The 46,586-nt window shown below is 27.7% G+C and carries 41 protein-coding genes; 6 read left to right on the plus strand and 35 right to left on the minus strand.

Translation table 11 applies throughout. The annotated features are described in order from the left end of the window. Positions 1-519: 519 nt before the first annotated feature. The 5 genes from Q1J60_RS12695 to glmS form a co-directional block, all read right to left on the minus strand. Positions 520-2,214 carry a M3 family oligoendopeptidase gene (locus Q1J60_RS12695; RefSeq protein WP_300262957.1) on the minus strand — a complete coding sequence of 565 codons (1,695 nt, stop codon included), beginning with the start codon at positions 2,212-2,214 and terminating at the stop codon, positions 520-522. Between the two features lie 95 nt (positions 2,215-2,309). After that, complete coding sequence (locus Q1J60_RS12700; protein ID WP_300262960.1) at positions 2,310-2,633, minus strand: 5-formyltetrahydrofolate cyclo-ligase; 324 nt, start codon at positions 2,631-2,633, stop codon at positions 2,310-2,312. A gap of 11 nt (positions 2,634-2,644) precedes the next feature. Further along, positions 2,645-2,887, minus strand: coding sequence for a 5-formyltetrahydrofolate cyclo-ligase (locus Q1J60_RS12705; protein WP_300262963.1), 243 nt, complete (start codon positions 2,885-2,887; stop codon positions 2,645-2,647). Between the two features lie 324 nt (positions 2,888-3,211). After that, positions 3,212-3,382, minus strand: coding sequence for a hypothetical protein (locus Q1J60_RS12710; RefSeq protein WP_300262966.1), 171 nt, complete (start codon positions 3,380-3,382; stop codon positions 3,212-3,214). A gap of 19 nt (positions 3,383-3,401) precedes the next feature. Next, a complete protein-coding gene (gene glmS, locus Q1J60_RS12715; RefSeq protein WP_300262969.1) occupies positions 3,402-5,234 on the minus strand; it encodes a glutamine--fructose-6-phosphate transaminase (isomerizing) in 1,833 nt (610 codons plus the stop codon). Between the two features lie 778 nt (positions 5,235-6,012). Here glmS and Q1J60_RS12720 point away from each other — a divergent pair. After that, the gene (locus tag Q1J60_RS12720) at positions 6,013-6,537 is read left to right on the plus strand and encodes a ferritin family protein (protein ID WP_300262972.1); all 525 of its coding nucleotides are present in this window, start codon (positions 6,013-6,015) and stop codon (positions 6,535-6,537) included. Between the two features lie 198 nt (positions 6,538-6,735). Here Q1J60_RS12720 and glmM read toward each other — a convergent pair whose 3' ends face one another. Beyond that, on the minus strand, positions 6,736-8,082 hold the full coding sequence (glmM, locus tag Q1J60_RS12725) for a phosphoglucosamine mutase (RefSeq protein WP_300262975.1): 1,347 nt from the start codon (positions 8,080-8,082) through the stop codon (positions 6,736-6,738). Positions 8,083-8,545: 463 nt separating this feature from the next. Here glmM and Q1J60_RS12730 point away from each other — a divergent pair, with 463 nt between their 5' ends. Further along, positions 8,546-9,838 carry a DUF349 domain-containing protein gene (locus Q1J60_RS12730; RefSeq protein WP_300262978.1) on the plus strand — a complete coding sequence of 431 codons (1,293 nt, stop codon included), beginning with the start codon at positions 8,546-8,548 and terminating at the stop codon, positions 9,836-9,838. A gap of 246 nt (positions 9,839-10,084) precedes the next feature. Here Q1J60_RS12730 and Q1J60_RS12735 read toward each other — a convergent pair whose 3' ends face one another. The 16 genes from Q1J60_RS12735 to cdaA all read right to left on the minus strand — a co-directional run bounded on the left by Q1J60_RS12735 (position 10,085) and on the right by cdaA (position 25,555). Continuing rightward, on the minus strand, positions 10,085-11,488 hold the full coding sequence (locus Q1J60_RS12735; protein ID WP_300262980.1) for a HAMP domain-containing sensor histidine kinase: 1,404 nt from the start codon (positions 11,486-11,488) through the stop codon (positions 10,085-10,087). Continuing rightward, positions 11,469-12,161, minus strand: a complete 693-nt coding sequence (locus tag Q1J60_RS12740; protein WP_300262982.1) for a response regulator — start codon at positions 12,159-12,161, stop codon at positions 11,469-11,471. Before Q1J60_RS12740 ends, Q1J60_RS12735 begins: the two co-directional genes overlap by 20 nt. A gap of 170 nt (positions 12,162-12,331) precedes the next feature. Continuing rightward, entirely contained in the window at positions 12,332-12,649 is a 318-nt protein-coding gene (locus Q1J60_RS12745; RefSeq protein WP_300262985.1) for a DUF1540 domain-containing protein, read from the minus strand. Positions 12,650-12,714: 65 nt separating this feature from the next. Further along, the gene (locus Q1J60_RS12750) at positions 12,715-13,014 is read right to left on the minus strand and encodes a YerC/YecD family TrpR-related protein (protein ID WP_003454163.1); all 300 of its coding nucleotides are present in this window, start codon (positions 13,012-13,014) and stop codon (positions 12,715-12,717) included. Positions 13,015-13,155: 141 nt separating this feature from the next. Then, a complete protein-coding gene (locus Q1J60_RS12755) occupies positions 13,156-13,995 on the minus strand; it encodes an AIM24 family protein (RefSeq protein WP_300262988.1) in 840 nt (279 codons plus the stop codon). Between the two features lie 163 nt (positions 13,996-14,158). Then, complete coding sequence (locus tag Q1J60_RS12760; RefSeq protein WP_300262991.1) at positions 14,159-14,314, minus strand: hypothetical protein; 156 nt, start codon at positions 14,312-14,314, stop codon at positions 14,159-14,161. Between the two features lie 59 nt (positions 14,315-14,373). Then, on the minus strand, positions 14,374-14,556 hold the full coding sequence (locus tag Q1J60_RS12765) for a hypothetical protein (protein ID WP_300262993.1): 183 nt from the start codon (positions 14,554-14,556) through the stop codon (positions 14,374-14,376). Further along, on the minus strand, positions 14,553-14,666 hold the full coding sequence (locus Q1J60_RS12770; RefSeq protein WP_300262996.1) for a glycogen debranching enzyme N-terminal domain-containing protein: 114 nt from the start codon (positions 14,664-14,666) through the stop codon (positions 14,553-14,555). The genes Q1J60_RS12765 and Q1J60_RS12770 overlap by 4 nt, the downstream gene beginning before the upstream one ends. Before the next feature lie 628 nt (positions 14,667-15,294). Continuing rightward, a complete protein-coding gene (locus Q1J60_RS12775) occupies positions 15,295-16,236 on the minus strand; it encodes a PucR family transcriptional regulator (protein ID WP_300262998.1) in 942 nt (313 codons plus the stop codon). A 34-nt stretch (positions 16,237-16,270) separates the two neighbouring features. Then, entirely contained in the window at positions 16,271-17,380 is a 1,110-nt protein-coding gene (locus Q1J60_RS12780; protein ID WP_300263001.1) for an ABC transporter ATP-binding protein, read from the minus strand. Positions 17,381-17,595: 215 nt separating this feature from the next. After that, entirely contained in the window at positions 17,596-19,314 is a 1,719-nt protein-coding gene (locus tag Q1J60_RS12785; protein ID WP_300263004.1) for a ferredoxin hydrogenase, read from the minus strand. A gap of 226 nt (positions 19,315-19,540) precedes the next feature. Further along, complete coding sequence (buk, locus tag Q1J60_RS12790) at positions 19,541-20,611, minus strand: butyrate kinase (protein ID WP_300263006.1); 1,071 nt, start codon at positions 20,609-20,611, stop codon at positions 19,541-19,543. Between the two features lie 22 nt (positions 20,612-20,633). Continuing rightward, positions 20,634-21,542: a phosphate butyryltransferase gene (gene ptb / locus Q1J60_RS12795; protein WP_300263008.1), complete on the minus strand. Its 909-nt coding sequence runs from the start codon at positions 21,540-21,542 to the stop codon at positions 20,634-20,636. Positions 21,543-21,724: 182 nt separating this feature from the next. Beyond that, a complete protein-coding gene (locus Q1J60_RS12800; RefSeq protein ID WP_300263010.1) occupies positions 21,725-23,326 on the minus strand; it encodes an NAD(P)/FAD-dependent oxidoreductase in 1,602 nt (533 codons plus the stop codon). A 76-nt stretch (positions 23,327-23,402) separates the two neighbouring features. Further along, the gene (locus tag Q1J60_RS12805) at positions 23,403-24,731 is read right to left on the minus strand and encodes a CdaR family protein (protein WP_300263013.1); all 1,329 of its coding nucleotides are present in this window, start codon (positions 24,729-24,731) and stop codon (positions 23,403-23,405) included. Next, on the minus strand, positions 24,698-25,555 hold the full coding sequence (gene cdaA / locus Q1J60_RS12810; RefSeq protein WP_300263016.1) for a diadenylate cyclase CdaA: 858 nt from the start codon (positions 25,553-25,555) through the stop codon (positions 24,698-24,700). The genes Q1J60_RS12805 and cdaA overlap by 34 nt, the downstream gene beginning before the upstream one ends. Positions 25,556-25,715: 160 nt before the next feature. Here cdaA and Q1J60_RS12815 point away from each other — a divergent pair, with 160 nt between their 5' ends. Together Q1J60_RS12815 and Q1J60_RS12820 are read left to right on the plus strand one after the other, a co-directional pair. Then, positions 25,716-26,678 carry a hypothetical protein gene (locus Q1J60_RS12815; protein WP_300263019.1) on the plus strand — a complete coding sequence of 321 codons (963 nt, stop codon included), beginning with the start codon at positions 25,716-25,718 and terminating at the stop codon, positions 26,676-26,678. Between the two features lie 70 nt (positions 26,679-26,748). Then, on the plus strand, positions 26,749-27,351 hold the full coding sequence (locus Q1J60_RS12820) for a cell wall hydrolase (RefSeq protein WP_300263021.1): 603 nt from the start codon (positions 26,749-26,751) through the stop codon (positions 27,349-27,351). Between the two features lie 42 nt (positions 27,352-27,393). Here Q1J60_RS12820 and Q1J60_RS12825 read toward each other — a convergent pair whose 3' ends face one another. The 4 genes from Q1J60_RS12825 to ptsP all read right to left on the minus strand — a co-directional run bounded on the left by Q1J60_RS12825 (position 27,394) and on the right by ptsP (position 31,672). Beyond that, positions 27,394-28,254: an NAD(P)/FAD-dependent oxidoreductase gene (locus Q1J60_RS12825; protein WP_300263024.1), complete on the minus strand. Its 861-nt coding sequence runs from the start codon at positions 28,252-28,254 to the stop codon at positions 27,394-27,396. 26 nt (positions 28,255-28,280) lie between these two features. Continuing rightward, on the minus strand, positions 28,281-28,595 hold the full coding sequence (gene trxA, locus Q1J60_RS12830; protein ID WP_300263027.1) for a thioredoxin: 315 nt from the start codon (positions 28,593-28,595) through the stop codon (positions 28,281-28,283). 116 nt (positions 28,596-28,711) lie between these two features. Further along, complete coding sequence (gene iadA / locus Q1J60_RS12835) at positions 28,712-29,881, minus strand: beta-aspartyl-peptidase (protein ID WP_300263030.1); 1,170 nt, start codon at positions 29,879-29,881, stop codon at positions 28,712-28,714. A gap of 171 nt (positions 29,882-30,052) precedes the next feature. After that, complete coding sequence (gene ptsP, locus Q1J60_RS12840) at positions 30,053-31,672, minus strand: phosphoenolpyruvate--protein phosphotransferase (protein WP_300263033.1); 1,620 nt, start codon at positions 31,670-31,672, stop codon at positions 30,053-30,055. Positions 31,673-32,131: 459 nt separating this feature from the next. On the opposite strand from ptsP, the gene Q1J60_RS12845 reads away from it, so the two are divergent. After that, a complete protein-coding gene (locus Q1J60_RS12845; RefSeq protein WP_300263036.1) occupies positions 32,132-34,141 on the plus strand; it encodes a sigma 54-interacting transcriptional regulator in 2,010 nt (669 codons plus the stop codon). A 167-nt stretch (positions 34,142-34,308) separates the two neighbouring features. On the opposite strand, the gene rpsD is transcribed toward Q1J60_RS12845, so the two are convergent. From rpsD to Q1J60_RS12875, 6 genes are all read right to left on the minus strand, one after another. Continuing rightward, entirely contained in the window at positions 34,309-34,902 is a 594-nt protein-coding gene (gene rpsD / locus Q1J60_RS12850) for a 30S ribosomal protein S4 (RefSeq protein ID WP_300263039.1), read from the minus strand. A gap of 351 nt (positions 34,903-35,253) precedes the next feature. Next, a complete protein-coding gene (locus tag Q1J60_RS12855) occupies positions 35,254-36,288 on the minus strand; it encodes a ribonucleotide-diphosphate reductase subunit beta (protein ID WP_300263042.1) in 1,035 nt (344 codons plus the stop codon). Positions 36,289-36,383: 95 nt separating this feature from the next. Continuing rightward, a complete protein-coding gene (locus tag Q1J60_RS12860) occupies positions 36,384-38,615 on the minus strand; it encodes a ribonucleoside-diphosphate reductase subunit alpha (RefSeq protein WP_300263044.1) in 2,232 nt (743 codons plus the stop codon). Between the two features lie 283 nt (positions 38,616-38,898). Further along, positions 38,899-39,255: an arsenate reductase family protein gene (locus Q1J60_RS12865; protein ID WP_300263047.1), complete on the minus strand. Its 357-nt coding sequence runs from the start codon at positions 39,253-39,255 to the stop codon at positions 38,899-38,901. 164 nt (positions 39,256-39,419) lie between these two features. Continuing rightward, positions 39,420-41,246: a sensor histidine kinase gene (locus Q1J60_RS12870; protein WP_300263050.1), complete on the minus strand. Its 1,827-nt coding sequence runs from the start codon at positions 41,244-41,246 to the stop codon at positions 39,420-39,422. Beyond that, a complete protein-coding gene (locus Q1J60_RS12875; RefSeq protein ID WP_300263051.1) occupies positions 41,224-41,922 on the minus strand; it encodes a response regulator transcription factor in 699 nt (232 codons plus the stop codon). Before Q1J60_RS12875 ends, Q1J60_RS12870 begins: the two co-directional genes overlap by 23 nt. Positions 41,923-42,175: 253 nt before the next feature. Here Q1J60_RS12875 and Q1J60_RS12880 point away from each other — a divergent pair, with 253 nt between their 5' ends. Beyond that, positions 42,176-43,033 carry a YitT family protein gene (locus tag Q1J60_RS12880; protein ID WP_300263054.1) on the plus strand — a complete coding sequence of 286 codons (858 nt, stop codon included), beginning with the start codon at positions 42,176-42,178 and terminating at the stop codon, positions 43,031-43,033. A 260-nt stretch (positions 43,034-43,293) separates the two neighbouring features. Here Q1J60_RS12880 and cwlD read toward each other — a convergent pair whose 3' ends face one another. The 3 genes from cwlD to rpsI form a co-directional block, all read right to left on the minus strand. After that, entirely contained in the window at positions 43,294-43,965 is a 672-nt protein-coding gene (gene cwlD, locus Q1J60_RS12885; RefSeq protein ID WP_300263056.1) for an N-acetylmuramoyl-L-alanine amidase CwlD, read from the minus strand. A 193-nt stretch (positions 43,966-44,158) separates the two neighbouring features. Next, positions 44,159-45,772 (minus strand): Na/Pi cotransporter family protein, encoded by a 1,614-nt coding sequence (locus Q1J60_RS12890; protein WP_300263059.1) that lies wholly within the window; start codon positions 45,770-45,772, stop codon positions 44,159-44,161. Positions 45,773-46,170: 398 nt separating this feature from the next. Further along, positions 46,171-46,563 (minus strand): 30S ribosomal protein S9, encoded by a 393-nt coding sequence (rpsI, locus tag Q1J60_RS12895; protein ID WP_288678257.1) that lies wholly within the window; start codon positions 46,561-46,563, stop codon positions 46,171-46,173. Positions 46,564-46,586 lie beyond the last annotated feature (23 nt).

The raw sequence follows: 46,586 nt of genomic DNA on the forward strand, positions 1-46,586 counted from the left end.
TATTAGCAAAAACATTCACTAAAGAAAAGCTAAAAAAAATTAAAGTAATTACACTTAATTTATTAAAAAACTTTTTCATTTCTCCTCCTTATATAATAAATTTAGATTAATAAAGTTAATATTTATATTTTTTAATATTAAATATTAATAAATATAAATTGTCATTAAAGCATTAAAAAAAATAATATCATATTATAAATAAATTTAAAATATCCATTATCATGTTAATAATAATTAATATGTTTTTAAATTTAAACTTTTATGAAAGTTTAAATGAAGTTTTAAATATTCAAAACAAATAAGTATTAATATTACTTATTTTGATTTTAATAGTATATTTTTTGAAAAATATTTTCAAAAAAAGAGAAAATAACTTTAATATTTGAAAAAATATATTTTGTGAATATTTTATGAATTTTACATCAAGTTATTGATTATACAACATATAATTATAAAAAAACTTGGAAGTGTTCCTATGAATTTCATAGGAACACTTCCAAGTTCCTTTTATTTATAAAACTAAAATTTACTGTCATCTATGCTTTCTAAGTATTCATCAACTACTTCAACTACACTTTCAACACATCCATTTTCAAATGGTGATTTTAAATTAGCATATTTTAATAAGCCTAGGAATGTTTTAGTTCCACCTATGTTACATAAATTTAAATAATCTTCCCATGCTTTTTCATGATTTTCTCTATCTTTTTTCCAGAATTGAAGTGCACATATTTGCGCTAAAGTATAATCAATGTAATAAAATGGTGATAAGAATATATGATTTTGTTGAAACCACCAACCACCTCTTTCTAAGAAATCACATTCATCATAGTTTTTATGTGGAAGGTATTTTTTCTCTATCCTTCTCCACTCATCTTTTCTTTCCTTTGGTGTAGCTTCTGGATTTTCATATACAAAGTGTTGGAATTCATCCACTGTTACTCCATAAGGAATAAATTTAATTGCATCTCCTAGATGATAGAATTTATATTTGTCTGTATCCTCTTTAAAGAATAGATACATCCAAGGCCAAGTAAAGAATTCCATACTCATTGAATGTATTTCACAGCTTTCCATAGTTGGCCATTGACACTCTTGCATTTCTATCCAAGAACTTCTAAAGTTTTGGAATGCATGTCCAGCCTCATGAGTTAATACATCTACATCCCCAGCTGTTCCATTAAAGTTTGAAAATATAAATGGAGCTTTATAGTTAGGGAAGTTTGTACAATATCCTCCAGCTGCCTTCCCTTTCTTAGCTACTAAGTCCATTAAATCATTATCAACCATAAAATCAAAGAATTCCTTAGTTTCCTTTGAAAGCTCTGAATACATCACCTTTGCATTTTCAACTATCCACTTTGAATCTCCCTTAGGAGTTGGATTACCACTTAGAAATTCAAATTTTTCATCATAATATTTTAAAGTTTCAAGTCCTAATCTCTTAGACTGTCTTTCATATAATTTATTATTTATAGGCACTATATATTTTTCAACTTGTTTTCTGAAATTTTCAACCATTTCATTATTATAGTCATACCTTTTCATTCTTACATAGCCTAATTCAACAAAGTTATTAAAACCAAGTTTTTTAGCTATTTTTGTTCTTACTTTTACAAGTTTATCAAAAATACCATCTATTTCATCTTCATGCTTAACAAAGAAATTGTATTTAGCCTCTGATGCTTTTTTTCTAACTTCTCTATCTTCTGATGTAACAAAAGGAACTAATTGAGCCAATGTTCTTTCTTCTCCATCAAATTCAATTTTAGCTGAAGCAATAAGTTTTTGATATTGACTTCCTAATTTATTTTCAAGTTGCATATCCTCTATTACTTCTTTTGAAAAACTTTTTTGAGAATACTCCGCACCCTTTATCATAGTTTCACCATAATAATAACCTATTTCATTTTTGAAAGGTGAACTTAATAATGCTTTATAAAATTCATTGTTAATCTCTTCAATAAGAGGAGAATTTTCATCCCAAAAATCACTTTCTTCATTATAAAATTCATCTTCAGTATTTATTGTATGTCTAACTTCTGATAAAGCCATCATAGTTGATGTATTATTTCTTATCTTATTTATTTTTTCTATTACTTCTTTAGCTCTATCAAAATTTTCAACTTTTTCTAACTCTTTTATAAGAGATCTAATATCTTCTTTATCTTTTTCAACATTAGGTCTTTCATATTTAAAATCTTCAAATTTCATAATTGACTACACCTCACAATTATATTTTATATAATTCTGACACAATTAAAATTTATTATCAACAAAGTAAAATTATTAAAAATATTATTTTACTATTATGATTTTTTTAAACCAATAATTTTTTCCTCACTTATTATTAAGTCAACCTTCTCATCAAAAAACTCATGTGGAATCTCATCAAAGACTTGAAAATCATAGCATAAAGCAACTCTCTTACTATTAGGATATTTTCTTAAAAATCTATCGTAAAATCCTCCTCCATACCCTAATCTATTTCCCTTTAAATCAAATGCTAAACCAGGTACTATAATTAAATCAACTTCCTTACTTATATCTTCACACTCAATGCTTGGTTCTAATATTCCAAAGGCACCACTTTCATTTAATTGAAGTAAAGACTCTATTTTAAAAGCCTTCATTTGTCTTTCTCTTAAACTAACAGGAATAACTTTAGGAACTGCAACTTTTTATCTGAATCTAATAACTCTTTTATTATTTTAGATGTATTTACTTCAGAATCCATATTTACATATATAAATACAACCTTACTATTTTTATATATATCACTTTCAAAAAGAGTTTTTATTATTTTTTCATCAGCCATTAACTTAGTATTTTTATCCATACGTTCTCTTTTTAACTTAATTTCATTTCTTAACTCTCCCTTATCCATATGAAATTCCTCCTCATAGATTTTTAATAATTTTACCATATATTGTATTTAAGTACTATATAAATACACTTAATATTCTCTTTACCTAAATTCATAATAATAATAATAAATTATATTTTTCTATAAAAAAATAAGTGCATAGTATATATTTATACACTATGCACAAAGCTATTAAATTATTTTCTCGCTACTATTGTAAAAATACTTTTTCTACTTTTCCTTCTTCTAAGTATTTTGAGTGAGAAACTTCTTTATCATCTAATGAAGTATAAAAGTAATCCCCACACATATACATAAGATTAAACTTTTAAGCTAATTTTTATATTAAATTCTTTCAGCAGCAATTGCCATTTCTAAATCTCTTATTATTACATTTACTATATCTAACTTCCCTTTAGCATAGTCTTTGTCTTCTAACCAGTTTAATCCTGTTTCAAGACACTTTTTAGTTTCCTTATACTCTGCTAATAATTTTAATAAACTCTCATTATTCATATTCAAAATCCCCCTTTTTTTATTCAACAGTTACTGATTTAGCTAAGTTACGTGGTTTATCAACATCAAATCCTTTAGCTTTAGCTACGTAGTATGAGAATAATTGTAATGGTACAACACTTAAAACTGGTGATAATAAGCTTAATGTTTCTGGTATTTCTATTAATCCTTTAAACATTTTTCTCTTACTTTCTTCCATGTCACCTTTGAAGCAAACACCTAAAACATTAGCTCCTCTTGTAACAACTTCTTGAACATTACTTATCATTTTATCTATAAGCTCTCTTTGAGTTAGTAATGATATTACTGGGATATCTTTTTCTATAAGAGCTATTGGTCCATGTTTAAGTTCTCCACCTGCATAAGCCTCTGAGTGAATGTAAGAAATCTCTTTAAGTTTTAATGATCCTTCCATTGCAACTCCATAATCCATACCTCTTCCTAAGAAATATAAATCTTTTTCTGTAGATGCTTTAACTGCAAACTCTTTTATTAAATCTGTATTTTTAAGGATCTCTTCAACTTTTTCTGGTAATTCAAGCATTGCTTTTTTGATTTCCTCAATTTCTTCTACGGATTTGCTTCCTTTTAACTCAGCAAAGTGTAATGCTAATGTGTACATAGCAATTAATTGAGTTACATATGCTTTTGTTGATGCAACAGCTATCTCTGGACCAGCCCATGTGTATAATACATCATTAGCTTCTCTTGAAACTGAACTTCCTACTACGTTAGTTACAGCTAACACTCTTGCACCCTTTGCTTGACCATCTCTTAAAACTGCTAAAGTATCTGCAGTTTCTCCTGATTGACTTAATACTATTATTAAAGTTTTATCTGTAATAATAGCATCTCTATATCTAAATTCTGAAGCTATATCAACTTCTACTGGTATTCTAACTAACTTTTCTATAGCATACTTTCCAATAACTCCAGCATGGTAAGCTGTTCCACAAGCAACTATATATACTCTATCAACATTATCTAAATATTCTTTAGTTATTGATATATCATCTAAAGTTACTTCTTTTCCTTCCATGATTCTTGATGTCATTGTATCTTTTATGGCTTTTGGTTGCTCGTTAATTTCTTTTAACATGAAATCTTCATATCCACCTTTTTCAGCAGCATCAACATTCCATGTTATATGATAAACTTCTTTTTCCACTGGATTTTTTTCTTCATCAAAAAGAGTAACTCCATCATTTGTTAATACTACAAACTCTTTATCTTCTAAAAGATAAACTTCTCTTGTATGATTTAAAACAGCTGGTATATCAGAAGCTATGAAATATTCTCTTTCTCCTAATCCAACTATTAGTGGACTATCTTTTCTTACAGCTACTAATTTTTCTGGCTCATCATTGCATATAACTCCAATAGCATATGAACCTTCCATGTGTTTAGTAGCTTCCATAACAGCATCTAATAAATCTCCCTTGTAGTAGAAATCTACTAAATTTGGAATAACTTCTGTATCTGTTTCTGATTTAAATTCGTATCCTTTTTCCATTAACCAGTTTCTTAGTTCATTGTAATTTTCAATGATTCCATTGTGAACTACAGCTATTGTTCCTTTATTATTTAAATGAGGATGTGAGTTAACATCTGATGGTTCTCCATGTGTAGCCCATCTAGTATGTCCTATTCCGATTCCACCCTCTATTGGATTTTCATTTAATATTCCTTCTAAGTTTGCTAATCTTCCTTTATGCTTTTCAGCCTTTATCTTATTTTCCTCTAAAACTGCAACTCCTGCTGAGTCATATCCTCTATATTCTAATTTTGATAATCCTTCAACTAATATATCTGTTGCCTTTTTTTGTCCTACGTATCCAACTATTCCGCACATATTTTTTCTTCCTTCCATTTTGTAAAATTATATTCTAAATTTCAAAATAAGCTTTATATAACTTCTTAATACATAGAAGGTCTCAAACACCTGATTGACTTTGTCCTTAAAATCACTTTTAAGCTTTAACCAATCTTTTACGGTAGTGCTTTACCGTGGGGCATCCGCCGAAAATTCGATACTCCCCAACCTCGTCAACTTAATTTTATTAATAATCTTTAAACTCTACTAAAGTTAAATCACTTGTTAGTCTATCAATAAAACTTTAAGTTCTGGCGCTTTAATCCATTATTTTGAAAGTTAATATATTCTATGCATCATCTTTCTAAAAAGCTACAAACTTATTCTAACACTTTTTTTTAAAATTTCAACCTTTTAAAGTTCATTTTTATTCATTTTTAGTTATTTTTATCTATTTTCAAGAAATATTTTAAATTATCTGTCTATACATCTATATTTCTCTTATTTAATATATCAATGTATAGTTGTATAGACATCTATAGAATTTAATTTTTGAATAAACTTTTAAATTCTATATTACAAAAGAAATTTCTATATTTATTTCTTTCATTTTTAACTTTAAAGTATAATTTATATCTAAATATTTTTAATTATTTAAAATTTCTAAGCATAAAAGAACTCACTTATATATAGTAGATAATATTATATTTTACTTACTTATAAAAAATTAAATTTCTTATATATCATACTTTAATTAGTTACTTTTCATAAGGAAAATCATATTATAAATACTATAAAAATAATTTAGGAGATTTTTATGAGCTATACTACAAAAAAGCAACCTCAAGGAAAAGCTTTAGATATAAAAGGATTTTTGAGGGAAGCTTTAATCTCAGAAATAGTTGCCATCAATGGCTACAGTAAACATATAGACGAAATTGCTTTAGTGGAAGTAAAAGAATTGCTACATCATATAATGGAAGATGAAAAAAGACACTACGGCCAATTTTTAGAAGCTCTTAGAAGATATGATAAAGAAGAATTTGAAGTATATGTAGAAGCAGTAGATCATGTCAAAATAAAAGACAAACCTTTAAAGAAAACATATCACGAAAATAAAAAATTAACTGCTTATAGTATTTTAAATAAACTAAGAGATGATATTAAAGGAGAATACGAGGCGGTATTACTCTATGATGATTTAATAAGTAAAATAGAAGATAAATCTCTTGTTAAAATGATAAAAGATATAGCTAAGGAGGAAAAAGAACACGCAGAAGAACTTACTCTTGCTTTAATAAGACTTGATTCAGATAAATATGGGCCAATTGAAGAAAATTAATATTAAATTTTGATACATCAAAATTTAATATATTATTTTTTATATTAATACCACTTTTAATAATCATAAACAAGAATATTTTAAATTATAAAAAAGCTATAAATAACATGAAGATTTGAGAATATAGACTTATCATGTATTTATAGCTTTTATAATTTTACAGTTTTATATAATTTTTTATATCTTAAATATAATATATTAATTACATTTTGCTTCTATCATTCTTGCTAAGTTATGAGCCATTTCATCTATTTCATCTTGATTTTCACCCTCAAGCATAACTCTTACTAATGGTTCTGTGCCTGATGGTCTTATTAATACTCTTCCGCAACCATCTAAAGCAACTTCCATCTTTTTGATTTCAGCTATTATTTCTTCATCTTCTTCATGAATGTTTTTCATATTATTAGGTACTTTTGCGTTAACTAAAACTTGTGGCAATACCTTCATTATATTTTTTAATTCAAATAAAGATTTTCCAGTTCTCTTAACTATGCTAGCTACTTGAAGTGCAGTAACAAGTCCATCTCCTGTTGAATTATGCTCTAAGAATATGATATGACCTGATTGTTCTCCACCTAAAGAATATCCTTTAGCTAACATTTCTTCTAATACATATCTATCTCCAACTTTTGTAACTGCAGTGTTTATTTTTTCATTCTTACAAGCTATCATTAGTCCTAAATTACTCATTACAGTTACAACTAAAGTATCGTCCTTTAATCTACCTAATTCTTTTAAGTATTTAGCACATATTGTTAAGATAAAATCTCCGTCAACTAAATTTCCTTGCTCATCAACAGCTAAGCATCTATCAGCATCTCCGTCAAAAGCAAATCCCATATGACATTTTTTATTAATAACATATTCCATTAATCCTTCTGGATGAGTTGATCCACAATTTTCATTTATATTAGTTCCATCTGGATTATCATTTATTACAAATATTTCTGCTCCTAATTCTCTAAAAGCTCTAATAGCAGCTTCATGAGATGCACCATTTGCACAGTCTAAAGCTATTCTTAATCCTTCTAAAGATACTCCTATTGTATCTTTAGCAAAGCTTATATAATCTTCTAAAGCAGCTTTTTCTATTATTTCTCTTCCTAAATTAGCCCCTGTTGGTGAAGGTACATTTTCAAAACCACTTTCTATAACTCTTTGTATTTCATCTTCTAAATCATCTGATAATTTATATCCCTTATCATCAAAGAATTTTATTCCATTATATTCAACCGGATTGTGTGAAGCTGATATCATAACTCCAGCATCTGCTCCATATACTCTTGTTAAGTGAGCTACTGCTGGTGTTGGAACTACACCTAAGCATACTGCTTCTGCTCCAACTGATAATATACCTGCAACTAAAGCAGACTCTAGCATATCTCCTGATATTCTAGTATCTTTTGCTACTAATATCTTAGGTTTATGCGTTCCCTCTGTTAAAACATAAGCTCCAGCTCTACCTAAGTTATATGCTAATTCTGCTGTTAATTCAGTATTTGCTATTCCTCTAACTCCATCTGTTCCAAATAATCTTGACAATTTATGTCACCCCTCTAATTAATTTATATTATACTTAATTAAAATACTTGTAATTTTGCTACTTAATTAATACTTTTTACACTTTCAAAGAATACTGTATGTAATGCTGTTTGTCAAATATTAGTTAATAAAATTTAATTTTTCTCTGTTTCATAATCATTTTTTATGTTACCACATGAATAAAATATATTTATTACTAAAATATTATTTTTAGCTTATTTTAATTAACATTCTTTTCACTAATTATTACTTAGATTTATTTATATTAATATAATATATCAGCAATATTAGCATATACTTGAAATTATAAAGGTAATAAATTTATGTCTATTTAAACATTTAAAAATATTATGTTTATATATATCATACATAAATATTAATGAAAACATTTTAATTATAGACATAAATCTAGTTACGCCTTAAAATATTAATTGAGTTATATAAAAGAAAGGGGATAATTTACATGACAACTAACGAATCTAATTACATAGATCAAAATAAAAATCCTATAGAAACTGAAGATTTTGCTAAAGCTTTAGCTGCTGAAGAAGAAAACTCTTGTAAGAGAAAAAAAGAAGTAATTGAAAAAATAAGAAGTTTAGCAAAAAGTGCTCAAAATTGGAAAGAAGCTAATAAAGAATTCAATGCTCTTCTTGAAGAGTTTAACAATATTTATTACTATGACCAAGAAACTGAGAATATTCTAAAAAATGAATTAAGAGAAGCTAAAAATGAATTCTATACTGCTAGAAAAAATTTCTTTGAAAAAGCAAATGAAGGCTTCAAAGAAAATGCTGAAAAGAAAGAAGACGTTATAAAAAGACTTGAAGCTTTAATATATACAAATGATATAAAAGCTGGAGACATGTTAGCTAAATCTTTATCTGAAGAATTCTATGCTTTAGGTTTTGCAGGTAAAGAAATAAATACTGAGTTATTCAATAGATTTAAAAAAGCTAGAAGTGCAGCACAAGAAACTAGAAAAGCTGCTATAGAAGGCTTAAGAGAAGAATTTGGAAATAAAGCTGATAGGAAAAGAGAAATTATCTCAGAGCTTAAATCTTTAGTTAATAATGAAAATTGGAAAGAAGCTACTGAAAAATTCAATGCTCTTTGTGATGAATTCAAGAGCATAGGTTTCTCTGGAAAAGAAGGAAATGAAGAAATTTCTCTAGGATATAAAGAAGCTAAAGATGCTTTCTTTGCTAAGAGACAAGAATTTTTTGATACCATAAAAGCTGAGAACAAAGTTAATATAGAAAAAAGAAAAGCTCTTATAGAAGACTTAAAGAAACTATATGAAAATGATAGTTGGAAGGAAGCTTCTGCTAAAGTTAAAGAAATAAGTGATGAATTCTTTAAAATAGGATTCTGTGGAAAAGAAGAAAATGAAAAACTTATAAATGAGTTTAAAGAAATAAGAGATGGTTTCTATGCTGCTAGACAAGAATATTTTGATAATATAAATGCTACTAGAGCTAATAAACAAAAAGATTTCTTAAATTCTTTACTAAAAAATAAAGATGAGTTCGTTAAAAAGCTAAAAAAATATATTAACCAAGATGAAGAAAGACTTGCTGACTTTACTAATAGATTATTTAATGTTAGACCTGGAAACAACTCTTTAGAAACTATTGAAAAATATCAAGAAATAGTTGAAGATATCAAAGGTAGAATTGAAAGCAATAAAGCTAAAGTTAAAGAAGTTCAAAATGAAATGAATGAAATAAGAAATGAACTAAACAATTTAAAATAAAAATATATATGAGAATATAGGAAAATATATTTTGTATATTATTTCCTAAATTATTAACTTATAAATATTTAAAACCCTTTGAGTAGATTTAAGAAAAGTACCTTTTTAAAATCTACTTAAAGGGTATATATTTTTGCTCAATCATTTCACTTTAACTATTAACTTAAAATCAAATGTTTTATAAGTATTTTTATTATTTAGATAATATAGTATTTTAAGTAAGTAAAAGTTCACTACAAAAAATAATCATAAAGATTCCTTAGGTAATATTATGATAAACTTACTTCCCTCACCTAATTTACTTTCCAATTTAACCTCTCCTCCATGAGAAGATACTATTGATTTAACTATAGTTAATCCTATACCTGTTCCTCCAGTTGCTCTAGTTCTTGACTTATCTGCCCTATAAAATCTTTCAAATACATATTTTAGATCATCTTCTGAAATACCTATGCCTTGATCTTCTATAGATATTATAACCTTGTTGTCTTTTAATTTCTCTTTTATAAAAATAGTACTTTCTTCATTTGAATACCTAATAGCATTTGAAAGAATATTTATTAAAGCCTGTGTTATTTTATCCTTATCACAATATAAATTAATATTATTCTTCTCATATTGTATCTTTATACTTTTACTCTTTGCTAAATTAGAAAATTGAAATATTACAAAGCAAATTATATCACTTATGTTTGTATTATCTTTTTTTAATTTAATTGAAGCTTCATCATATTTATTTAATTTTTGCATATCACTTACTAAAGCTGTTAACCTTTCAGCTTCTTCTTTAACACTTAATAGTCTTTGTTCTGTCGGTTCCCATATTCCATCTATCATTGCCTCTAAATGGGATTGTATATTGGTCAAAGGAGTCTTTAATTCATGAGAAATATCACCAGTAAGTCTTTTTCTTATATTCTCTTGATCTTTTATACTCTGTGAAAGATTATTTATAGAATTTATCAAATCATTTATCTCTAAAATATCTGTATCTATCTCAATTTTCCTGTCATAATCTCCTTTAGAGATGTACTTTGCCTTTGTCATTAGCTTATTTATTGGTCTTGTTATAGATCTTGAGATTATAAAACCTACAATTGTAGATGCTAGAATAAGTAATCCCCCAATACCTAATATTACCTTATTTACTATATCTAAAAAAACTAATTCATTCTGCATATAAAATATAGGCCCATAAAATTTAACTCTAACCTCTCCAATTTTTTCTCCATTCTTTATTAAAGGATAATACACAGGTTCAAATTGACTTGTTGTAGAGCCATATTTTCCTTCCATAGAACTTTTTATAAAATTCATAACTCTATTACATTTATCCTTAGAATTTTTTTCTATATTCATTATTTCTTTGTCTTCTTTATCATATAAAGCAACTATAATTCCTTTATCTAAAGAATCATAAGTTATTTTCTCTATATTCTTATAATTCCACTCATTGTCAGAATATTGTTCACTTAGCTCCATCAAAATATTTTGTACTATATTCTGATTTTTAATCATAATATAGTCACCAAATTTTTTATCAAAATAAAACTTAGATATGACCATAGTAAGTAAAGTAACAATTATTATAATAACTATGGATGGAACTATGACTTTAAAATTTAAATTTTTATATTTTCTTCCCTTCAAATTTATATCCCACCCCATATACAGTTACTATGAACTTAGGTTTTCTAGTGTTTTCTTCTATTTTACCTCTTAAATTTTTTATATGAGAATCTATAACTCTATCAAAACTGTCACTTTTATCTCCTAATACTAGATCTATTATTTCTTCCCTAGTAAATATTTTCTTTGGATATCTACTCAAACAAAGAAGTATATTAAACTCTGTTGATGTAAGAGTTATTAATTCGTCTCTAATCCACACTTCTCTTGTATCTACATTGATTTTTAACTCTCCATTATCAAAGACTAAAATATCATTTCCCTCATTAGGACATGGCGTACTTCTTCTAATAATGGCTTTTATTCTAGCAATAAGCTGTTTAACACTAAAAGGTTTTGTAACATAATCATCAGCTCCAATATCGAATCCTTCTAATAAATCCTCTTCCTCAGTCTTAGCTGTTATCATTATTATTGGAATGCAACTCTTTGCTCTAATAACCTTGCAGACCTCTTCTCCACTTAAATCTGGAAGCATAAGATCTAAAAGAATCAAATCTATTTTATTGTTATCAAATATTTTTAAAGCCTCTTCTCCATTACTACAAGAAAAAACATTGAAACCTTCTTTTTTCAAATAAGCTTCTAATACTTCAATAATTTTTTCTTCATCATCAACTAATAATATATTCAAACTTTCCACCTCTTATAAATAATTAGAATTTTCATTAGTTATATTTATAACTAAAAACTATATAAATAATATGTAGAATTATAAGCTTGTACAATAAAATAAATAAATTTATTTAAAAGGAAGACTAAATCATATAGTCTTCCTTCTAAATTAGTAAAATTAATATTTTATTATTCTTGTCTAAAAGTTGAACATTCTGTATTGTCTTGGTGTTGTGCATAATTACCTGAAATATCTATGCTTTCAGCATGGCATTTACAGTTTTTATTATAGCAGCATTTATCTGCTTCACATTCAACACTAGTTGCTTGTTCTGCAATCCCAACATCAACGGCAGCGTTAGTGAATCCACCTTTTTCAACAAAGCTTCCACAACAAGTAGCTTCTGATTGATTAGCAAATGAACCATTTACTTTTATTGAATTTAATGAACACATATCATTTTGATTATATGCACAGTTATCTACACCACAGCTTAAATTTGGCATACTATATCCCTCCTTAAGTATTAATGATAGTAGTATGCCTCTTTTTCAAATAATTATTCTACTAATTATTTTTCATCTAATCTATTTAATATATTATTGTAACCATCTGCTCCATAATTTAAACATCTATTTACTCTGCTTATAGTAGCTGTTGAAGCCTTAGTTTCCTCTGCAATTTCAGTATATGTTTTTTTCTCCCTAAGCATTTTTGCAACATGCAATCTTTGTGCTAATGCTTTCAATTCTGAAATTGTGCATATATCTTCAAAAAAATTGTAACATTCATTTATATCTTCTAATTTTAATATAGCTTCAAATAAAAAATCTAAATCCTTACCTTTTAGTTTAGACTGTACTCCATTCATATAACCTTCTCCTTCAACTACTGGTATATTAATATAAATCTATAATAATTAACTATATGTTTTTCTTTAATAAGTTAATTATATCCCTTTATCACAATAAATAAAATAATACTTGTATGAGAATTGTTTAATTTAATTAAATCACACCTTAGTATTTGAACTACCATTTGGATCTGTTAATGGTTTTAAAGAGTTCCATCCTTGCTTAAGCTTTTCATAGACAGCTTTGGTTGGTACCAGCCATACTTCACCTGTCCCTCTAAATACATTTAAAAGTCCTTCTCCTCCAGTAGCTGTAGACACTAGTGATTTTGATGATTTTTCAACTGTAAACTCAATATCTCCAGTTCTTAATATTGCAAAATTTCCATCAACCTTTAAAACATCATTATTTATTTTGCATTTAAATACTTCTTCTTCAGGTACTGGTATTTCTAAAACTACTATTCCCTGTCCTGAAAGCTTAGTTTGAAATACTCCCTCATTGCCCAAAACCATAGATGATAAAGACTTATTCATGTGGGCAGTTATTTCCACACTACTTTCGCAAGCATAAAATAATCCATCATCAACTATTATTTCATCATCTTCTAATTCGATTAAGGCATAATGACCAAAAGAAGGTTCTAAAAATATATCACCAGTCCCTTCATATTTAGGTTTAAATGTACTCTCTCCTGTAACTTTGCTAGAAAAGAGTTTTTTACCTAGACCTATTGGACCACCAATCTTATTTTTCATAGATATTGGACCTCTCATATAACTTAAAGCTCCTTTTTCTATATTTATAGAGCTATCTTCTAATATAATTCTTACTTGTCTAAGCTTTATGTTAGCTTCCTTCATTTGATTTAGTTTAATTGCAAGTTCTAAAGAATTTCCTCCCTTTAAACTATCATATTCTAAAACCTGAAATACAGAATCTCCCCTCATTTCAGTTATCATATTAATTTTATTTTCTATATTAAATGATGTTCTCACATCCATCTCTCCTTTATACTAAGTTCTTCCTTTAATTATATCGTAAAATTACAAACTTAATAATCACAAAAATTAAAAAAGCTAGAGATTATTAAATTAATCTCTAGCAAAACATTTATGTAAATATATCTTTGTGGACTTTTTTTAATTTTTTTATAATTTCCTAGAATATCTTCTTAATAAACTCTAAGTATTTCTCAAACACTCCAAGATTGAGCATAAAACCCCATAGCTTTATATTTATTAGTAAATAAATCTTTTTTCTTTCCTTAGGATTTAAATTTATTTCAACAGTTCCTGAAATATAACATTTATCCACAAACTTATCACCTATACTTTTATCCACATCATAATAAATTTTATCCACAATTTTATCTATTATTTTTCACCATAAGTAAAAAATCTTATATTTATGTCCTTATTTAGCTCTGGAATAAATTGAATTTTATTTATAACTACTCCATCTACAAAAAATTTAAAATGAAGTAGCCCATCATAATAAAATCCTTGAAGATTTTTAAAGCTATCAACTATTTTATCTGTATATTTACAATAACTCAACAGGTTAATCTTTCCATATTAATACATACTAATAATAATCCCTGATATTTTCTACAGTTTGTTCCTATAGCAGTTCCTACACAAAATCCATTTATGCAATTAGTAAACATCCACTCTTTTCTATACCTCTGTCATAAATAGTCCAATCTTTTTTCCAAACTTCATAAATTGACACCTCTTAATTGAATATCTAAAACCTCTTTTTCACCATAACCTCTATGAATTTTAAGCTTTTCTTATTACTTATATACTCTAATCATATATAAAAACAACTTTTCATAAAGTTATTTTCTCTATTATTTCTTGGTGCATTTTTTAATTTCCAAAATGTCATCACAATATTCTTATATTGTTCTGTCACTTTAGAACACGACTGAATTACAAGTATTTTCAAAGGCTTTTTAGCCAATCCTAGTTTATCTTTATAAGCTTCAAATACCTTATCTTAAGTATCTTTAAATGCTTTAAAATCTGCTAATAAAAAGCATTGATCTCCCTCTTCTAATAATGAATTATAAAGATCTTCAAAATCATCAGTACCTCTATCAATAAATCTAAAACTCTCTTTAAATCTTCATCTGCTTTATAGTAAACAACTTCGATATAGTTTCTAAATTTATTATTATTTTATATAAAATTTATTCATTATTTTCCACCATAAAATAAAAAACCATATCAAATTTTAAAATATTTCCTTTGATATAGTTTCCTATTAGCATAAATATATTTTAAATTATATTACTTACTTATTTCTTTACCACGCCATATTAAAAAAGCTATTTTAAAGATTACAGCTTCATTAAAATTTCTTATATCATAAGATGTATACTTTTGAATTTTATCTAATCTATAAATTAGAGTATTTCTATGTACATATAATTCTTTAGATGCATCACTTATATTAAGCCCACACTTAAAAAATGTTTCTATAGTCTTTATCATCTCTCTATCTAAATTAGAAAATCCTAACCCAAAATCTTCATACATCTTCATCTTTAAGTCTTCATCTATGGAATCAACTAAAGTTTCAAAAAGTAAATCTCTTTCTCCATAAATAACTTCATCCAAATCATATTTTATTGCAAGATTTATCTTAGACATATTTATCTCATAAGCCTCTTTTATTTTATTTATATTATTTAATTTCATATAACTTATATAACATTTTACATAAAGGTTTGAATCAATAGAGTCCTTTATACTATTAACATGATCATCAACATCTTCTAAAGCACCAATAATTACTATATTATTCTCTTTTAAAAGGCTAAATATATTTTTATTACCATAGCATTCATCAACCAGTTCTAAACCATCTTGAAGGTGTGAAGCTAAATAAACATTAATTATATAGAAATCACCTTTTAAAAAGTTAAACTCCTTATCAATAATATTTTTATCTATAGTAGCTCCATTTAAAACCTTCCTAATAAGTTTTTCCTTTTTACCTAAAGCTTCTTTAATCTTATTTTCAATTAAATATCTTAATAAAGAAGTACAGCTTTCATATTCCTTTTCAGTTATTATTTTCCCCTTTTTACCATTAACTTCAAACTCTAAACAAACTATATCACAATTATCAAAATTTGATAGTATAAATTCATTACTATCCAAAATAACCATAAAAGGTATTTTAGTATTTAAATATAACTCTTCTAAGAACTTATGAAAACTGTACATATTGATTACCCCTCTATATTAAAGCTATTGTTAATTAAACTAATTTTAATTCAGTTTCTTTATCGAATATATGAATCTTATTAGAATCAACGTAGAACTTAGCTTCTTGACCATTTTGTAACTTAGTACTTCCATTTACTCTAACTGTTATGTTTTGATCTCCAAGTTTAGTATAAATGTAACTTTCTGCTCCCATTAACTCTGTAACTTCAACTTTTGATTTTATTACTGTTGTTGGATTTGCTGCAACTAATTCTTGCTCATCATCTAAATGTTCAGGTCTTATACCTATTATAACATTTTTTCCTATATATCCTTTTTCTTTTAATAATCTAGCTTTATCCATTGGCATTTCAACTTTTTCACCTTGGAAGCAAGCAAAATATTTTCCGCCTTCTTCTTTTATAGTACCATCTATAAAGTTCATTTGTGGACTTCCTATGAATCCTGCAACGAATATATTAGCTGGGTTATTATATATTTCTTGTGGTGAGTCAACTTGTTGAACTATACCATCTTTCATAACAACTATTCTTGTACCCATTGTCATAGCCTCAACTTGGTCATGTGTAACATATATAAATGTTGTTTGTAATCTTTGATGCAATTTAGAAATTTCAGTTCTCATTTGAACTCTTAATTTAGCATCTAAGTTTGATAAAGGCTCGTCCATTAAGAATACTTTAGGTTCTCTTACTATAGCTCTTCCTAATGCAACCCTTTGTCTTTGACCTCCTGATAAAGCCTTTGGTTTTCTATCTAATAAATGCTCTATATCAAGTATTTTAGCTGCATCCTTGACCTTTTTTTCTATTTCTTCCTTTGGAACTTTTCTTAACTTAAGTCCAAATGCCATGTTATCATATACAGTCATATGTGGATATAGTGCGTAACTTTGGAAAACCATTGCTATATCTCTTTCCTTTGGTTCAACTTCGTTAACTAATCTATCTCCAATAAATAATTCACCTTTTGATATTTCTTCTAATCCAGCAATCATTCTTAAAGTAGTAGACTTACCACAACCTGATGGTCCAACAAATACGATAAACTCTTTATCAGCAATTTCTAAATTAAAGTCCTTAACTGCTGTAACATCTCCTGGATAAACTTTATAAATATGTTTAAGTGATAAATTTGCCATATTAATATTCCCCCATAAATTTTAATTATTTTCTCTAATTTCTTTTATGACTTTATTTTACATCAATTAACCGTTTTCATCCATGAACATTATTTACAAAAGAATTCATTATTTTTTGTATGATAATCTAAATAGACTGTACAAATTTTATTTTTATTGTGATATTTTCAAATAAAAAACAGGATGCATTAAACATCCTGTTTATATTTTAAATATTATTTTTTATATTTCATGTGTAATAATTCATGAGCTCTTCCATGACCTGGTTTACCCATGTAGTTTTCATACATTTTTAATAAAGCTGAGTTTTGATGTGATTTTCTTTTCTCTAAATGCTTATCTTGATTATAAAGAACAGAAGCTCTTACTTCTCTAATATCCATTTTATCACTATCTTCAGCTGATATGTGTGGTTGTCCTCCACCATTAACACATCCACCTGGACATGCCATTACTTCTATGAAATGATAATCATTTATTTTACCAGACTTAACTAGTTCAAATACATTAGCAGCTCCACTTACAACAGCTAATTTATATTTATTTCCTGCTATTTCAACTTCTGTTTCTTTTATTCCAGCTAATCCTCTAACAGCTTCATAATCTACATTATCTAAGTTAGCATTTTCCATGAAATCTTTAGCTGTTCTTAAAGCAGCTTCCATAACTCCACCAGTAGCTCCAAATATAACACCAGCTCCAGTGTACTCACCCATAGCTGGATCTACTTCACCATCTTCTAATTTAGCAAAGTCTATTTTAGCAGCTTTTATCATTCTAGCTAACTCTCTTGCTGTTATAACTGCATCTATATTTCTTATTCCTTCATTTTCCATTTCAGGCCTATCAGCTTCGAATTTTTTAGACGTACAAGGCATTACAGTTACTGTAAATACTTTTTTAGGATCTATATTAGCAACTTGTGGATAATAAGTTTTTGATGCTGCACCAAATATTTGTTGTGGTGACTTAGCTGTTGAAAGATTTACTAATAATTCAGGGAAGTAGTTTTCAACTTCTCTAACCCATGATGGACAACATGAAGTTAACATTGGGAAAGGTCCGTTATTTTTTATTCTTTCTACAAGTTCAGTAGCCTCTTCCATTATTGTCATATCAGCACCAAAGTTTATGTCAAATACTTTATCAAAACCTAATTCTCTTAAAGCAGTATATAATTTTCCAGTAACATCTTGTCCATAACCCATCTTGAATAATTCACCCATTGATGTTCTTACAGCTGGTGCCATAGCAACTATTACATGCTTTTCTGGATCATTTAATGCATCTTGTACTCTTTCAATATGTGATTTTTCTGATAATGCATCAACTGGACAAGCAGCTACACATTGTCCACATAATAAACAATTTGTATCATCGAAACATTTTAATTCTTCTGGTCCTACTAATCTTACTCCATCAATTCTATGGAATTTTATTGAGTTAGTAGCAGTTCTTGTTCTACATGCAGCAACACATCTACCACATTTAACACATTTACTTCTATCTAAAACTATTGATTTACTTCTGTCATCTACATATTCTGATTTGTCTACAACTACAAATGGTTTGTGAGCTCTTGCTTTTGTTTTAATTACAAGTTTTAAGAATTCACAATTTTCTCTTCTTTTACATGGTCCACATTTAAATTCATGCTCATCCAAAAGTTCTGCAACTCTTTCTTTTCTAGCCTCTATAACTTTTTCACTATCAGTTTTAATTACCATTCCATCTTTAGCTTTTATTGCACAAGATCTTAACAGTCTATCATTTCCTTCTTGCTCAACAAGACAAACCCCACATTGTCCCTTATTTCCACAATTTTTCAACTCACAAAGCACAGGAATGTCAAATCCATTCTCTCTTGCTAAGTCAAGTATAGTCTTGTCACCATCAAATTCTATAGTCTTATCATTGATTATTATTTTATTCATGCTGTTCCTCCAATTTTTGGTTTTAAATTAAAACTAAATCTCAACTTATATACTGTAAAAATCAGTTAATTTTAAAATCATCGTTATTATTCTAACATAATATTTATGAAATATAAATATTTCAGATTTTTATGAACACTTTTTTTAAAACAAAATTTAAGGGAGAATTACAAAATTCTTCCCTTAAGTAATCTAAATTAGAAATATTTATATATATTAATTTAATCTATTTATATATCTTTGCTTCTTCAACACCATCTAAAATTCTTATAGCTCCTTGTGCTAAAGCTAAAAGTTCATCTTCTCCACCATATACAACCATAGGTGCAATCCATTTTACTTTTTTATTTATAGCGTTAGTTACATAGTGACTATATGCAATTCCACCAGTTAATACTATAGAATCAACATCTCCATCTAAAACTACAGACATAGAGCCTATTTCTTTTGCTATTTGATATATGAAAGCATCAAATATTAATGAACCTTTTTCATCCTCCTCTTGTGATAGCTTTATTAAATCTCTTGCATCATTTGTATTAGCATAAGCAACGAAACCGCCTTTTCCAACTAATTTTTTATAAACATCTTCTTTACTATAATTTCCTGAGAAACACATTTCTACCAATTCACCTGAAGGAACTCCTCCTGCTCTTTCTGGTGAAAATGGTCCATCACCATCTAATGCATTATTTACATCTATAACTCTACCTTTTCTGTGTGCTCCTACTGAAACTCCACCACCCATATGAACAACTATTAAGTTAACATCTTCATATGAAGTATTACGTTCTTTTGAATATCTCTTCGCAACAGCCTTTTGATTTAGTGCATGGAATTTACTTTTCCTAGGTAATTCTGGAACTCCTGATAATCTTGCTACATCTTCCATTTCATCAACAACAACTGGATCTACTATAAATGCTCTCTTACCAATTCCTTTTGCTATTTCATTAGATAATATTCCACCTAAGTTCGAAGCATGTGGCCCTTGAACTCCAACTTTTAAATCTTCAACCATAGCCTCATTGACTTCATAAGTTCCACCTTCTATCGGTTTAAGCATTCCACCTCTTCCAACAACAGCATCTAACTCATTTATGTCAATTCCTTTTTCTTTTAATACATTTAAAATAACTTCTTTTCTAAAATCAAGTTGATCAAATATTGTATCATATTTTAATATTTCTTCTGATGAATGTCTTAAAGTTTCTTCTAAAACTTCTTTTTCCCCTTCATAAACACCAATTTTAGTTGATGTAGATCCTGGATTTATTATTAATAATTTATACACCATATAACTTTCCCCCAAAAATTCTCTACTTTAAATCATGAGCAACCACTGCTGCTATAGCTATTGATTTAACTTTTGTTTCAAAACTATCTGCTCTAGAAGTTAATATAACTGGAGCTGATGTACCAACTAATAACCCACCATTTTTACACTCTGACATGTAAGTTAAAGTCTTGTACATTACATTTGCAACATCTATATTTGGTAATAATAATATATCCGCTTTTCCTGAAACTTCTCCTTTTATTCCTTTATGCTCTGCTGCTTCCTCTGATATAGCATTATCCAAGGCAAATGGCCCATCAACTATACATCCCTTTATTTGTCCTCTATCATTCATCTTAGCTAATAATGCTGCATCTATTGTTGCTGGCATATTAGGATTTACAACCTCCACTGCACCTATAACAGCTACCTTAGGAACTTTAACTCCACAAGCATGTGCAACTTTAACTGAGTTATTTATCATTGATACCTTATCTTTTAACTCTGGATAAGTATTAAAAGCTGCATCTGTTAAGAAAAGTAACCTATCAATTCCTGGTATTTCGAATACAGATACATGTGACATTAATTTACCTGTTCTTAATCCAACCTCTTTATTCAATACACTTCTTAAAAAAGTAGCAGTATCAACTAGACCTTTCATTACCATATCAGTTTTTCCTATTGATGCTAGTTCTACTGCTAATAATGCTGCTTTTTTATCATCAGGTTCATTTATAATTTCAAAATCAGCTAAATTCATATCTATTTTATTAGCTATTTCTTTTATTTTTTCTTCATTACCAACTAAAATAGCATCAGCTATTCCTAATTTTTTGGCTTCTCTTAAAGCCTCTAAAACTGGTTTATCTTGAGCAACTGCAACCGAAACTTTTTTCATTCCATTCTCTCTTAGTTTTGAAAACAATTCATTAAAATTTTTAGCCATAATACTCAACCCTCTCTATCGAATTTTGTTAAATTTATAACAATTAGAAATAAAAAAAAACTGACTATATAAATTTATTAATTCAAAATCAATTCTCAATAACTATATTTTACCAAAAAATATTCTGAAAACATCAGTTTTCAGAATATTCAATTTATTATCTTTTATTTAATTGTTAAAATTTAAACACTATATTCTTTCATAATATTTTCTGCTACTTTTAGACCATCTACAGCTGCTGAAACAATTCCTCCTGCAAAACCTGCGCCTTCTCCAGCTGGATATAAACCCTCTAAAGATATACTTTGTAACTTTTCATTTCTTTCAATTCTAACTGGAGCTGATGTTCTTGTTTCTATACCAGTTAATACACTATCACTATGTCCAAAACCTTTTATCTTTCTATCAAAGTCAGTTATTCCCTCTTTTAAGCCATCTATTACATAAGAAGGTAAGCACTTTCTTAAATCTTCAAATCTATATCCATTACTTAACACACTCGGATTAACCTTTCCTAGCTTAGTTGTAACTCTATCATTCATAAAATCTCCAACTAATTGAACTGGAGTGTTATAATTTCCTCCTCCTAGTTTAAAAGCAAGTTCTTCATAATGTCTTTGGAACTTCATTCCTTCTAAAGGATGATCTCCTCCAAAATCATTTGGTCCTACAGTTACCACTAAAGCCGAGTTAGCATTTTCTTTATCTCTAGCATGATAACTCATTCCATTTACACATAATCTTTTTTCCTCTGAAGAAGCATTTACAACAACTCCCCCAGGACACATACAGAAAGAATAGATAGCTCTATCTAGAGTCTTACTTTGATATGATAATCTATATTCAGCTGCCTTTAATCTTTTATGATTAGCATATTTTTCTCCATACTGACTTAAATTTATAATTTCTTGTGGATGCTCTATCCTAACTCCGATAGCAAATGGTTTTTGCTTCATAAAGATCCCTTCATTGAATAACATTTCATATGTATCTCTAGAACTATGTCCTAAAGCTAAAACTGCTACTTCACATGGTACTTCTTCACCGTTAACTTTTATTCCTTTTAACTTGTTATCTTTTTTTATTATACCTTCAAATCTTGAATTAAAATGAACTTCTCCACCATGTCTTTTTATTTCTTCTCTAATATTTTTAACTACGTCTTTTAATATATCAGTTCCTACATGAGGTTTTCCTTTATATATTATTTCCTCTGGTGCGCCATTTCTCACAAGAGCATCAAGAACATAATCACATCTTGTATCTTTTATTCTAGTTGTAAGCTTTCCATCTGAAAAAGCTCCTGCTCCACCTTCACCAAACTGTACATTTGACTCTGGATTTAATTCTCCAGTTCTCCAAAATTCTTCTACAGTTTTAGTTCTCTTATCTACGTCTTCTCCTCTTTCAAAAACGATTGGATTAAATCCCTTCTTAGCTAATAAAAGAGCTGCAAAAAGTCCTGCTGGCCCTAATCCTATAACTATTGGTCTATGCTCAAGTTTTTTTTCCCCAAAGTTAAAATCAAAATCATAATTAACTTTATCTATCTTTACATCCTTATCATTAAGTCTAGCTACTATTTTTTCTTCATCTTCATGCTCTATATTTATACAATAATTAAATTTTATAAGATTCTTTTTCCTTGCGTCTAAAGATTCTTTTATTATTTTTATATCTCCAATTTCATCCTTGGACATCTTTAATTTCTTAGCTACTTTATTCTTTAAAAGACTTAAGTCTTCATTTATGTCTAAACTAATATTATTTATTCTAATAGTCATAAAACTGCCTCCACTTTATTTTCTTTAGTAAATTATTTTACCACAGAATACGCTTAAAGTAATCTGTGGTAAATATTTATTGTTTATTATTTGAATTTTGATTATTACTTCTATTTGAAGCATTATTATTATTATTTGAATTATCACTTGGTTTTGTAGAATTATTCTCTGCACTTTCTGCTGAATCATTATTTTTTTTAAAAGTTACCTTAACCTCCGTAGGATTTGTGCTAATAACCTTTATATTATAATAAGAGTTTGATATATTAGGCTTTACACTACCTCCATCAACTGTAAGTTTTGATATATCAATAGTACATTTAAATTTACTTAAATCAATACTATTTACTGAATCCTCAGGTCCATTAATTGTTACTTTTACAGTTTTAGTATTTAATTCAGGAGTATATCCATCTACAGTACCTTCTATAGTTACTGGTAATTCTATTTCCTTTTGAGCATCTTTACTAAAATCTAATTTAACTTTAATTTGGGCTTGGTCATTAGATGCTAAACCTACTCCCTCTGGAACTTTTAATACTGTTGATATCTCCGAATCATCTCCATACTGTGAAACATCTATAGGTACTGTCTCAATGGAGTTTATTTTACTTAAAGTATCCTCTGATCCAATTAAACTCACCTTTGCTATACTTGGTATAATTGATTTTATGGCTAATCCTTCCTTAGGAGTGCCGGTTGTAATAACACTAACTGGTACTTCCTTAGATTTTTTCACTCCAAAGGATACATCTACTTTATTAGGACTTATATTAACTTCCTTAATTTCATTGCCCTCTTCATCTACTGCCACAACTGGTAAATTCATATTAACAGCCTTGTTAACATCATTTATCTCACCTTTCACTTCTAAAGTCTTAACTTTACTTACTAATGATTGTGCTCCAGATACAGTAGCATTTTGTGGATTTATATTTATTTTATCTGCATAAGTACCATGCTCTGTATTTACCTTTATTTTGCTAACAATAGGCAGACTTTTTTCTTGGTATTTATCAAGAAGAACATTCACTCTTAGAAATCCATTATTTTTTATGTTTATATTATTAGGATAACTTTCTATTTGTACTGGTATATTATTGTCTCCATCTTTTAAAACATATTCACTTAAATTAACAACTACCTTAAATTGTTCTTTTTTCACCTTATATATTTCAGTAGATGGACCTTCTAAATCTAAATCTACAGTTAAATTTTGATTAGGAACCATTACTAAATCATATTCTTTAAGTATATCATTATTAACAACCTGAACTGGTACATTATTTAATTTAAGCTCTCTTACTGGATTTTCTACATTTATTATATATAACCAAAGAGAAAATGATAATATTAAGCATATAAATTTTACTAAGAAATTCTTTCCCTTAATTTTTTTAAGCATATTTTCACCTTCTCTCCATAAGTTTTTCCTCTCTTATCTCGTCTATTTCTCATAACTTTTAATAATATATTTTTTAATTTTTTACCATCATAATTTCTTGTTAATCGACCTTTTACAGCTAAAGATATAGCTCCTGTTTCTTCTGAAACAACAATAACTAAAGCATCTGATATTTCAGATAATCCTATAGCAGCTCTATGTCTAGTTCCAAGTTTTTTATTTATAGTATTATTATTTGTTAATGGTAATACACAACCTGCTGAAACGATTCTATCATTTCTAATTATAGTTGCCCCATCATGTAATGGAGTGTTCTTAAAGAATATATTCTCTATTAATGCAGAAGTTATTACTGCATCTAACTGAGTTCCTGTAGAAATTATTTCTGCTAATCCTGTCCCTTGCTCTATAGCTATTAGAGCACCAGTTTTAGTTTCAGCCATATTCTCTACTGCTATTATAATTTGATCAATAACTTCCTCTAACTTTTGATCATCTTGAATAACATGAAAATCATCAAAAGCAGTACTTCCTATATGTTCTAATGCTCTTCTTATTTCTGGTTGGAAAATAATAATTATTGATAAAACACCTATTGTTAATGTTTTTGTTAATATAAAGTTCAACATTTGAAGTCTCAAAACATAACTTATAGGAATTAAAATCAATAACAATATTACTCCCTTTAACAATTGCTCTGCCCTTGTTTCTTTTATTAACATATATCCTCTATAAAATATAAAAGCTACAATCAATATATCTATGATAGACCAAATAGATACATCCTTTAAACTATTTGTAAATACCGTTATTAATTCTTGCACAAAATTCACCTCCATTACAGTAACAATTAAATTATACAATAAAAATCTAAGTATAAGATACATTTTAAATGATTTCTTTTCAGTTTTACATATTCTAAGTAATGTTATTATATATTCTCTCATATATTTTAATAGAAAATTATATAAGGGGGTGCTCACTATGGACTTTAAATATAAAAAATATATTGATAATTCCTTAATATATATAATATTTGCAGTTCTGATATTAATATTTATAATAGGTTTTTTATTTTTCAGATCACACAATGAAAAATCCAAACTTGAAGACATAGGAAGAACTATTTCTGAAATTAATCTTACTTATGATTTTTCTGAGGATACAATAACATCTGAAATTTATATTAACTCAATAGAAATGAAATTAGATAAACTTAAAGAAACAAATTCTACTTTAAAATCTTTATCAGTTTCTCAAAAGCATCAAAATTTATTCTCTCCAATTAATGATGGATTAGATAAAAATATTGAATTATTCAATAAATTACTTTCTATTTTGAAAACTCCAGATGCTTTAAATCTAGCTGATGAATATGCTATTGCTTCAAAATTAAAGGAAGAATGTGAAAATTACTATTCTATGTGTAGATCTAATTTAATTCCTGTATATCTATATAAAGAAGGTAATAATTACCTCCAAGATATTTTTTATTATATAAATGAGCTAATAAAAACTAACAGAGATAAGAGATTTATTCAAAGCCAAAAAAATGATTTTGTTGTTTCTATGAAAGCACTGCTTCTTAAACTTTCTTCAATTGACGAAAAACTTTTTGAAACAGCTAACTTAATTAAAGAATCAAATAGAGATTTAAAAGTTTTGGCTACAGATATAGAAAATAAACTTTCTTTTCTTAAAGAATTAAAAAACGACTTATATTCTTTACCTATCCCAGAACAAGCTAATGATTCTTTCTTAGCACTTGAAAAAGCATTAAAATCTTATGATAAATATATTAATTACTTCTATAAAGGTCTTTTAGATGAAATTGAAAATAAAAAGACAGCAGAAGATTATTATAATGAATCTTCAAATTTATTTGATGAATTCACCTATTCATTAGAAGATGCTGAAAAATCTTTAGATAATTATAATAAAAATTAAAGTATGGTATTAATTCTATTTTTTTGGTTACAATATACAAAGTAAAATAATTACCTAAAAGGAGGTTCTTATGAAAAAGAGTATTTATACTTACTTTATCTTCGCCTTCGCCTTATTAATTATCACTACACTTAATGAGAAAGAAGTTTTAGGGCTTTCTCTTTCAAATGAGCATATAACCAAAAATAATTATATAGAATTAACAGAGATAGCTACTAATTCACCAAATCCTGAATGTGAGCAAAGCTATAATACAAATAATGATGTTGTTGCTGTATTCAAAAGTTCAGACTCTACAATTTCACTTACTAATGATGACATATATTTAATGTCTCAAGTAGTATATGCTGAAAGTAAAGGTGAACCTTTTGATGGAAAAATAGCAGTTGCATCAGTAATACTTAACAGAACAACAAATTCTCAATTTCCAGATACAATTCATGGAGTAATAACTCAAAAAAATGCTTTTTCTTGTGTTAGAAATGGCAAAATTGACGTAGTACCTGATGATGATAGTTATAATGCTGTTATAAAAGCTATAGAAGGATATGACCCAACAGGTGAAGCATTATATTTTTATAACCCTAAAATTGCTACATGCTCGTGGATGAAAGGCGTTCAAAAGACAGGAGAAAAAAGTATAGGTCAACATGTATTTTTTAATGTTACTTAAATAAATAGGCTATATCAAAATAAATTTGATATAGCCTATTTTTTATTTCTTACTGTCTAAGTATGCAACTGCACTTAAAGCAGCTACATTTCCTTCACCTGCAGCTTTTATATATTGGTATGGTCTACCAGTACAATCTCCTGCAGCAAAACAGCCTTCTATATTAGTTTTCATTAACCTATCAACTTCTATGTAATCTTCAGTTATTTTTAATCCTGGTACTAATTGCCCTGGTGATATACTATCTCTTAATAAAAATATACCATCAGTATCTATTTCACCATTCTTAGTAACTAATTTATTAACTTTATTATCCCCTTTTATTTCTAAAGGAATATCATTAATAACTTCAATTTCTGAATTTAAATTAAATTCTCCCTTATATCTAGGAATATAATAAACTTTAGCTGCTAATTCACTTACAAAATTAGCTTCTTCTTCAGCTTCTTTATTATAGCCAATTATAGTTACAGTTTTTTCTTTATATAAAGGAGCATCACAAGTTGCACAATATCCTACACCTTTACCTAAGAATTCTTCTTCACCTTTCATAGGTTTTGTGTATTCAATACCTGTTGCTAAGATTATTGAAGTAGCTTCATACATTTTTTCATTTACCATAAGAGCGAAATATTCTCCCATAGCATAAATACTATTTATTCTTTCTTCTGTTATTTGTATATCCATCTCCTTTAGATGACTCATAAACTGATTTTTAAGGTCAGCACCATTTTTTCCAACAAACCCAAGATAGTTATTTATCTTTGGAGCTTTAACAAGCTTTGTACTTAAATCATTGTTACCAAAAAGAATAAATTTTTTGTTTCTAATTTTTGCATTTAATGCAGCTGAAAGCCCAGCTGGTCCGCTTCCTATTATAGCTATATCGTATCTTTCGCTCAAAATTATTCATCTCCTTAAGAAGCTTATTAAACGTATTTTTTGATAACTTCAACTAATGCAGCTTTTGGTCTAAAACCAACTAAAGTATCAACAACTTTTCCCTCTTTAAATATTAATAAAGTTGGTATACTTTGTATTTGATACTTTCCAGCTGAACCTGGATTTTTATCAACATCAACTTTTACAAACTTAACATTTTCCATTTCATTTGATAACTCTTCTATAACTGGAGCTATCATTTTACAAGGTCCACACCAAGTTGCCCAGAAATCAACAACTACTACTTCACTTGCTTCTATTACTTCTGTATTAAAATCTTGATCATTTATATGTTTTAACATTATATACGCCTCCTGTTATACCCCTAAGGGGTACTTTATTATTTATAATTATATTATATTAAAAAAATTAAGTCAACGCTACAAATAATAATTACTATTTAATTTTTATAATTTTCTTATTCAAATGTTCCTTTTACTAATAATTTTTTATTATACATTAAAACATTCCCTCTAGATATAACAGAATTTATATCTAGATTTTTCTTATCTAATAAAACTATATCTGCATCTTTTCCTGTTGATATAAATCCTTTATTAGATAACTTTAAAATATTAGCAACATTACTAGTTATAACTTTTATTGCTTTTTCTAATGGTACTCCAAGCTTTATAGCTTCCTTCACTTCATTAAAAAGACTTTGAACGGAACAAATTCCTAATCCTTTAAGTTCTCCATTTTTATCGAATAATGGCATGCTCCCATTACCATCTGAAGAAAAAGTTATTCTTTCTATATCTACCCCAGCATCTAAAAGCTTTTTAAGTCCTTCTCCAGCTCTTAATTCTCCTTCTTCTAAATGTTGAGGATCTGAAGATGTAGTTAAATCAATTTGCCCTCCATCCTTAGCATAATTTATTCCAGCTTCAAAAAGTTCTCTACTTCTTCCCATATGAGTAGGAACTATTTGATTTGCTGGAATTTCTGTTTCTTTTATAAGTCTAGTTATATACTCAATCATTCTTTTCCCATTTCCTAAATGAACATTTACTATTCCTGCTTTTCCTGATAAAAGACCTCCAACTCTTGCTTGGGCTACTATATTAAGAAATTGCTCATATGTTGGTTGAGAACTTCTATGGTCTGATAGTGCTATTTCACCTACACCTATAACTTTATCTATTAATAATAAATCACTTTTTATGGTCTTAGTTATAGTATTTACAGGGACATCATAAGATCCAGTATAACAGTAACAAGTTACTCCCTCTTCACAAAGAGCATGAGCTTTTGCAACTAGTCCTTTCATGTCTCTGCAAATACCGTCAGTTCCTATACATCCTACTAGAGTAGTTATACCACCTTTTACTATACTACTTAATTGTAACTCTGGAGTTCTAGTTCTAAAACCACCTTCACCACCTCCACCAATTATATGGACATGACAATCTATAAAGCCTGGAACAGCTATCATGCCTTCTCCATCAATTACTTGTATGTTTATAAAATCTTTAGGAATATTCACATAATCATATAATCCTTCAATTTTATCACTTAATATAACAATATCCTTTTTTCCTAAATACTCTGGGTCATAAATCTCAATATTTTTTATTACTTTTAACAAAAATACACCTCCTTTATTTTAATTATTATTATTTTTACCTAAAACTAAATAATAAATAATTTAATTTAATAAAAACTTATTTTTTTATAAAAAAAAGGCACGAATTAATTCGTGCCAAAACTTAGGGTTTTGAGTGTTCTATATTAATATTAATTTTAATATTATTGACTATTATTCTTGTTCCATTATTATTTTCTTAGCAGTTAGGATTGATGTAGCACTCATAGAGAATTCATCTAAACCATATTCAACTAATGTTGGTATAGCTCTTTCGTCTCCTGCCATCTCTCCACACATTCCTACCCACTTACCATGTTTGTGAGCTCCATCTATTGTCATTTTAATTAATCTTAATACAGCTGGATGCATTGGATTGTAAAGGTATGATACCTTCTCACTCATTCTATCAGCAGCTAATGTATATTGGATTAAATCGTTAGTTCCTATTGAGAAGAAATCAACATGCTTAGCTAACTCATCAGCGCAAACTGCTGCAGCTGGGATTTCAACCATGATACCCCATTGAATTGAATCTGAGTATTCTATACCTTCTGCTTTTAACTCTACTTTGCACTCTTCAACAAATGCTCTAGCTTGTTGGAATTCTTCTAATCCTGAAATCATTGGGAACATTACTGCAAGATTTCCATAAACAGAAGCTCTTAATAAAGCTCTTATTTGAACTCTAAAGATATCTTTTCTGTCTAAGCATAATCTTATAGCTCTGTATCCTAAGAATGGATTCATCTCTTCTGGTAATGGTAAGTATGGAAGAGTTTTATCTCCACCGATATCTAGTGTTCTAATAACAACTTGCTTACCATCTGCTTTTTCTAAAACATATTTGTATGCTTCAAATTGTTCATCTTCAGTTGGAGCTTCATCTCTATCCATATATAAGAACTCAGTTCTAAATAGTCCAACTCCATCTCCACCATTTGCTAAAACTTGATCTATATCTTCTGGTTTGCCTATGTTTCCGCAAACCTCTATTCTTCTACCTGATTTAGTAGTTGTTTTAACATCTATTAATTTTTTTAATTCTTCTTGTTCTGCTTTAAATTTCTCTAATCTAGCTTTATATTCATTTATAGTAGCTTCATCTGGGTTTATTATAGCTACGCCCTCAATACCATCAACTATTATAGTATCCCCATTTTTAACCGAAGTTGTTATGTCACCTAGTCCAACAACAGCTGGTATTTCTAAAGTTCTAGCCATTATAGCTGAGTGAGAAGTTCTTCCTCCGATGTTAGTTAAGAAACCAACAACCTTACTTCTATCTAATTGAGCAGTATCTGAAGGTGTTAAGTCATGAGCTACAACAACAGTATTAGCTCCTACATTTTCCATTCCGTTTCCGCCCTTACCAGCTAGGTTAGCTATTATTCTCTTAGAAACATCTTTTATGTCTGCTGCTCTTTCTCTCATGTAAGGATCATCCATAGAATCAAATATCATAACGAAAGTATCTGTAACATTTTGAACAGCCTTCATAGCGTTTAATTGGTCATTTTCTATAGTCATTTCCATTTGACCAGTAAACTCTACATCATCTAATAACATTAAGTGAGCTTCAAAAACTTGAGCTTCATGTTCTCCAATTTCATTAGCTGTTTTTTCTTTTATTGCTTCTAATTGTTCTCTTGATTGAACTAAAGCTTTAGATAATTTTTCTTTTTCAGATGCTATATCTGAAACCTTCGCATCAGATATTATTATTTCCTCATGTTCTTGTATAAATACAGTTCCTATTGCATATCCTTTTGAAGCAGCAATACCTTTTTTCATTATGTAGTCCTCCTTTAAGTTCGTACTCAACTAAATACAACATAAAATATCAATCACAATTAAACTAAATTCACTGCTTATATATAACAGCAATTTACGTGCCAAGTTTTTAATTGTTAATATTTTTCAAAATATATTATACTCATAAACCCTAGTAAAAATGCCTATAAATCTTTTAAAAATATTTTATTTTTAAAAACTTACGTTAAAATAATCAGTCATATTAGTTATTTTTATTATACTAAATATGATAAAAAATATCAATCCAATTTTATTGTTGATATTTTTTATCAATTTTCTTTTAAAAACAATCTTTTTTATTAAGATGTATATTCATAAAGCCTTTAAAATAGTACTTTTTTCTGATAATATATTATTAACACTTGATAAAAAATATCAACCACATTAACTTTTTATATAAATTCATAAAAAATAAAACTCTGGACGGTGATTTATTTAATGTATTCAAGAGAATTGATTATAAAGACTCCATTAGGATTACATACTAGATACTCTGCTATGATTGTTAATAAGGCTTCTGAAATAGAGTCTAAGTATAAAGTTAAACTCTATATAAAAAAAGAATCTTATACAGATTGGCTTGGAATAAGTATGCTTGCAATACTTTCTCTTAAGGTATTGCCTAATGAAAGTATATTAATTGGATCTAAAAACGAAGGAATGATTGAAAAGTTAGCTGTTCAATCTCTTCTTGAGTTTATTGATAAAAACATAAATAATCTAATTGAATCTGAAGATAGTGAAATAGATGAAATAATAGATGCTAGCATAGTAGCTAATGAACAAGTGGTGGAAAGTTTACCAATAGGTATTGTCGTTATAGATATAGACCAAAATATAATAACAATGAATCAATACGCTTTAAGATTTATTGGATGCAATAAAAAAGATGTTAAAGGAAAAAAAATTAATGAAGTAATCCCATCATCTCAACTTCCTCATGTTATGCTTAGCAATTTAAAAAAATACGGCTCAACTCTTCATATAAATAACAGAGTTGGCTTAGTAAATAGTTCTCCTCTTTTCATAAACGATAAGATTATAGGTGCTGTAAGTGTTATTCAAGATGTATCTGATATTATAGGTATGAAAGAAATAAATGAGAAATTTACTAAAATACTTGAAAATTCACAGGATATGATTTGCTTTGTAGATGAGAATGGCATAATAAATTATTTAAATCCTGCATATACTAAAAACTTTTCTAAAGTTAGTTCTGATTTTATAGGCAAAAGTATTTTCGATGTTTCTCCTGATGGACTTAGAGCTAAAGTGTTTAAAGAAAGAACTTTATTAAAAGATGTAATTCATAAAAAAAGTGGTATAAATGTTATAAGTACTATCGACCCTTTATTTATCGATGGGCAGTTTAAAGGAGTTATTTCAACTTCTAGACCAGTTAGTTTAATTAAAGAACTTATGTCAAAACTAAATAAATCTGAACAAGAGTTGGATTATTATAAAAATGAGTTTTTAAGACAGCTATCTAAAAATTCTTCTTTTAAGAATATTATAGGATCAACTAGAACCCTAAAAGACATAATGTACATGTGTCAAAAAGCTTCAGAAACTACCTCAACTGTTCTCATTCGTGGTGAAAGTGGTACAGGGAAAGAACTTATTGCAAAAGCAATTCACAATAATAGCAATAGAAAAAATAAGCCTTTTGTAAGAGTTAACTGTGCTTCAATCCCTGAAAATCTCTTAGAAAGTGAATTATTCGGATATGAAAAAGGCGCTTTTACAGGAGCAGTTCAAAGTAAACCAGGTAAATTTGCTATTGCTGATACAGGTACTATATTCTTAGATGAAATAGGTGATATGCCTCTATCAATGCAAGTTAAACTTCTTAGAGTTTTGCAGGAAAGAGAAATTGAAAGCGTGGGAGGTATAACTCCTAAAAATATTGATGTAAGAGTTATTGCAGCAACTAATAGAAATTTAGAAGAAATGATTGATGATGCTTTATTTAGAGAGGATCTTTATTACAGACTTAATGTACTAGGTATTAATCTTCCTCCACTTAGAGAACGTAAAGAAGATATTCCTGAATTAGTAGAGCATTTTATAACTAAACTAAATAAAAAGTTAAATAAAACTGTATTAGGAATAAAACAAGATGCCCTTAATCTACTAATTGAATATTCTTGGCCTGGGAATATTCGTGAACTTGAAAATATAATGGAAAGAGCTATAAACCTTTGTGATGGTGACTATATAGATAGTTCTTATTTACCTTCATATCTAAAGCCAGTTGAATCAAAATCTTTTAATTTAAATATTGATATTGATCATATTCTTCCCTTTGAAGAATATGAGAAACAAATAATCGAAGCAGCTATGAAAAAGTACAAATCCTTCAACAAAGCTGGAAAAGCTTTAGGATTAACACATAGAACAGTTTCTTTGAAATGTAAAAAATATAATATAGATGTAAAAAAAGAATAAAAGAAAAAAGCACTTGGAGACCAGCACATCTCCAAGTGTTTTTTTATTAGTAAGAGTTTAGTAACATTCTTAAGTATAATTATGACAAGACTTTTTTAGTTTTAACTACGGGAACAGCTAATAATTAAAACTAAAATTAATATCAAACAAGTTTTACAGTATCTTTATTATTTAGAATAGAATTCAACTATTAATTGCTCTTGTATTGTTATTGGAATTTCTTCTCTCTTAGGCTTTCTAATGAAAATTCCTTTAAAGTTATCTTCTTCTTTACTTACGTAAGGAACTTCATTTCCAATGCTATCTTTAAAGTTGTTTACAAACATCTCTGTTTTTCTTGATTTTTCTCTTAAAACAACTTCATCACCTATGCTTAATCTGAAAGATGGTATATTTACTTTTTTTCCATTCACTAAGAAATGTCCATGATTAACCATTTGTCTTGCTTGTCTTATTGAACTTGCAAACCCCATTCTATATACCATATTATCAAGTCTTGACTCTAAAATCATAAGTAAAGCCTCACCAGGTTGTTCTTTACTATTGAAAGCTTTCTCTACATATCTAGTAAATTGTCTTTCCATAACACCATAGTAAGCTCTTAATCTTTGCTTTTCTAATAATTGAATACCGTAATCAGATAATTTCTTATCTGCTCTACTTGTTCCTCTATCAGCTCGTTTCATTGCTTTTGGATGTCCAACTACATTTAATCCAAGTCTTCTGCACATCTTGAAACGAGGTCCCATCATCTTAGCCATACTTAACCTCCAAATGTTTTTTGTTTTCTATAATATTATCTTAACACAAAACCCTATTTATTGAAAATGATTATCATTATTATACAATCTGTTTAGTTGAAATTATCTTATTAAATCTTAAAAATACTAACTATTTCTCAAAATTCGATTTATTTTTCATTTTAAATAGTTGCATTTTTAATTAAATATAAATAATTAAATCTAAATTAGCTTTTTTAGTATAAAAATAAAAAGCTATATCAAAATTATAACTTAGAAGAATTCATAAACTCTTATATTCATAAATTCTCTCATAAATAGTATTGATATAGCTTCCTCTATGATTTATGCAATTAAATATTAAATTCTAGTCTATAGATCATCTATTAAGGCTCCAGCTTTAGCATATGCTGTTGATTTTGCCTCAAAGAAATCTGTTTTTACTTGGTTTGCATCAGCATAATAATCTACCCACGGTGCTGGATTCTCATTATATCCTTCAAATAAAGGTTCTAAACCTATAGCTTTAACTCTTAGATTTCCTATATATTTTATATATCTTTCTATAAGGTTTTTATTTATTCCATTAACATTATCACCTATAACATAGTGACCCCATGCAATTTCATGTTCAACACCAGTTCTCACCATTTCTCTTAATTCTTCTTTTAACTCTTTAGTAAATACTTCTGGAATTTCTTCTTTTAATTCCTTTATTATACTTCTAAATAGCCATAAATGAGTATTTTCATCTCTGTTTATATATCTAATCTCTTGAGCTGAACCTGGCATTTTTCCATTTCTCTCTAAGTTATAGAAAAACATAAATCCTGAATAGAAATAAACACCCTCTAAAATATAGTTAGCCATTACTGATTTTATAAAGTTTTCCATACTTGAGTCTTCTAAAAATTTATTATATAGATCTCCTATAAATTTATTTCTTTGAAGTAATATAGCATCATCTTTCCATTGGAATAATATCTCATTTCTTTCCTCTGGTGAACAGATACTATCTAACATATAACTATAACTTTGTGAGTGAACCGCCTCTTGGAAAGCTTGTATAGTTAAACATAAGTTAACTTCTGAAGCAGTAATATAACTATTTATATTTCCTAAGTTAGCTGTTTGTATTGAATCTAAAAATATTAAGAAAGATAATATTTTGTCATATGCTGTTTTTTCTTCCTTAGTCAACTTTTTATAATCTTTTAAATCTTGAGCTAAGTTTATTTCTTCTGGTATCCAGAAATTATTCATTGCTTGTCTATACCATTCTGAAACCCAAGTATATTTCATATTATTAAAGTCATTTAAGTTAGTTGTATTACCGTTTATCATTTTCTTTTTATTAGTTTCAATATCTCCAAACTCATTAAAAAGCGGTCTTTTTTTTATTTCCATTTTAAGTCACCTTTCATCTCTTTATTTCTCTATTTATAAGTAATAGATACTCACCTAATCCTAGATGAGTATCTTTAAGTTTCTTAATTTATATTCTAAGCTGAACAGCTCTCACATTCATCAATACTTAGAGATTTGCTTCTTACATAATAAATACTTTTAACTCCATTTTTACAAGCTAGAATATAAAGATTCATTATTTGTCTCATAGTATAGTCTGTAGTTATATATAAGTTAAATGATTGTCCTTGATCTATATGTCTTTGCCTTACCCCATTAGCTATAACTGTAAATTCTTGATTTACATTATAAGCTGAAACATAGTACCAGAAATTTTCTTGACATAATCCAGGTGCCACCTTTGGAGTTATGCTTCCTTTTTTCTCTTCTAACCAGAATCTATTCATAACTGGATCTACTCCCTCTGAAGTTCCAGCTAAAGTAGCAGTTGAGCCATTTGGAGCTACTGCAAATAAGTATCCATTTCTCATACCATATTTACTAACCTCTTCTTTTAGTGCTTTCCATTGTGGTGAATTATATTCTCTTAGTTCAAAATAATCACCATTACTCCAATCTGATCCTTCAAATAATGGATAACTTCCTTTTTCCTTTGCTATGTTTAAACTAGCTTTTATAGCATAGAAGTTTATTCTCTCATAAACTTTATCTACAAAATTCAAGTGTTCCTCTGACTCCCATACAATCTTATTATTAACAAGCATATGATGGTATCCTGATGTTCCTAACCCAACAGCTCTATATTTCTTGTTTGTTATTTCAGCAAATGGAACTGAATAATAATTTAAGTCTATTACATTATCCATGGCTCTTATTTGAGTTTCAACAACATATTCTACTTCTTCATCTGATGTAACATCAACATTTCCTAATACCATTGAAGAAAGGTTACATACAACAAAATCTCCTGGCTTAGTTTTTTCAATAACTACTGTATCACCATTTTCGTCTTTAATTTCTGTTTGCTCTATTTCCATAGCACTCATATTTTGCATTATTTCAGTACAAAGATTTGATGAATATATCATTCCTTTATGTTTATTAGGATTAAATTTATTTACTGTGTCTCTGTAGAAAGCAAACGGTGTTCCTGTTTCTGCAGCACTCTTTATTATAAGTCTTACAACATCTTTAACACTCATGACTCTCTTTTCTATTCTATCATCTTCTACACACTCATAATATTTCTTTTCCCATTCTTCGCCATAGAAATCTTCTAAAGAATATCCTTTAACATTCTTTATTTCATGAGGACACATCATATACCAGTTAGCGTCTATATCATTTTCGGCTAATTTCCAAAATAAATCTGGATAACAAAGTCCTGGGAATATATCATGAGCTTTCTTTCTGTCATCTCCGTTATTTGTTCTTATTTGAAGAAACTCAGGTAAATCTTTATGCCATGCATCTAACCAAATAGCAACTGATCCGTTTCTAACTCCTAATTGGTCAACAGCTACGGCTGTATCATTGAATAATTTTATCCAAGGTATAATTCCACCTGATGCACCTTTAAAACCTCTTATAGCTGAACCTAGAGCTCTTACTTTACCAATATAGATTCCCATTCCACCACCGAACTTAGAAACCTTTGAAAAATTATCTAATGATTTATATATACCAGCTAAGCTATCATCTACAGTATCTATAAAACATGAACTTAATTGGTAGAATGGCTTTCTAGCATTTGACATAGTTGGAGTAGCCATTGTAGCCTTTATAGAACTTAACACATCATAAAATCTTTTTGCCCAATAAAGTCTTTTTTCCTTCTTCTCAGGGATAGCAAGGTGCATAGCAATCCCCATAAACATTTGTTGAGGAAGTTCTAATGGTAACCTATTAAAATCTTGAACTAAATATCTTTTTGCTAATAAATTTATTCCACTGTATGTAAATAAAAAGTCTCTTTCTATTTTTATTTCTTTTTCTAATTCTTCTATATCTTCCTTAGAGTAATTATCTAAAATATATTTTCCGTATAATCCTTTATCAATAAGTTCTTTTATAAACCCATAGAAATTATCATATGGATTTGCTCCTTCTTCTAATCCTCTATTTACTCTTACTTCTTGGTATAAATTCTTAACATATAGCTTTGCAGCAATCTCCTGCCATCTTGGTTCTACTTGAGAAGTTAACTCTAATGAAACTTGTATGAAAGATTTTATTATTTCTTTTTCTCCCATTTTTGATGTAACTATATTATCTAACGCAATCATTAACTTTTCTTCTGTATATAACCCTGTTTCATCATTTAGTTCTTCTATAGACCATCTACAATATCTCTTTAATAATGTCATCAATTAGCCCTCCACAACATATAGTAATTATTTTTAAAATTCGCACAATATCTTGACAATTTATTATAATAATTTAAAGTTATTTTGTAAAACTCAAATTTTTTGAAAAAGTTACCCTATCGCACCAATAACTCTTATTATATAAGTCATATTTTCTTTTTTTAATGTTATTTGACTAATAATTATTATTGACATTTTAAAGTTATTTCTACAATAAGAATAATAAAGCTTTTAAGTAAGGATAAATGAAAAGGCTACAGATATTTAATCTGTAGCCTTTTTACTATTTTAAATTTTGAGCCCATTCTTCTTCTTTAAATCCTATAAGGACTAAATCATCTTTTATAAGTAAAGGTCTTTTTACTAACATACCATTGCTTGATAATATTTCTAAAAGTTCATCTTCACTAGCTGTTTTTACTTTATCCTTAAGATTCATCTCCCTATAAAGTTTACCAGAAGTATTAAAGAACTTATTTAGTTTAACTCCACTCTTTTCATACCAAGCCTTTAATTCTTCTTTAGTAGGATTTTCTTCAACAATCATTCTATCTATAAAATTTATATTGTTTTCTTCTAACCATTTCTTAGCTTTTCTACAAGTACTACATTTAGGATATTCTAAAAATAAAAAACTCATTTTCTTACACCTTCTTTATAATTAATACACAATAAAAATTATTATATAATAATTATACTGTTTATAAATTTATTTTTAAATATGTTAATTACAAAATTTTATAATTTTTTATAATTATAGATTTTATAAAGTTTATTAAAATAAACTTAAATAATCACTATTAATTATTCTTTAATATTATCATCTTTATTTTTAGGAATTATTACAAAAGCTTTAAATAGGTCACCTTCACATTCAACCCTAAACTTTCCGTTATGAAGCTCCACAATAGTTTTAGCTATTGCTAATCCTAATCCCGATCCTTCTATAGTTGAATTTCTTGATTCATCTCCTCTTGCAAATCTTTCTAAAATATCCTTCTCATCAAAATCTAAAGCATATGAAGAAATATTTTTAAATGATATTTCCACATAATTTTCTAAATTTCTTATTTCTACATAGACCCTAGTTTTTTCTAAACTATATTTTAAAGCATTAGTAGTTAGATTTTGAAATACCCTAGACATCCTTTGAGGATCTATATTAACCATACACTCCTCTGGGCCATTTATCTTAAATTCAATTTCTTTTTCTGAATATATATCTTCCACCTCGGCTATACATTGGTATATAAGTTGAATTATATCTATATTATATTTAAATAATTCCACCTTTCCTGAAGACATCTTAGAAACCTCAAACAAATCATCTATAAGTTTCTTTAAAGTTTGAGATTTTTTGTCTAATATTTCTATATATTCTTTTCTTTCCTCTTCTGTTATATTATTTAACTGAAGTATATTTACATAATTTATTATGGATGTTAATGGAGTTTTTAAATCATGTGAAACATTAGATATAAGTTCTGTCTTTAATTTTTCATTTTTTATGCCTTCATCAACAAGTTCCTTATACCCTATTCTTAAATCATTAACATCATCGGCTAATTCTCTTATTTGTCTATCATCATTATCTTTTATTTCTATATCTGTATCACCTTTTTTAACTTTTTCTATTCCTTTTATTACAGTATCTAGTCCATCATATTTTCTTATAAACTTTACTATAAAATGAATAACTAAGATAATTGGAATTATCCATAAGTATCTATTATCTGTTAAAACATAATGATATTGCTTCCATACAAATTCTATATTTCTCATAAATCCATTTATAAGAATATATATTATAGTAAAGGAAATAACAAATATAACGACCTTATCTCTTAGAAATTCTTCTATAAACATCTTCTTTGTTATTAAGACATTTAAGCTATCTAAAAATCTATAAAAGTATCCATTTTTCCAGCTTTCCTTATAGGCTCTTATTCCCATATTTTTAATCATAGCTAATTTTTTTATAATCAAAAGTAACATCAAAAGTGTTGTAGTCATAGTTGCTATAAAGGCAATCTTAATTGAATTTATTTCAGAGTCATAAAGTTCTCCCCTTGAGAAATATATTTCTTCATAATTATCTGAAGAATTAATTTCTTTAAATACTACATTATCATTTTTAGATAAACTTTCTAAAACCTCCTTAGGTGTTGAAAGGTTATATGGCTTTTCATAAAACCATACTCTATTAGAATAATATTCCCCTGTTTTTTTATTTATAAGAACTACACCAGAATAACTAGTTGCTCTTTCTTGAAGCTTTGCAATAAATGTTTGTTTTTCATCTTTTGTTTTTAAGCTATCTAATTTACTTAAATAGTTGGTTTCATTGTAAAGAAAATCTGATATATCCACAGATTGTGCTAATAGCCTGCATTCTCTATATTTATGTGGACTTATCAAGGCATCTCTATACATAACTGTATTACTTATATCAGAATTTGCTTTAGAATTTAATTTTGCTATGTTATCAAAGGAATATCCTCCAAATAAAATAGTATATAAAACAGGTACAAACACTGCAAATATGATTATAAACATATTTTCTATACTTCTTACTGAAAGGCTATAGTTTTTCCACCATCTTGAAAAACTATTTGTCAATTTTATACCCAAGTCCCCACACCACCTTTATATACTCAGGTTCTTTTGAATTTATTTCTATTTTTTCTCTCATTCTTCTTATATGAACTGTTACTGTATTTTCACTTTTATAAAAAGGTTCTTCCCAAACTCTTTCATAAATCTCTTTAATTGAAAATATTCTTCCTGGATGTGATGCTAAAAGCGTTAATATTTTATACTCTGTTGCAGTTAATTTTATATTTTCTTCTCTTAAAGAAACCTGTTTGTTTACAGTATCTATAGTTAAATCTTTTATTACTATTAAATCTTGAGTATTCTCCCTATTTAAAGGATAATCATACCTTCTTAATTGAGATTTTACCCTTGCAACAAGTTCTAAATGATTAAAAGGTTTGGTAACATAATCATCTGCTCCTATGTTTAATCCTAATATTTTGTCACTATCTTCTGATTTTGCTGATAACAATATTATTGGTATATTTCTACTTTCTCTTATCTTTAAACAAGTTCTCATTCCATCTAACTTAGGCATCATTATATCTAAAACCACAAGATGTATGTCTTCTTTATCTAAAACTTCTAAGGCCTCAAATCCATCTCCAGCCTTTATTACATTTATGCCTTCTCCTCTTAAATATATATCTATTGCATCTCTTATTTCCTTTTCATCATCTACAACTAAAACATTAAACTTTTCTTTTTCCATGATAAAGCACTCCTTAAACTTACACCTCTCCTAAATAATAACGGAGGAAAATTAAAATTAATCTATTTATTTATTACGATTTTCTTAAGATACACCTTCTACTATTAATTTAATGAATTTCTTAGTATATACAATGTATTTTATCATAAAAACACATTAGTTGCTTTTTCAATGTATTTATTGGCTTTACTTTAAAAAAAAAAGCATTATAATTACCTATGAAATTATTTATTGTAAATTTAGGAGAATCCCAATGAATTACATCAAAGAAAAAAAAGAATTACTAATTGATAATATATTTATTATCATAGGTTGCTTTATTGCATCTTTAGGAGTCAACCTATTTTTATCAAATGCAAAACTTCTTAGTGGTGGAGCAACAGGTATTGCACTTATCTTTCAATACTTAATGGGAGTTAACTCAGGTATTGTTGTTTTACTTATAAATATTCCATTATTTATACTTAGTTACTTTAAACTATCAAAGCAATTTACATTTAACTCAGCTATAGGAATGCTAGCTTTATCACTTTCATTAATGATAACAGCACCAGTATCACACCTTGTTACCTTAGATGATAAATTACTATATTGCGTTTTTGGTGGCGCTATATGTGGATTTGGTTATGGTTTAGTATTTTCTAAAGGTGGATCAACCGGTGGAACAGATATTATTACTATGGTTATACGTAAAAAATATTCTAATTTTAATATAGGTTCATTAAGCTTTGCATTAAATATGTGTATCGTTGGTGTAGGAGCTATTTTCTTTGGATTAGAAACCGCTCTTTATACACTTATATCTATATTTATGCAAACAGTGCTAGTTGATAAAGTTATTAAAGGGATACATTCAAAACAATTATTGCTTATAATAACTGATAAAGAACAACAAGTTATAAATTATATAATAAAAGATCTCCATAGAGGAGTAACCTCTCTTTTAGCTGAAGGAGAATATACTCATGATAAAAAGAAAATGCTTTATTGTCTAGTTACCACAAGACAAATGATAGAATTAAAAAATTCAATACATTATATAGATCCAAATGCCTTTATAACTATAATAGATGTTTCAGAAGTTAAAGGAAAAGGCTTTAAAAATATATAAATCAAATAAAAGCTATGCTGATTAGGCATAGCTTTTTTAATGTCATAATAATTAAATAAATCAAAGTATATATAATAGTAAAATGATTTTTAGGAGCTTTTATGAATAAATTTAAATTAGTCAATTTCTTAATATGTTTTTTATTTATTATATTATTTTTCTTAATTCTAAACCTTATATTTTCATCTTATAAATTTAACTCAATTACACCTAATGATATGGAAGTAAGGTTGTCATTATTAATTTTTCTTTGAATACTATCATTTAAAATATTGATCTATAGAATTTACTAAAGTATTTGCAATTTTATTTTGATAATCCTCTTTACCTAATAGCGCACATTCTTCTGGATTAGATAAAAAGCCACATTCAACTATTACAGAAGCTCCTTCATATCCATCATTTAAAATTTTATATTCTTTTTTTGCAACTTTTGATTCTCTCTTATTACTTGGATCAACCTCTTCTTTTAATTTTTCTTGTATTATCTGACCTAATTTTTTACTTGGTTCATTATTAGCACTCCATACCTGAGCACCTTTACAACTCTTTTGAGGAAACATATTCTGATGTATGCTTATAAAAGCATCACACTTATTTTCTTTTTTTATTTTCACTCGATTTTCTAAGTCTTCTATTTTCTTCTCTCTAATCTTTTTTCCCTCAGTATATAATCCTACATCATCACTTCTAGTCATAATAACCTTATACCCTTTACTCTCTAAAGCATCTTTTGTTTTAAGTGCTATTGATAAATTTATATCTTTCTCAATTATTCCACTTTCACTCTTTGCTCCCCCATCAATTCCTCCATGTCCTGGATCAATAACTATTATCTTATTATTTTCCTCTGCATTAATCTTTAATAAGCTAATATTTAATACTAAAAAAGAAATCATCATAATTGATACTATTTTAATTATTTTCTTCATTAAGAATACCTCCTAGCTAACTCTAAATTGTTATAATTACAAATTCTAAAAAGAATATATTTAATAATAATAAATCAATAAAAATATTATCTCTTTTAGAATTATGAAACCCAATTTATTTTTTCCTATATCTAAAGAAATATTCTAATTAAAATAAAAAAGAATACCTAAAGTTAGGTATTCTCTAATATAATTAATAAACTTCCATAACACTTTCAGCTATGTTAGTAGAATGGTCACCTATTCTTTCTAAATTGCTTAATAAGTCCATAAATATTGCACCATCATAAGCACTACAAGAACCTTGACTTAATCTCTTAATATGATTTTCTCTAAATTCTTTTTGAGAAGCATCTATCTTTCTTTCTATTTCATAGATAGTTTCAGCTTCCTCTATATTTTCATTTGCATAAGAATCAATTGTTATGTCAAGTGCTTTAACTGTTTGATCATATAGATAATCTATTTCATTTAAAGCATCTTCACTATATTTTAATTTTCTTCCTGCCTTTTCTAATGTTAAATCAGCTATGTTTTCAGCATGATCTCCTATTCTCTCAATATCAGTTACGATATGGAAAGTTGATGCTACTAAATTACTCTCTTTAGCAGATAAATCACATTTAGATAATTTAACTAAGTAATCAGTTATTTCTTCTTCTAATATATTTATAAGTTTTTCATTCTCATATACTTTTTTAACTAAGCTTTCATTATTTTCTTTAAAAGCTCTCATACTCAACTCTAAATTTTCCTTAGCTTTATTAGCCATTCTTAAAGTTTCTTTTTGAACTTGACCTACAGCTATTACTGGTGTTTCTAATAATCTTTCATCAAGATATTTAGGTCCAAAAAGTTCAACTTCATCTTCACCTTTTATTAATTTGTTAACTATCATAATCATGTACTTACTTAAAGGCACAAGTATTATAGTAGCAGTTATATTAAATATTGTATGAGCATTAGCTATTTGTCTTTGAACATCTGTAGGGCTCATATCTTGAACAATATGTGCTAAAGGTTTTAAGAACGGTATAAATATAAGTGTACCTAATATATTAAACATTAAATGTATGGCAGCAGCTTTATGAGCTGTTTTATTTGCTCCAATACTTGATATTAAAGCAGTTACACATGTTCCTATATTACATCCAAATAATATTGGTAAAACTACATTTATAGTTATAGAACCTGTTGATGCTAAGGCAATTAATATACTTGTTGTAGCTGATGAACTTTGTAATATAGCTGTAAGAGCTAAACCTGTAAATATTCCTAATAACCAGTTTTCACCTATAGCCATTATAAGTTGTGAGAACATTGGTGAATGTGATAATGGTTTTAAAGCTGAACTCATTATTCCCATACCCATAAACAAGATACCAAAACCTAATATTATATCAGCAATATTTTTTCTTTTCTTTTGTTTTGCTGACATTAATAAAACAACACCTACTATAACAAATAACGGTGCAATTTCATCTAATTTAAAGGCAACAAGTTGAGCAGTAATAGTTGTACCTACGTTTGCTCCCATGATTACTCCAGCAGCTTGTGCAAGATTCATAAGACCTGCATTAACAAATCCAACTACCATTACTGTAGTAGCACTTGAACTTTGTACAATCATTGTAACAAAGGCCCCAATTAAAACTGCTGATATAGGATTTTTAGTAACTTTCTCTAATATACTTTTTAATTTATCACCTGCAGCATTCTCTAATCCTTCTCCCATTAACTTCATTCCAAAAAGGAATAGACCTAATCCACCGGCAACTTGAATTAAGGTAAAAATTGCATCTTTCAAGATACTTCTCCTCCACTTTGCTTAATTTGTAAAATACAAACTTATTTTTAATTTAAAATATCAATCCTATAACATTTTACAATATAATCACTGCTTTGTTAAGTTTTCAAGCTTCTTTTTAACCTAAACTTAATACACAATCCAAATAATTGAATTTTTTTCTAAATAATATCCAATTTATTAAGTTAAACTAAAACAAAATCTAGCTTATCCCTAGTTATAAAGCCATTTCTAATATTTATTACTAAACTATATATTTTTTAAAAATTTATTTTAAATTTGTTAACAATTATACTAATTCATCAATCATTACTAACTATAACTTAAATAAAAATAACTATTTTCATAATAATAAAAAAAAGAAGGAGAATTTCTCCTTCTTTCTGATAAAAGCAATATTATCTCTTTGAGAATTGTGGAGATCTTCTTGCTTTCTTTAAACCGTATTTCTTTCTTTCAACCATTCTTGGGTCTCTAGTTAAGAATCCAGCTTTCTTTAATTCTGGTCTTAAGTTTTCATCAGCTTTTAATAAAGCTCTTGATATACCATGTCTTATAGCTCCTGCTTGACCTGATAATCCACCACCATGAACGTTAACTAAAACGTCATATTTGTCTTTAGTTTCAGTTAAAACTAATGGTTGGTTAACTACAACTCTTAAAGTTTCTAATCCGAAATATGTTTCTATTTCTCTATTATTTACTATAACTCTACCTTCACCTGGTACAAGTCTTACTCTTGCAACTGATTTCTTTCTTCTTCCAGTTCCCATGTATTGAACTTTTGCCATTTGAACTCCTCCTCCCGAGCTTA

It is taken from the genome of Clostridium sp., from assembly GCF_029258205.1.
GTDB lineage: Bacteria > Bacillota > Clostridia > Clostridiales > Clostridiaceae > Sarcina.

Excerpts from the sequence above, each read along its gene's own strand:
- Q1J60_RS12695 (WP_300262957.1), bottom strand. The coding sequence starts at position 2,214 with ATGAAATTTGAAGATTTTAAATATGAAAGACCTAATGTTGAAAAAGAT.
- Q1J60_RS12700 (WP_300262960.1), bottom strand. The coding sequence starts at position 2,633 with ATGAAGGCTTTTAAAATAGAGTCTTTACTTCAATTAAATGAAAGTGGT.
- Q1J60_RS12705 (WP_300262963.1), bottom strand. The coding sequence starts at position 2,887 with ATGGATAAGGGAGAGTTAAGAAATGAAATTAAGTTAAAAAGAGAACGT.
- Q1J60_RS12710 (WP_300262966.1), bottom strand. The coding sequence starts at position 3,382 with ATGAATAATGAGAGTTTATTAAAATTATTAGCAGAGTATAAGGAAACT.
- glmS (WP_300262969.1), bottom strand. The coding sequence starts at position 5,234 with ATGTGCGGAATAGTTGGATACGTAGGACAAAAAAAGGCAACAGATATA.
- Q1J60_RS12720 (WP_300262972.1), top strand. The coding sequence starts at position 6,013 with ATGAGCTATACTACAAAAAAGCAACCTCAAGGAAAAGCTTTAGATATA.
- Q1J60_RS12730 (WP_300262978.1), top strand. The coding sequence starts at position 8,546 with ATGACAACTAACGAATCTAATTACATAGATCAAAATAAAAATCCTATA.
- Q1J60_RS12745 (WP_300262985.1), bottom strand. The coding sequence starts at position 12,649 with ATGCCAAATTTAAGCTGTGGTGTAGATAACTGTGCATATAATCAAAAT.
- Q1J60_RS12750 (WP_003454163.1), bottom strand. The coding sequence starts at position 13,014 with ATGAATGGAGTACAGTCTAAACTAAAAGGTAAGGATTTAGATTTTTTA.
- Q1J60_RS12770 (WP_300262996.1), bottom strand. The coding sequence starts at position 14,666 with ATGTTTACTAATTGCATAAATGGATTTTGTGTAGGAACTGCTATAGGA.
- Q1J60_RS12775 (WP_300262998.1), bottom strand. The coding sequence starts at position 16,236 with ATGTACAGTTTTCATAAGTTCTTAGAAGAGTTATATTTAAATACTAAA.
- Q1J60_RS12780 (WP_300263001.1), bottom strand. The coding sequence starts at position 17,380 with ATGGCAAATTTATCACTTAAACATATTTATAAAGTTTATCCAGGAGAT.
- Q1J60_RS12785 (WP_300263004.1), bottom strand. The coding sequence starts at position 19,314 with ATGAATAAAATAATAATCAATGATAAGACTATAGAATTTGATGGTGAC.
- buk (WP_300263006.1), bottom strand. The coding sequence starts at position 20,611 with ATGGTGTATAAATTATTAATAATAAATCCAGGATCTACATCAACTAAA.
- ptb (WP_300263008.1), bottom strand. The coding sequence starts at position 21,542 with ATGGCTAAAAATTTTAATGAATTGTTTTCAAAACTAAGAGAGAATGGA.
- Q1J60_RS12800 (WP_300263010.1), bottom strand. The coding sequence starts at position 23,326 with ATGACTATTAGAATAAATAATATTAGTTTAGACATAAATGAAGACTTA.
- Q1J60_RS12805 (WP_300263013.1), bottom strand. The coding sequence starts at position 24,731 with ATGCTTAAAAAAATTAAGGGAAAGAATTTCTTAGTAAAATTTATATGC.
- Q1J60_RS12815 (WP_300263019.1), top strand. The coding sequence starts at position 25,716 with ATGGACTTTAAATATAAAAAATATATTGATAATTCCTTAATATATATA.
- Q1J60_RS12820 (WP_300263021.1), top strand. The coding sequence starts at position 26,749 with ATGAAAAAGAGTATTTATACTTACTTTATCTTCGCCTTCGCCTTATTA.
- trxA (WP_300263027.1), bottom strand. The coding sequence starts at position 28,595 with ATGTTAAAACATATAAATGATCAAGATTTTAATACAGAAGTAATAGAA.
- ptsP (WP_300263033.1), bottom strand. The coding sequence starts at position 31,672 with ATGAAAAAAGGTATTGCTGCTTCAAAAGGATATGCAATAGGAACTGTA.
- Q1J60_RS12845 (WP_300263036.1), top strand. The coding sequence starts at position 32,132 with ATGTATTCAAGAGAATTGATTATAAAGACTCCATTAGGATTACATACT.
- rpsD (WP_300263039.1), bottom strand. The coding sequence starts at position 34,902 with ATGGCTAAGATGATGGGACCTCGTTTCAAGATGTGCAGAAGACTTGGA.
- Q1J60_RS12855 (WP_300263042.1), bottom strand. The coding sequence starts at position 36,288 with ATGGAAATAAAAAAAAGACCGCTTTTTAATGAGTTTGGAGATATTGAA.
- Q1J60_RS12860 (WP_300263044.1), bottom strand. The coding sequence starts at position 38,615 with ATGACATTATTAAAGAGATATTGTAGATGGTCTATAGAAGAACTAAAT.
- Q1J60_RS12865 (WP_300263047.1), bottom strand. The coding sequence starts at position 39,255 with ATGAGTTTTTTATTTTTAGAATATCCTAAATGTAGTACTTGTAGAAAA.
- Q1J60_RS12875 (WP_300263051.1), bottom strand. The coding sequence starts at position 41,922 with ATGGAAAAAGAAAAGTTTAATGTTTTAGTTGTAGATGATGAAAAGGAA.
- Q1J60_RS12880 (WP_300263054.1), top strand. The coding sequence starts at position 42,176 with ATGAATTACATCAAAGAAAAAAAAGAATTACTAATTGATAATATATTT.
- cwlD (WP_300263056.1), bottom strand. The coding sequence starts at position 43,965 with ATGAAGAAAATAATTAAAATAGTATCAATTATGATGATTTCTTTTTTA.
- rpsI (WP_288678257.1), bottom strand. The coding sequence starts at position 46,563 with ATGGCAAAAGTTCAATACATGGGAACTGGAAGAAGAAAGAAATCAGTT.